59 protein-coding genes and 1 tRNA gene (2 of these 60 cut by a window edge) are annotated in these 53833 nt (G+C 63.4%); 28 read left to right on the top strand and 32 right to left on the bottom strand.

Translation table 11 applies throughout. From position 1 onward, the window contains the following. The 3 genes in view from ACGYLC_RS07160 to ACGYLC_RS07150 are tightly spaced (at most 33 nt apart) and all read right to left on the bottom strand, a layout consistent with a single transcriptional unit that may run on beyond the window. A protein-coding gene (locus ACGYLC_RS07160) for a GNAT family N-acetyltransferase (protein WP_394422338.1) crosses the window boundary here: on the bottom strand, positions 1-190 show its 5' portion. 347 nt of this gene lie to the left of the window's left edge; only the first 190 of its 537 coding nucleotides appear in the window; it begins with the start codon at positions 188-190; the stop codon falls past the left edge of the window. Further along, complete coding sequence (gene eno, locus ACGYLC_RS07155) at positions 190-1467, bottom strand: phosphopyruvate hydratase (RefSeq protein ID WP_394422337.1); 1278 nt, start codon at positions 1465-1467, stop codon at positions 190-192. The genes ACGYLC_RS07160 and eno overlap by 1 nt, the downstream gene beginning before the upstream one ends. A gap of 33 nt (positions 1468-1500) precedes the next feature. Next, a complete protein-coding gene (locus ACGYLC_RS07150) occupies positions 1501-2403 on the bottom strand; it encodes a DMT family transporter (protein WP_394422336.1) in 903 nt (300 codons plus the stop codon). Between the two features lie 130 nt (positions 2404-2533). On the opposite strand from ACGYLC_RS07150, the gene ACGYLC_RS07145 reads away from it, so the two are divergent. Together ACGYLC_RS07145 and ACGYLC_RS07140 are read left to right on the top strand one after the other, a co-directional pair. Beyond that, complete coding sequence (locus tag ACGYLC_RS07145; RefSeq protein ID WP_394422335.1) at positions 2534-2830, top strand: AbrB family transcriptional regulator; 297 nt, start codon at positions 2534-2536, stop codon at positions 2828-2830. 6 nt (positions 2831-2836) lie between these two features. Next, positions 2837-3595, top strand: a complete 759-nt coding sequence (locus ACGYLC_RS07140; RefSeq protein ID WP_394422334.1) for an AbrB family transcriptional regulator — start codon at positions 2837-2839, stop codon at positions 3593-3595. Positions 3596-3602: 7 nt separating this feature from the next. Here the strand turns inward: ACGYLC_RS07140 and ACGYLC_RS07135 are convergent, their stop codons facing one another. Together ACGYLC_RS07135 and ACGYLC_RS07130 are read right to left on the bottom strand one after the other, a co-directional pair. Further along, positions 3603-4301: an NYN domain-containing protein gene (locus ACGYLC_RS07135; protein ID WP_394422333.1), complete on the bottom strand. Its 699-nt coding sequence runs from the start codon at positions 4299-4301 to the stop codon at positions 3603-3605. Beyond that, positions 4298-4717 (bottom strand): Fur family transcriptional regulator, encoded by a 420-nt coding sequence (locus ACGYLC_RS07130; RefSeq protein WP_067265902.1) that lies wholly within the window; start codon positions 4715-4717, stop codon positions 4298-4300. Before ACGYLC_RS07130 ends, ACGYLC_RS07135 begins: the two co-directional genes overlap by 4 nt. A gap of 348 nt (positions 4718-5065) precedes the next feature. On the opposite strand from ACGYLC_RS07130, the gene ACGYLC_RS07125 reads away from it, so the two are divergent. Together ACGYLC_RS07125 and ACGYLC_RS07120 are read left to right on the top strand one after the other, a co-directional pair. Then, the gene (locus ACGYLC_RS07125; protein ID WP_394422332.1) at positions 5066-6379 is read left to right on the top strand and encodes a DEAD/DEAH box helicase; all 1314 of its coding nucleotides are present in this window, start codon (positions 5066-5068) and stop codon (positions 6377-6379) included. Between the two features lie 93 nt (positions 6380-6472). Continuing rightward, positions 6473-7360 carry a DMT family transporter gene (locus tag ACGYLC_RS07120; RefSeq protein WP_394422331.1) on the top strand — a complete coding sequence of 296 codons (888 nt, stop codon included), beginning with the start codon at positions 6473-6475 and terminating at the stop codon, positions 7358-7360. A 2-nt stretch (positions 7361-7362) separates the two neighbouring features. Here the strand turns inward: ACGYLC_RS07120 and ACGYLC_RS07115 are convergent, their stop codons facing one another. From ACGYLC_RS07115 to mazG, 4 genes are all read right to left on the bottom strand, one after another. Then, positions 7363-8772, bottom strand: coding sequence for a YdiU family protein (locus tag ACGYLC_RS07115; protein WP_394422330.1), 1410 nt, complete (start codon positions 8770-8772; stop codon positions 7363-7365). After that, on the bottom strand, positions 8772-9221 hold the full coding sequence (locus tag ACGYLC_RS07110) for a GNAT family N-acetyltransferase (RefSeq protein WP_394422329.1): 450 nt from the start codon (positions 9219-9221) through the stop codon (positions 8772-8774). Before ACGYLC_RS07110 ends, ACGYLC_RS07115 begins: the two co-directional genes overlap by 1 nt. Beyond that, complete coding sequence (locus ACGYLC_RS07105) at positions 9218-10159, bottom strand: nucleoside hydrolase (RefSeq protein ID WP_394422328.1); 942 nt, start codon at positions 10157-10159, stop codon at positions 9218-9220. Before ACGYLC_RS07105 ends, ACGYLC_RS07110 begins: the two co-directional genes overlap by 4 nt. A 77-nt stretch (positions 10160-10236) precedes the next feature. Further along, positions 10237-11061, bottom strand: a complete 825-nt coding sequence (gene mazG / locus ACGYLC_RS07100) for a nucleoside triphosphate pyrophosphohydrolase (protein ID WP_394422327.1) — start codon at positions 11059-11061, stop codon at positions 10237-10239. 64 nt (positions 11062-11125) lie between these two features. Between mazG and ACGYLC_RS07095 the strand changes: the two genes are divergently transcribed. From ACGYLC_RS07095 to ACGYLC_RS07085, 3 genes are all read left to right on the top strand, one after another. Next, on the top strand, positions 11126-12295 hold the full coding sequence (locus tag ACGYLC_RS07095; RefSeq protein WP_394422326.1) for a M20 aminoacylase family protein: 1170 nt from the start codon (positions 11126-11128) through the stop codon (positions 12293-12295). After that, positions 12295-13260, top strand: a complete 966-nt coding sequence (gene speB / locus ACGYLC_RS07090) for an agmatinase (protein WP_394422325.1) — start codon at positions 12295-12297, stop codon at positions 13258-13260. Before ACGYLC_RS07095 ends, speB begins: the two co-directional genes overlap by 1 nt. Before the next feature lie 102 nt (positions 13261-13362). Continuing rightward, positions 13363-13788: a DUF1499 domain-containing protein gene (locus ACGYLC_RS07085; RefSeq protein ID WP_394422324.1), complete on the top strand. Its 426-nt coding sequence runs from the start codon at positions 13363-13365 to the stop codon at positions 13786-13788. On the opposite strand, the gene ACGYLC_RS07080 is transcribed toward ACGYLC_RS07085, so the two are convergent. Continuing rightward, positions 13726-14025 (bottom strand): hypothetical protein, encoded by a 300-nt coding sequence (locus ACGYLC_RS07080; protein ID WP_394422323.1) that lies wholly within the window; start codon positions 14023-14025, stop codon positions 13726-13728. The genes ACGYLC_RS07085 and ACGYLC_RS07080 overlap by 63 nt on opposite strands. Before the next feature lie 60 nt (positions 14026-14085). On the opposite strand from ACGYLC_RS07080, the gene prfA reads away from it, so the two are divergent. The 3 genes from prfA (at position 14086) to ACGYLC_RS07065 (ending at position 16779) form a co-directional block, all read left to right on the top strand. Continuing rightward, complete coding sequence (prfA, locus tag ACGYLC_RS07075) at positions 14086-15141, top strand: peptide chain release factor 1 (RefSeq protein WP_394422322.1); 1056 nt, start codon at positions 14086-14088, stop codon at positions 15139-15141. Beyond that, positions 15138-15980, top strand: coding sequence for a peptide chain release factor N(5)-glutamine methyltransferase (gene prmC, locus ACGYLC_RS07070; RefSeq protein WP_394422321.1), 843 nt, complete (start codon positions 15138-15140; stop codon positions 15978-15980). The genes prfA and prmC overlap by 4 nt, the downstream gene beginning before the upstream one ends. A 208-nt stretch (positions 15981-16188) precedes the next feature. Then, positions 16189-16779, top strand: coding sequence for a DUF4167 domain-containing protein (locus ACGYLC_RS07065; protein WP_394422320.1), 591 nt, complete (start codon positions 16189-16191; stop codon positions 16777-16779). Between the two features lie 63 nt (positions 16780-16842). Here the strand turns inward: ACGYLC_RS07065 and ACGYLC_RS07060 are convergent, their stop codons facing one another. The 7 genes from ACGYLC_RS07060 to lptF are packed head-to-tail and all read right to left on the bottom strand — an operon-like array spanning position 16843 to position 24839. Next, a complete protein-coding gene (locus ACGYLC_RS07060) occupies positions 16843-17421 on the bottom strand; it encodes a hypothetical protein (protein ID WP_394403027.1) in 579 nt (192 codons plus the stop codon). 2 nt (positions 17422-17423) lie between these two features. Next, on the bottom strand, positions 17424-18266 hold the full coding sequence (gene rsmA, locus ACGYLC_RS07055) for a 16S rRNA (adenine(1518)-N(6)/adenine(1519)-N(6))-dimethyltransferase RsmA (RefSeq protein ID WP_394422319.1): 843 nt from the start codon (positions 18264-18266) through the stop codon (positions 17424-17426). Further along, positions 18263-19237: a 4-hydroxythreonine-4-phosphate dehydrogenase PdxA gene (gene pdxA / locus ACGYLC_RS07050; RefSeq protein ID WP_394422318.1), complete on the bottom strand. Its 975-nt coding sequence runs from the start codon at positions 19235-19237 to the stop codon at positions 18263-18265. Before pdxA ends, rsmA begins: the two co-directional genes overlap by 4 nt. Then, positions 19234-20472 carry a peptidylprolyl isomerase gene (locus tag ACGYLC_RS07045; RefSeq protein ID WP_394422317.1) on the bottom strand — a complete coding sequence of 413 codons (1239 nt, stop codon included), beginning with the start codon at positions 20470-20472 and terminating at the stop codon, positions 19234-19236. Before ACGYLC_RS07045 ends, pdxA begins: the two co-directional genes overlap by 4 nt. Continuing rightward, on the bottom strand, positions 20460-22610 hold the full coding sequence (locus ACGYLC_RS07040) for an LPS-assembly protein LptD (RefSeq protein WP_394422316.1): 2151 nt from the start codon (positions 22608-22610) through the stop codon (positions 20460-20462). Before ACGYLC_RS07040 ends, ACGYLC_RS07045 begins: the two co-directional genes overlap by 13 nt. A 1-nt stretch (position 22611) precedes the next feature. Then, complete coding sequence (gene lptG / locus ACGYLC_RS07035; protein WP_394422315.1) at positions 22612-23709, bottom strand: LPS export ABC transporter permease LptG; 1098 nt, start codon at positions 23707-23709, stop codon at positions 22612-22614. Next, positions 23706-24839: an LPS export ABC transporter permease LptF gene (gene lptF / locus ACGYLC_RS07030; RefSeq protein WP_394422314.1), complete on the bottom strand. Its 1134-nt coding sequence runs from the start codon at positions 24837-24839 to the stop codon at positions 23706-23708. The genes lptG and lptF overlap by 4 nt, the downstream gene beginning before the upstream one ends. Positions 24840-24970: 131 nt before the next feature. Here lptF and ACGYLC_RS07025 point away from each other — a divergent pair, with 131 nt between their 5' ends. Both ACGYLC_RS07025 and ACGYLC_RS07020 read left to right on the top strand, forming a co-directional pair. Continuing rightward, complete coding sequence (locus ACGYLC_RS07025) at positions 24971-26443, top strand: leucyl aminopeptidase (RefSeq protein WP_394422313.1); 1473 nt, start codon at positions 24971-24973, stop codon at positions 26441-26443. A 7-nt stretch (positions 26444-26450) separates the two neighbouring features. Beyond that, positions 26451-26909: a DNA polymerase III subunit chi gene (locus ACGYLC_RS07020; protein ID WP_394422312.1), complete on the top strand. Its 459-nt coding sequence runs from the start codon at positions 26451-26453 to the stop codon at positions 26907-26909. Positions 26910-26961: 52 nt separating this feature from the next. Here the strand turns inward: ACGYLC_RS07020 and ACGYLC_RS07015 are convergent, their stop codons facing one another. The 4 genes from ACGYLC_RS07015 to ACGYLC_RS07000 all read right to left on the bottom strand — a co-directional run bounded on the left by ACGYLC_RS07015 (position 26962) and on the right by ACGYLC_RS07000 (position 30819). Next, positions 26962-27447 (bottom strand): hypothetical protein, encoded by a 486-nt coding sequence (locus ACGYLC_RS07015; protein ID WP_394422311.1) that lies wholly within the window; start codon positions 27445-27447, stop codon positions 26962-26964. A gap of 153 nt (positions 27448-27600) precedes the next feature. Then, positions 27601-28182, bottom strand: a complete 582-nt coding sequence (locus tag ACGYLC_RS07010; RefSeq protein ID WP_394422310.1) for a TIGR02281 family clan AA aspartic protease — start codon at positions 28180-28182, stop codon at positions 27601-27603. A 44-nt stretch (positions 28183-28226) separates the two neighbouring features. Continuing rightward, complete coding sequence (locus tag ACGYLC_RS07005; protein WP_394403049.1) at positions 28227-28865, bottom strand: MarC family protein; 639 nt, start codon at positions 28863-28865, stop codon at positions 28227-28229. Positions 28866-28956: 91 nt separating this feature from the next. Next, on the bottom strand, positions 28957-30819 hold the full coding sequence (locus tag ACGYLC_RS07000) for an ABC-F family ATP-binding cassette domain-containing protein (protein WP_394422309.1): 1863 nt from the start codon (positions 30817-30819) through the stop codon (positions 28957-28959). A 106-nt stretch (positions 30820-30925) separates the two neighbouring features. Between ACGYLC_RS07000 and ndk the strand changes: the two genes are divergently transcribed. After that, a complete protein-coding gene (gene ndk, locus ACGYLC_RS06995; protein WP_067266630.1) occupies positions 30926-31348 on the top strand; it encodes a nucleoside-diphosphate kinase in 423 nt (140 codons plus the stop codon). A 61-nt stretch (positions 31349-31409) separates the two neighbouring features. Here ndk and ACGYLC_RS06990 read toward each other — a convergent pair whose 3' ends face one another. From ACGYLC_RS06990 to ACGYLC_RS06980, 3 genes are all read right to left on the bottom strand, one after another. Next, positions 31410-31832, bottom strand: a complete 423-nt coding sequence (locus ACGYLC_RS06990; RefSeq protein WP_394422308.1) for a DUF4112 domain-containing protein — start codon at positions 31830-31832, stop codon at positions 31410-31412. Positions 31833-31928: 96 nt separating this feature from the next. Then, complete coding sequence (locus ACGYLC_RS06985) at positions 31929-32051, bottom strand: hypothetical protein (protein ID WP_394422307.1); 123 nt, start codon at positions 32049-32051, stop codon at positions 31929-31931. Positions 32052-32196: 145 nt separating this feature from the next. Then, entirely contained in the window at positions 32197-33111 is a 915-nt protein-coding gene (locus ACGYLC_RS06980; protein ID WP_394422306.1) for an MBL fold metallo-hydrolase, read from the bottom strand. Between the two features lie 44 nt (positions 33112-33155). Between ACGYLC_RS06980 and ACGYLC_RS06975 the strand changes: the two genes are divergently transcribed. Both ACGYLC_RS06975 and ACGYLC_RS06970 read left to right on the top strand, forming a co-directional pair. After that, positions 33156-34478 carry an ATP-binding protein gene (locus ACGYLC_RS06975; RefSeq protein ID WP_394403056.1) on the top strand — a complete coding sequence of 441 codons (1323 nt, stop codon included), beginning with the start codon at positions 33156-33158 and terminating at the stop codon, positions 34476-34478. Positions 34479-34547: 69 nt separating this feature from the next. Next, positions 34548-34997 carry a DUF4442 domain-containing protein gene (locus tag ACGYLC_RS06970; RefSeq protein WP_394422305.1) on the top strand — a complete coding sequence of 150 codons (450 nt, stop codon included), beginning with the start codon at positions 34548-34550 and terminating at the stop codon, positions 34995-34997. A gap of 27 nt (positions 34998-35024) precedes the next feature. On the opposite strand, the gene ACGYLC_RS06965 is transcribed toward ACGYLC_RS06970, so the two are convergent. Next, positions 35025-35101 (bottom strand) — tRNA-Ile (locus ACGYLC_RS06965). A 128-nt stretch (positions 35102-35229) separates the two neighbouring features. Here ACGYLC_RS06965 and purM point away from each other — a divergent pair. The 3 genes from purM (at position 35230) to rnd (ending at position 38106) form a co-directional block, all read left to right on the top strand. After that, the gene (gene purM / locus ACGYLC_RS06960; protein ID WP_394422304.1) at positions 35230-36276 is read left to right on the top strand and encodes a phosphoribosylformylglycinamidine cyclo-ligase; all 1047 of its coding nucleotides are present in this window, start codon (positions 35230-35232) and stop codon (positions 36274-36276) included. Beyond that, positions 36273-36869, top strand: coding sequence for a phosphoribosylglycinamide formyltransferase (purN, locus tag ACGYLC_RS06955; RefSeq protein ID WP_394422303.1), 597 nt, complete (start codon positions 36273-36275; stop codon positions 36867-36869). Before purM ends, purN begins: the two co-directional genes overlap by 4 nt. A gap of 79 nt (positions 36870-36948) precedes the next feature. Then, positions 36949-38106 (top strand): ribonuclease D, encoded by a 1158-nt coding sequence (gene rnd, locus ACGYLC_RS06950; RefSeq protein ID WP_394422302.1) that lies wholly within the window; start codon positions 36949-36951, stop codon positions 38104-38106. A 59-nt stretch (positions 38107-38165) separates the two neighbouring features. Here the strand turns inward: rnd and ACGYLC_RS06945 are convergent, their stop codons facing one another. Continuing rightward, positions 38166-38684: a hypothetical protein gene (locus tag ACGYLC_RS06945; RefSeq protein WP_394422301.1), complete on the bottom strand. Its 519-nt coding sequence runs from the start codon at positions 38682-38684 to the stop codon at positions 38166-38168. A 126-nt stretch (positions 38685-38810) separates the two neighbouring features. Here ACGYLC_RS06945 and ACGYLC_RS06940 point away from each other — a divergent pair, with 126 nt between their 5' ends. Beyond that, on the top strand, positions 38811-39221 hold the full coding sequence (locus ACGYLC_RS06940) for a SufE family protein (RefSeq protein ID WP_394422300.1): 411 nt from the start codon (positions 38811-38813) through the stop codon (positions 39219-39221). A gap of 3 nt (positions 39222-39224) precedes the next feature. Here ACGYLC_RS06940 and ACGYLC_RS06935 read toward each other — a convergent pair whose 3' ends face one another. Then, complete coding sequence (locus ACGYLC_RS06935; protein ID WP_394422299.1) at positions 39225-39869, bottom strand: DUF1638 domain-containing protein; 645 nt, start codon at positions 39867-39869, stop codon at positions 39225-39227. Between the two features lie 55 nt (positions 39870-39924). After that, complete coding sequence (locus ACGYLC_RS06930; protein ID WP_394422298.1) at positions 39925-40623, bottom strand: corrinoid protein; 699 nt, start codon at positions 40621-40623, stop codon at positions 39925-39927. A 201-nt stretch (positions 40624-40824) separates the two neighbouring features. On the opposite strand from ACGYLC_RS06930, the gene ACGYLC_RS06925 reads away from it, so the two are divergent. Further along, complete coding sequence (locus tag ACGYLC_RS06925) at positions 40825-41901, top strand: PA0069 family radical SAM protein (protein WP_394422297.1); 1077 nt, start codon at positions 40825-40827, stop codon at positions 41899-41901. A gap of 3 nt (positions 41902-41904) precedes the next feature. Here ACGYLC_RS06925 and bmt read toward each other — a convergent pair whose 3' ends face one another. Then, positions 41905-42918, bottom strand: coding sequence for a betaine--homocysteine S-methyltransferase (bmt, locus tag ACGYLC_RS06920; RefSeq protein ID WP_394422296.1), 1014 nt, complete (start codon positions 42916-42918; stop codon positions 41905-41907). 134 nt (positions 42919-43052) lie between these two features. Continuing rightward, complete coding sequence (locus ACGYLC_RS06915; RefSeq protein WP_394422295.1) at positions 43053-43370, bottom strand: DUF1476 domain-containing protein; 318 nt, start codon at positions 43368-43370, stop codon at positions 43053-43055. A 167-nt stretch (positions 43371-43537) separates the two neighbouring features. On the opposite strand from ACGYLC_RS06915, the gene purC reads away from it, so the two are divergent. The 5 genes from purC to ACGYLC_RS06890 all read left to right on the top strand — a co-directional run bounded on the left by purC (position 43538) and on the right by ACGYLC_RS06890 (position 48382). Continuing rightward, entirely contained in the window at positions 43538-44299 is a 762-nt protein-coding gene (purC, locus tag ACGYLC_RS06910) for a phosphoribosylaminoimidazolesuccinocarboxamide synthase (protein WP_067266657.1), read from the top strand. 48 nt (positions 44300-44347) lie between these two features. Further along, positions 44348-44578, top strand: a complete 231-nt coding sequence (gene purS / locus ACGYLC_RS06905) for a phosphoribosylformylglycinamidine synthase subunit PurS (protein ID WP_339638769.1) — start codon at positions 44348-44350, stop codon at positions 44576-44578. Further along, positions 44578-45246: a phosphoribosylformylglycinamidine synthase subunit PurQ gene (purQ, locus tag ACGYLC_RS06900; RefSeq protein WP_394422294.1), complete on the top strand. Its 669-nt coding sequence runs from the start codon at positions 44578-44580 to the stop codon at positions 45244-45246. The genes purS and purQ overlap by 1 nt, the downstream gene beginning before the upstream one ends. A gap of 69 nt (positions 45247-45315) precedes the next feature. Next, complete coding sequence (locus tag ACGYLC_RS06895) at positions 45316-47043, top strand: ATP-binding protein (RefSeq protein WP_394403079.1); 1728 nt, start codon at positions 45316-45318, stop codon at positions 47041-47043. Between the two features lie 4 nt (positions 47044-47047). Next, positions 47048-48382, top strand: a complete 1335-nt coding sequence (locus ACGYLC_RS06890) for a sigma-54 dependent transcriptional regulator (protein WP_067266663.1) — start codon at positions 47048-47050, stop codon at positions 48380-48382. A gap of 23 nt (positions 48383-48405) precedes the next feature. On the opposite strand, the gene ACGYLC_RS06885 is transcribed toward ACGYLC_RS06890, so the two are convergent. Next, the gene (locus ACGYLC_RS06885; protein ID WP_394403083.1) at positions 48406-48696 is read right to left on the bottom strand and encodes a hypothetical protein; all 291 of its coding nucleotides are present in this window, start codon (positions 48694-48696) and stop codon (positions 48406-48408) included. Between the two features lie 548 nt (positions 48697-49244). Between ACGYLC_RS06885 and ACGYLC_RS06880 the strand changes: the two genes are divergently transcribed. Continuing rightward, positions 49245-52142: an Rne/Rng family ribonuclease gene (locus ACGYLC_RS06880; RefSeq protein ID WP_394422293.1), complete on the top strand. Its 2898-nt coding sequence runs from the start codon at positions 49245-49247 to the stop codon at positions 52140-52142. An 89-nt stretch (positions 52143-52231) separates the two neighbouring features. On the opposite strand, the gene ACGYLC_RS06875 is transcribed toward ACGYLC_RS06880, so the two are convergent. Then, positions 52232-52459 carry a sulfurtransferase TusA family protein gene (locus ACGYLC_RS06875; protein WP_394422292.1) on the bottom strand — a complete coding sequence of 76 codons (228 nt, stop codon included), beginning with the start codon at positions 52457-52459 and terminating at the stop codon, positions 52232-52234. Positions 52460-52550: 91 nt separating this feature from the next. Here ACGYLC_RS06875 and ACGYLC_RS06870 point away from each other — a divergent pair, with 91 nt between their 5' ends. Together ACGYLC_RS06870 and ACGYLC_RS06865 are read left to right on the top strand one after the other, a co-directional pair. Further along, the gene (locus tag ACGYLC_RS06870) at positions 52551-53303 is read left to right on the top strand and encodes a cytochrome c biogenesis CcdA family protein (RefSeq protein ID WP_394422291.1); all 753 of its coding nucleotides are present in this window, start codon (positions 52551-52553) and stop codon (positions 53301-53303) included. Positions 53304-53356: 53 nt separating this feature from the next. Further along, positions 53357-53833 carry the 5' end (the start) of a hypothetical protein gene (locus ACGYLC_RS06865; RefSeq protein WP_394422290.1) on the top strand. It continues 753 nt past the right edge of the window, so the window shows 477 of its 1230 coding nt (coding positions 1-477); the start codon lies at positions 53357-53359; the stop codon falls past the right edge of the window.

Here is a 53833-nt window from a genome sequence, read left to right as displayed (position 1 = left end):
GCGGGCGGGCGTGTTCCTCAGGCAGGCGCGCCATCAGGGCGCTGTATTTCTCTTGGGGGTAGAACGTCTCGACGATCCGCTGCTCGGTCGGGCCAAAGTGGTAGAGAAAGTCGCGATAGGCCCAGCAGAGATCCACCACCGCCGCGAGGTCCGCAGCGGTGGTGACAGGGCGGACAGTGAGCGCCGACATCAGCCGCGCAGGATTGAGCGGCCCGCGTATTGAGCGGTCTCGCTCAGCATTTCCTCGATACGGATCAACTGGTTGTACTTCGCCAGCCTGTCGGAACGCGCCAGCGAGCCGGTTTTGATCTGGCCGCAGTTGGTGGCGACTGCAAGGTCAGCAATCGTGGCGTCTTCGGTCTCGCCCGAGCGGTGCGACATGACGTTGGTGTAGCCCGCGCGATGCGCGATATCGACGGCTTTGAGGGTCTCGGTCAGGGTGCCGATCTGGTTGACCTTGACCAGCATGGAGTTGGCCGCACCGCGCTGGATGCCATCGCTCAGACGCGCAGGATTGGTGACGAAAAGGTCATCGCCCACCAGTTGCACCTTGCCGCCCAAGAGGTCGGTCAGCGCCTTCCAGCCGTCCCAATCGTCTTCGGCCATGCCATCTTCGATGGAGATGATCGGGTAGTCGTTCACCAGCGCCGCGAGGTAGTCGGCGTTCTCTGCGCTGGACAGGGATTTGCCTTCGCCGGAGAGGACATATTTGCCGTCTTTGTAGTATTCCGTCGCCGCGCAATCGAGGGCGAGATACATGTCCTCGCCCGGTTTGTAGCCCGCTTTTTCGATGGACTTCAGAATGAAATCAAGCGCATCGCGCGAGGAGCTGATGTTGGGGGCAAAGCCGCCTTCATCGCCGATCCCGGTCGACAGACCCGCGGCCGAGAGCTCTTTCTTCAGCGTGTGGAACACCTCGGCCCCCATGCGCACGGCTTCGCGGATGTTCTCCGCGGCGACCGGCATGATCATGAATTCCTGAATGTCGATCGGGTTGTCGGCATGTTCGCCGCCGTTGATGATATTCATCATCGGCACCGGCAGCACCCGTGCGGTGGTGCCGCCGATGTAGCGGTAGAGCGGCTGCGCGCAGTAGTCCGCCGCCGCCTTGGCCGCGGCCATCGACACGCCCAAGATCGCGTTGGCGCCAAGGCGGGATTTGTTCTCGGTCCCGTCGAGTTCGATCATCATCTCGTCGATCTCGACCTGTTCTGTCGCTTCGACCCCCACGAGCGCCTCGGCAATCTCGCCATTCACGGCGGCGCAGGCTTCGAGCACGCCTTTGCCCAGATAGCGCGACTTGTCGCCATCACGCCGCTCGTTCGCCTCATAGGCGCCGGTCGAGGCACCGGAGGGGACAGCGGCGCGGCCCATGGTGCCGTCTTCGAGGATAACGTCGACTTCGACCGTCGGGTTGCCCCGGCTGTCGAGGATTTCGCGGGCGTGGATGTCGATGATCGTGCTCATGGGCTTTGTCCTCATGTTCGGGTTTGGGGCGGTTTACCCCGGCAGGCCCGGCTTGGAAAGACCGCGGCGGGGCCGGGGGGTGATTTTGCGTTCGCGCAGCAGGGTATAGACCCCCGAGGCGATGATGATCGCGGCCCCCACCAGCGTCAGCGTATCGGGGGATTCGTCGAAAACCACGATCCCGGCCACCAGCGCAAAGAGCATACGGGTATAGCGGAAGGGGGTGACAAAACTCACCTCGCCCACGCGCATGGCCGCGACGATGGCGTAATAGGCCAGCACGCCGATCCCCATCGCCCCGGCGAGATAGAGCACCTCGGCCCCGCCGGGCATGGCGGCTGGCGTGCCTGCGGTCAGCATCAGGATCAGCCCTGCCGGGACCAGGACGATAAAGGCGAGAAAGCTAAGCTGCATGGAACTGATGCTTTTGGGAACCCTGCGTGTCGCCAAGTCGCGCAAGGCAAGGCCGATGACACCGGCCACGGCGAAAAGCGACAGGGCGTTGAACCCCTCCAGCCCCGGGCGCACGATCAAGAGCACACCAAGGAAGCCCACGATGATCGCGCTCCAGCGCCGCCAGCCGACCGGCTCACCCAGAAACAGCGCCGCACCGAGGGTGACGGCCAGCGGGGTTGCCTGCAAGATGGCCGAGGCCGACGAGAGCGGCGTCAGCACGATGGCGGTAACGAAACAGAGCGTGCCCAGCACTTCGCCGACGGCGCGCAGCAAGATCGGCTGTGTCAGCATATCGGCAGAGAACAGGCGCTTTCCCTGAATGCGCAGGATCACCGCAAAGATCGCTCCGCCGCCCGCGCCCAAAAGCGCAATGATCTGACCGACGGGGAGCGCATCGCTCGTCAGTTTGACGAACATATCCTCGACCGCGAAACCGGCCATGGCCAGCACCATCAGCATCGCACCGCGCAGATTGTCCATGATCACGCCCCTCCATCCCGTGGTATTGCCTGTCGCCCATGAACCTTTTGCGACGAAAGGGCAAGGGTGCGCGATGCGCGCCATGCGTGTGGCACTGGCGCAGGCTCTACCGGAGTGCTAGCCCTACCGCATGAGATGGCCGATCCCCTCGCTCGCCCCGCGCGATACTGTGCTGACCCTTGCGGCCGGGGGCTTTGGCGCGCTGCTGTTCTGGTGGCTGCATGCGCCGGTCTATATGCTGCTTGGCCCGGTGATCGCGGTGAGTGTCTTAGGGCTGATGGGGGTGCGCACGGCGGTCGATCCGCGGCTGCGGGATGCCTGTTTCGTCGTGTTGGGCATCGCCGTGGGGGCGGGGTTCAATCAAGATGCGGTGAACGCCATGCTGCGCTGGCCGCTGGCCTTTGTCTTTATGACCGGTGTGATCTGAGGGATCATGGCGCTCTGCCGTTGGATGCTGGCGCGGTATTTCGGTTTTGACGCGCGCTCCGCGCTTCTGGCCGCGGCTCCTGGGCATCTGAGTTTCGTGATGGCGATTGCCAGCGACAGCGGGTCGGACGTGCCGCGCATCTCGATCACGCAGTCGGTCCGGCTTCTGGCGCTGACCATCGTCGTGCCTTTCGCCGCCCTTGTGATGGGCGTCGACATGACCGGCAATATCGCCCCCGTGGGGGCGGGGATGAGCCTACTTTCGATTCTTGTGATGATCGGCGTCTCTGTCGTCGTGGGGATGATCTTTGCCCGGCTTTCCGTGCCCGCGCCGCTTTTAATGGGGGCGATGGTGGTTTCGGCCCTCGCGCATCTGACCGGGCTGGAGACTGGCGTTCTGCCGGGTTGGCTGACCCTTGCCGCCTATCTGGTGCTGGGCAGCCTCATCGGCACGCGGTTTTCCGGCATCACGCCTGCGCGTCTGGCAAGCGGGCTTGGCGCGGGGCTGGCGATTACCGGCGTGGCGGTGGGGCTGGCGGGCCTTGGCGCGGTGCCGGTGGCCTGGGCGCTTGGGATGCCGCTGGGGCATGTGCTGGTGGCCTTCGCGCCCGGCGGGCTGGAGACGATGATCGCCCTCGGCGCGGTGCTGGCTGTGGTGCCGGGTTTCGTCGCCGCCTGCCACATCATGCGTCTGGTGGTGCTGAGCGTGCTGCTGCCCGCCATGCTTTCCCGCGTGGCGAAGCAAGAGCAGCGCGCCGCCGAGTGATCCGGCGTTAGCTTTTTAGGCGAACCATCAAGCGGTTGCCGTCTTTGCGCGTTTCCAAGGCTTTGAGGTCGGCGGCCAAGGCGCTCAGCTTGCCATGGCCATAGGTGCGGCTGTCGAAATCGGGATGCGCTGCTTGAATGGTCTGGCCGATCTGGCCAAGGTTGTACCAATCGTCTTCGGTGTCGATCTTGTCCATCGCGGCTTTGAACAGGGGCAGGGCATCGCCCACCTTGGCCTTGGCCCGCGCGGGGGTGTCGGGCTCTACCTCGTCGAGGTTTTCGATCAGGATGAAGCGGTTGTAGACGTTGCGCAGCGAATCATGGGTTTTCTTCTCGCCGATGCCGATGACTGTTACCCCATCTTCGCGCAGGCGGTTCACCAGCGCGGTGAAGTCACTATCGGAAGAGACGATCACGATGATGTCGAAGCGGCGGCTGTGGAGAATGTCCATCGCCTGAATGACCAGCCCGATGTCGCTCGCGTTCTTGCCCTTGGTGTTTGCGGTTTCCTGATGCGCCACCAAACCCAACTCGCGGATCGGGGCTTTCCAGCCCTTGAGGTGATCGTTCGACCAATCGCCATAGACCCGGCGCAGGGCGGGCTCTCCAATCGTCGTGACCTCCCGCATGATGGCAGCGGCATGTTTTGCGGGCACGTTGTCGGCGTCGATCAACACGGCCAGCAAAGGGCGGTCACGTTCTGTCATGGGTCATCCTTCTTGATCGGCACACCGTAGAGTTCCATCCGGTGGCCTTGTAATTTGTAACCCAGCTTGCGCGCGATGCGTTCCTGAAGCTCTTCGATTTCCGCGTCGACGAATTCGATGACCTCGCCTGAGTTCACGTCGATGAGGTGATCGTGATGCGCCCGCTGCGCGTCTTCATAGCGCGCCCGACCATCGCCGAACTCCAGCTTGTCAAGGATGCCCGCTTCTTCAAACAGCTTCACCGTGCGGTAGACCGTGGCGATGGAGATGCCGCTGTCGATCACGCTGGCGCGGGTCAGGATCTCTTCGGCATCGGGGTGGTCTTCGCTGTCGTGAATCACCTGCGCGATGACCCGGCGTTGCCCTGTCATGCGCAGGCCCATCGCCTCGCAGCGTTTGATGATCGGGTTGCGCATCGTCTTGCCCTTCGTCCGTCGGACCACGGTCCTAGCATTTTAGCGCCGCCGGACGCCACAGGAATTGACCGCGCCGGTTGACTTTTGCGTCTGCACCGCCCATGTGGGCATCAAGCGAAGCCTTCTGCCGCGTGAGCAGTATCAGCGCCAAGTCCCATGAGGGGCCTCTGGGACGCTGACGACAAGGCCCGCCGATGTTCCCAAAATCACGCGTGGGGCCAAGCGCGACAGACGGGTGTGAGGTATGTGGCCTGCGCCCGCGATCTGGCTTGCGCGACCCCGTGGCGCCTTTTGAGGGGCGCGGCGAAAGAACATGGCGCGCGTTTTCGCGGGCCGGAAAGTGAACGAATGAGCGATTTTGACATGATGGGCCTGCCTGCCAAACTGGTGGCCCGGTTGAACGAGATGGGGCTGAACGAGCCGACCCCGATCCAGAAACAGGCGATCCCCCATGCGCTGAACGGGCGCGACGTGATGGGCCTTGCCCAGACCGGCACCGGCAAGACCGCCGCCTTTGGCGTGCCGCTGTTGGCCCAGATGATGGAGATCGAAGGCCGCCCCGCAGCGCGTTCCGTGCGCGGGCTGGTGCTGGCCCCCACGCGCGAGCTGGCGCAGCAGATCGCCGTGAACCTGCGCGGCTATGCCGAAGGCACGCCAATCAAAGTGGCAATGGTGGTGGGCGGTCAGTCGATCAACACCCAGATCAAACGTCTGGAACGGGGTGTCGATCTGCTGATCGCGACACCGGGCCGTTTGCTTGACCTGCTCGACCGGCGCGCGGTCAAACTCGATACGACGACCTTCCTCGTGCTGGATGAGGCCGACCAGATGCTCGACATGGGCTTCATCCATGACCTGCGCAAGATCTCGAACCTGCTTCCGAAAGAGCGCCAGACGATGCTCTTCTCGGCGACCATGCCCAAGCTGATGAACGAGATCGCCAACAGCTATCTCAACAGCCCGATCCGCATCGAAGTCTCGCCTCCGGGCAAGGCGGCAGACAAGGTCACGCAAGAGGTGCATTTCATCGCCAAGGCCGAGAAGACCGAACTGCTGAAAGAACTTTTGGCCAAGCATAAGGGCGAACGCGCGCTGGTCTTTGGCCGCACGAAACACGGCTCGGAAAAGCTGATGAAGACGCTGGTGAAGGCCGGGTTCGATGCCGCTTCGATCCATGGCAACAAAAGCCAAGGTCAGCGGGACCGCGCGATTGCAGGCTTCAAGGAGGGCGACATCACCGTACTGGTGGCCACCGATGTGGCGGCGCGGGGCTTGGACATTCCGGATGTGAAACACGTCTATAACTTCGACCTGCCGAATGTGCCGGACAACTATGTCCACCGCATTGGCCGGACCGCTCGCGCGGGCAAAGATGGGGCCGCCGTAGCCTTCTGCGCCCCCGATGAGATGGGCGAACTGAAGGCAATCCAAAAGACCATGGGCATTTCGATCCCCGTGGCCTCGGGCCGTCCTTGGGAAGTGATTGATGAGCCAGCGAAACCCAAGGGCCGGGGCCGCAGACGTGGCGGTCGCCCCGGTGGTGGTGGCGGTCGCCCCGGTGGCGGCGGCGGCGGTGGTGAAGGCGCCGGCAAGCCGAGCGGCGGGCGGCGTCGCAGGCGCGGTGGCGGCGGCGGTAAGTCGGGCAGCCAGCAGGCGGCCTGAGCCGGGGCACCTCCCTAAGACAGCGAAATGGCGCGCCCCGGAAAACCGCGGCGCGCCATTGACTTATCCGATCCGGGCGGCGCTTCTGTCTGGATGGAACGCAAATCACATATTGACACATTCGGCGCTGTGGCGCTGGTGCTCTTCGCCCTGAACCTCGGCTTTAACCAGGTCGTCATCAAGGTCAGCACCGGCGGTTTCAACCCGGTCTTTCTGGCCGGCCTGCGCTCTCTCGGGGCGGTGTTTTTGCTGCTGATCTGGATGCGGCTTCGGGGCGTCAGCCTGTCGATCCCGCGCGCCGCCCTATGGGGCGGTCTGGCGGCGGGGCTTTTCTTTACGCTAGAGTTTGTCTGCCTGTTCCTCGCGCTCGATCTCACCACGGTCAGCCGCGCGTCCATCCTGCTTTATTCCATGCCGGTCTGGCTTGGCATCGCCGCGCATCTGTGGCTGCCGGGAGAGCGGCTGAGCGGGGCGCGGCTCATTGGCATGGGGCTGGCCATGGGCGGGGTGGTTCTGGCGCTGAGCGATGGCGGGACCGAGGGCGCGCATTGGCTGGGCGATCTTCTGGCGCTTTTCGCAGCACTCTGCTGGGCGGGCATCGCGCTTTGCGTTCGTGTTACGCCGCTGGCCCAAGTACCGCCCGCGCAGCAACTGATGATGCAGCTGGTGATCTCCGCCCCGATCCTTCTGCTGATTGCGCCGCTCTTTGGCCCGCTGCTGCGCGAGGTGGCTCCGGTGCATCTGGCGGGGCTTGCCTATCAGATCATCGCGGTGGCAAGCTTCGGTTTTCTCGCATGGTTCTGGCTGTTGACGATCTATCCCGCTGCCTCCGTCGCATCGTTTAGCTTCCTGTCGCCGGTCTTTGCCGTGCTTCTGGGCTGGCTGATCCTCTCGGAAGAGGTGGGGCTGAGCATCTGGGCCGCATTGCTGCTGGTGGCGGCGGGGATTTACCTGATTAACCGCAAACCCCGCGGCCACTAGGGTCAGGTGCCGCAGAAGGTCGCCGGGACGATCTCGTCATCGGTGGGCGGGCGCTGAAGCTCGGGGTCCGTCTCGACAAAGGGGGTGGCCAGCGCTTTCATCAGGCGCTTGAACGGGGCCATGTCGCCTGCGACGGCGGCCTCGATCATCTGTTCGATCCGGTGGTTGCGGGGGATCACGGCGGGGTTGGCCGCATTCATCACCGCTTGCGGATCGGGCTCCCCTTCAATCCGCGCGCGCCAGCCTTCGGCCCATCTGTCAAAAGCGTCGCGGTCGGTGAACTGGTCGCGGGCTTGATCTGTGGGAAGCGCGCGGAAGGCATTGGTGAAGTCGGCACCATCCTTTTGCATCAGCCCCAGCAATTCATTGATCAGATCGACATCTTCGGCCCGTGGCGTCGAGATACCAACCTTGGCCGAGAAACGGCGCAGCCATGCGGCTTCGATCAATTCGGGCATGTCATGGACGATCTCGGTGGCCTCTTCGACGGCGCTCTCCTTATCCTCCATCTGCTGCAAAAGCGAGGTGGCAAGCTGCGCCATGTTCCAGACCACGATCTGCGGCTGATTGCCATAGGCATAGCGCCCCTGCCGGTCGATGGAACTGAAGACACGGCCCTGATGGAAGGCATCCATAAAGGCGCAGGGGCCATAGTCGATCGTTTCGCCCGAGATGCTGCAATTGTCGGTGTTCATCACACCGTGGATAAAGCCTAGGGCCATCCATTGCGCCACCAGTTCCGCCTGCGCAGCACAGACCCCGCGCAAAAGGCCAAGCGGGCCATCGGCCTCGGGGTAATGGCGCGCGATGGCATAGTCGGTGAGGGTTTTGAGCGCCTCGGTCTCTCCGCGATGGGCGAAGACCTGAAAGGTGCCGACGCGCAGATGGCTGGCCGCGACGCGGGTCACGATAGCACCGGGCAGAGGCCCGCTTTCGCGCAGGATCGGCTCACCAGCAGCCACTGCGGCCAAGGCGCGGGTGGTGGGCACGCCGAGGGCATGCATCGCCTCGCTCACCAGATATTCGCGCAGCACCGGCCCGACCCATGCGCGGCCATCGCCCATCCGCGAATAGGGCGTGGGGCCAGAGCCTTTCAACTGGATGTCGCGGCGCTGGCCGTCCCGATCGACGACTTCTCCCAGAAGGATCGCCCGGCCATCGCCAAGCTGCGGGTTGAAGTTGCCGAACTGATGCCCGGCGTAAAGCTGCGCCAGAGGATCGGCGCTCTCGGGCACTTCGTTTCCGGCAAAGACCTGCGTGATCTGCGCAGGCTCGGCCCCTTCGATACCCAACGCCGCCGCCAATTCGGCGTTCCATGCCAACAGCTGGGGCGCTTTGACCGGCGTGGGGTTCAGCCGGGTAAAGAACCCCTCGGGCAGGGCGGCATAGCTGTTATCGAAAGGAATACGCATCACAGGGTCCGGGACATAAGCATGTAACTCTCGCGCGGGCGAAAGCCCGCCCGGGTATAGAGTTTCATCGCCGCGGCATTGTCGCGATCCACCTCAAGATGGACGGCCCGCAGCCCGCCCGCCGCCAGCGCACGGGGCAACGCGATCAGCGCCTCCGAGGCGATGCCGCGGCCCCGCACGCCGGGGCGGACGTAGATTTCATCAATGATGGCGTCCAACCCGCCGAATTCAACCGACCAGCCGAAACAGATCACCACATAGCCGATGGGCGCGCGGGGCGGGCCGATCAGATAGGCGGCGCCATGGGGGATGCCGTCCAGCAGCGGGGCCAGCCCCCGGCGGCGCTGTTCATCGCTCATCTCGATGCCCGCTTCGGCATGGAATGCCGTCACCAGCGCGACAAGCTTGTCGAGATGCTCAGGCGCGCCGAGGGTGAGATGTGCGCTCATAGACGGGCCAGCCTTTCGGTGAGCAGGGCAAAGAACCCATCGGCATCAAGGTCGCCTACGAAAAGCGCATTGGGCGCGCGGTCGGTCACGCGCCACCAGTCGGCGACGGTCATGCCCATGGTCAGTTCCGACTGGGTCTCGATCTCGACATTGATATGACGGCCTTGGAAAAGATCGGGGTTGATCAGATAGGCGGTGACGCAAGGGTCATGCAGCGGCGCGCCTTCGGAGCCGTATTTCTCCTTGTCGAACCGCTCGAAGAAATCGGTCATTTCCGCCACGGCGACGCCGACCTTGGTGCCAAGCGCGCGGAAGGCATCGTTGCGCGGTTTGGTAACCAGCGCCTTATGGGTCACGTCAAGCGGCATCACGACGATCGGAATACCGGATTTGCAAACGATATCAGCGGCATGGGGATCGACGTAAATGTTGAATTCCGCCGTGGGCGTGATGTTGCCCCCTTCGAAATAGCCGCCGCCCATGAGCACGATCTCTTGCACCTTTTCGGCGATGTCGGGCGCTTTTTGCAGGGCGGTCGCAATATTGGTCAGCGGACCCAAGGGGCAAAGTGTCACGCTGCCTGCGGGATGGGCACGGAGCTGCTCGATGATGAAATCCACCCCATGCCCCTCGGCCAGTGGCATGGTCGGGTCGGGCAGATCGGGGCCGTCGAGCCCGGTCTTGCCATGCACATGTTCCGCGGTCACCAGATCACGCCCCAGCGGTCGGTCGCAACCGGCAAAGACCTTCACATCACTCCGCCCCGCCAGCTCGCAAACGATGCGCGCGTTTTTCGAGGTCAGATCCAGCGGCACGTTGCCCGCGACACAGGTGATGCCCAGAACCTCGATCTCTTGCGGGCTGGCGAGGGCGAGGAGGATCGCCACGGCGTCGTCCTGTCCGGGGTCGGTGTCGATGATGATTTTACGCGGGGTCATGGGCTTACTTTCGTCAAATTGCTTGGGGCAGAGCCTTGCCGGAGGGGCAGGTCTTTGTCCAGCCGCAGACCCGGCGATTAGCCGCGTTCCGCCAGTTTCACCGTCTCCCACAGCGCGTCCATCTCGGCCAGATCACTGTCCTGCGGGGTTTTGCCCATGGCGGCGAGCCGGGCCTCGACGCCTTCGAACCGGCGGGTGAATTTGGCATTGGCGGCGCGCAAAGCGGCTTCCGGATCCAGCCCCAGATGGCGGCCCAGATTGGCCATGACGAAGAGCAGGTCGCCGTATTCTTCCTCGACCTCGGCTTGGCTCAACTGGTCCTTCGCCTCAACCAGTTCGGCAGCCTCTTCGGTGATCTTGTCGAGCACCTGCGTCGTCTCGGGCCAGTCGAAGCCCACACGCGCCGCGCGTTTCTGAAGCTTCATCGCCCGCAACAGCGCCGGCAGGCCGATCGCCACCCCGTCCAAAGTGCCCCCCTGTGCCTTGCCCGCGCGTTCGGCGGCTTTGATCTTCTCCCAATCGGCGGTTTGCTGTTCGGCGCTCTTGTCGCGGGATTCGTCGCCAAAGACATGCGGGTGCCGCGCCACCATCTTGTCGCTGATGTTGCGCACCACGGATTGAAAGGTGAAATGCCCCGCTTCTTCGCCCATCGCCGTATGATAGACCGATTGCAGCAGCAGATCGCCCAATTCTCCCTCAAGCTCGCCCCAATCGCGCCGGGCGATGGCGTCGGCAACTTCGTAAGCCTCTTCAATGGTATAGGGGGCGATGCTGTCGAAATCCTGCTCGATATCCCAGGGGCAGCCCGTCTCGGGGTCGCGCAGGCGGCGCATGATTTCGAGCAACCGTTCGATCCCGGCATTTGAATCGTGAATGAGATCGGCTTTTGTGTTGTCCGGCATTGCAGGCCCCGTATGTCTGGTGTCAGATGCACCCTGACCAAACCAACCCCAAGGAGTCCAGCCCATGCCCGTGGTGAACCGCATCAACGCCTTTGCGGAGGATATGACAGCATGGCGGCGCCATCTGCACGGGATTCCCGAACTGGCGTTCGACTGCCATGAGACGGCGGCTTTCGTGGCCGAGCGCCTGCGGGAATTCGGCGTGGATGAGCTGCACGAGGGCATCGCGACAACTGGCATCGTGGCGATCATTGAGGGGCAGGGCGAAGGCCCGACCATCGGCCTGCGCGCCGATATGGATGCGCTGCCGATCCAAGAGGCGACGGGCAAGGACTATGCCAGCACGCGGGAGGGTAAGATGCATGCCTGTGGCCATGATGGGCATACCACCATGCTTCTAGGCGCGGCGCGGTATCTGGCCGAGACACGCAATTTCGCGGGCCGGGTGGCGCTGATCTTTCAACCCGCCGAAGAGACGGGCGGCGGCGCGGGCGTGATGGTCAACGAAGGCATCATGGAGCGGTTCGAGATCGCGCAGGTTTACGGCATCCACAACGCGCCCGGCTTTGACGAAGGCGCATTCTACACGACGCCGGGGCCGATCATGGCGGCGGTGGATGAATTCCACATTCATATCAAGGGCAAAGGCGGCCATGGCGCGATGCCCCATGAGAGCCGCGACCCGGTTGTGGCGGCCTGCGGCATCGCCACGGCGATCCAGACCATCGTCAGCCGCAACCATGTCGCGGCGCAGGATCTGGTGGTCTCGGTCACGCAGATTCACACCGGCACCGCCGATAACATCATCCCCGAGACGGCCTATATCAACGGCACCGTGCGCACCTTCGACCGTGAGGTGCAGGCGATGGTCATGCGCCGGATGCAGCAGATCGTGGACGGGCAGGCGGCAAGCTATGATGTCGCCGCCGAATTGGTCTATGAGATCGGCTATCCCGCCACAGTCAATGATCCCGCCAAGGCCGAGGCCGCCATCGCGGCGGCGACCGAGGTGGTGGGCGCGGCCCAAGTGCACGGCGATTACGGGCGCGAGATGGGCGCGGAGGATTTCAGCTTCATGCTTGAAAAACGCCCCGGCGCCTATCTTTTCCTCGGGGCCGGGGAAGGTGCAGGGCTGCACCACCCGGAATACGACTTCAACGACGAGATCGCGCCCCTCGGCGCATCCTTTTTCGCCCGTATCGTTGAGCGGGCACAGCCAGCAGGAGGCAAATAATGGCATTGGAAGACGCGGCCAAGCAGATGGATATGGCCTTTACCCGCGAGGATCTCAAAGGGCCGAGCTATGAGTTGACCTTTGGCGGGGCGACCTCCTTCTTGCGACGGAAATACACCAAGGATCTGACCGGCGTCGACATCGCGGTGACGGGCGTGCCCTTTGATCAGGCGGTCACCAATCGCCCCGGCACCCGCCTTGGCCCCCGCGCCATCCGCGAGGCCAGCGCGCTGCAAGCCCCCGACGCGCCCTATGGCTGGGATTTCGATGTGCTGAGCGAATTCGCCATCGCCGATTACGGCGATCTGGCCTTCGACTATGGCCATGTCAGCCAGTTCCCCGCCGCCCTGACCGCCCATATCAAGACCATTCTGGACGCCGGGGCGGCCTCTGTCGTGCTGGGCGGGGATCACTATATCTCATTTCCGATCCTCAAGGCCTATGCCGAAAAATACGGGCCCATCAGCCTGTTACAGTTCGATGCGCATACGGATACATGGGCCGACGACGACATGGACCGGATCGACCACGGGACCATGTTCTACAAGGCCGTGAAGTCCGGCATCGTCGACACGTCGACCAGCGTGCAGGTCGGCATCCGCACCACCAATGAGGACACGATGGGCGTCAATATCATCGACGCGCGTGAGGTGCATGAGCAGGGGCCGCAGGCCACCGTTGCCAAGATCAAGCAGATCCTCGGCGACCGGCCATGCTATCTGACCTTTGACATCGACGCGCTGGATCCAGCCTTTGCCCCCGGCACCGGCACCCCGGTTTGGGGCGGGCTGACCTCGGCGCAGGTGTCGATCATGCTGCGCGATCTGGCGGGGATCAACATCATGGGCGGTGACGTGGTCGAAGTCTCGCCCCCCTTCGACACCACCGGCGCCACCGCGGTGGCAGGCGCCCATGTCGCGACCGAGATCCTCTCGCTTTTGGGTCACCGCATGAGGACCGCGTGAGCGAAAGCCACGACATCACGGGCCGGTCCGCTAAAAGGCGGGCTGGCTGGTTTGCCGCAACCTCCTTCGCCCCTGTCCGCCGAGCTTTGAAAGGTGATTAAAATGCTGTTCTGGATCATCGTGATCGCCCTCGTCGCCTTGGTGGCCTATATCCGCCTTGCGCCCATCGACCCCGCGCGTTGGCATATGCAGGCCGAGGGGCAGAAGATGGGCAAGACCCAAGGCGCCAACAGCTATATCTGGCGCGCGCCGGCCGAGGGCGACGGGGTCGAGACCTTGGCCCAGCTTGACCGGGTGATCCAGCAAACCCCGCGCACCGAGGTCGTCGCCGGGACGCTCGCAGAGGGGCAGGTCACCTATGTCACCCGCACCAAATTGATGGGCTATCCCGATTTCACCACCATCGGCACCTATGGTGACAACCCGCGCTACGTCGAAGTCTATGGCCGCTCGCGCTTTGGCCGGTCAGATCTGGGGGTCAACGCCAAGCGGGTCAACGGATGGCTTGATCAGATCGAGGCGCGATGACAGGCAGCCCTGCTGCACTTCGCGCCACATCGGCACGTTGAGCGACATCTGGCACTGCGCCATGAACATGCGGCCATCTACTTGCAGGCAAATGGTCTCCCCCAATTCCACCCGAACGCCGCTGCTGTTGGTGCAATAGCAATCAATCGTCTTGCCGCCCGGCGCTTTGACATCCGCGAGGGCAGGGTGCAGGGCCGCCAGACCCATTAGGCAGATGAGCGGCAGAATGCGTGTCATGGCTCATGATAGCACAAGCCGCCTCTTGACCAAAGCATTTGCATAGGCGACAGGAACCGCATGATCCCGATGCACCGCCTCGCGCAAATCTCGCAACGTTTCCAGTTTCTGGAGGCCAGCATGTCTGCGGGCTCCGATGGGGCCGATTTTGCCGCCCTTGCAAAAGAGTACAGCGATCTCAAGCCGGTGGTCGATCAGATCGACCTCTACCGGCAACTCCAGCGCGACCTCGAAGAAGCCGAGTTGATGCTGAAAGACCCCGAAATGGCCGAGCTTGCGCGGGAGGAGTTGCCCCGTCTGCGCGCCCGCCTGCCGGAGGTCGAGCAGGGGTTGCAACTGGCACTTCTGCCGCGCGACGCGGCAGACGCGAAACCCGCCATGCTGGAGATCCGCCCCGGCACGGGCGGCGATGAGGCAGCGCTTTTCGCAGGCGACCTGCTGCGCATGTATCAACGCTATGCCGAGGCGCAGGGCTGGGGGTTCGACCTGATCGAAAGCCAGATGACCGAACTCGGCGGCGTGAAAGAGGTCGTGGCCCATATCACCGGGCAGAACGTCTTTGCCCGGCTCAAGTTCGAAAGCGGCGTGCACCGGGTGCAGCGCGTGCCCACCACCGAAAGCGGCGGGCGCATCCATACTTCGGCGGCGACCGTGGCGGTGCTGCCCGAGGCCGAAGATGTGGATATCGAGATTAGCGCAAATGACCTGCGGATCGACACGATGCGCTCTTCGGGCGCGGGCGGCCAGCACGTCAACACCACCGATTCCGCCGTGCGGATCACCCACATCCCGACCGGGATCGTCGTCACCTCGTCAGAGAAGTCCCAGCACCGCAACCGCGACAAGGCGATGCAGGTGCTCAAAGCACGGCTCTATGATATGGAGCGCAGCCGGATGGACAGCGAGCGCTCTGCCGACCGTGCAGCGCAAGTGGGATCCGGCGACCGCTCCGAGCGGATCCGCACCTATAATTTCCCCCAAGGGCGTATGACGGACCACCGCATCAACCTGACGCTATACCGGCTCGAAGCCGTGATGCAGGGCGATCTGGATGAGATCATCGACGCGCTGACCGCCGACGCCCAAGCCCGGCAATTGGCGGAGATGGAGGGGTGAGCCCCCAAACCGCCGCCCAAGCCATGGCCGCCGCCGCCGGACGGCTGCGTGCCGCTGGCGTGCCCGATCCGGCGCGGGACGCGCGACTGTTGCTGGCCCATGCCGCCGCCGTCGATGCCGCCCGCGTGACCCTCATCGCGCCCGAGGAAATCGCCCCCGAGGTCGCCGAACGCTTTGACCAGCTCATCGCCCTGCGCGCCGTGCGCGTGCCGGTCTCGCAATTGATCGGGCGGCGGGCCTTCTATGGCCGCGACTTTGCGATCAGCCGCGATGTGCTGGACCCGCGACCCGAGACGGAGACCCTGATCGATCTTGCCCTCGGTCATGATTTCACCCGCATTCTGGACCTCGGCACCGGCTCGGGCTGTATCCTTGTCACCCTGCTGGCCGAACGGGCAGCGGCGACGGGGTTGGGGGTGGACCTCTCGGAGGCCGCTTGTCTTCAGGCCAGCGCCAATGCGGTGCAGCACGGGGTGGCCGACCGCGCCGATATCCGGCAGTCCGATTGGTTCAGCGCCGTTGAGGGGCGGTTTGACCTGATCCTGTCGAACCCGCCCTATCTGGCCGCCGAGGAAATGGCCGAAGTCTCCCCCGAATTGCGCCAGCATGAGCCGGAAATGGCGCTGACCGACGGCCAAGATGGGCTGAGCATCTACCGCATCATGGCGGCCGAGGCGCAGGGCTACCTCACGCCCCAAGGCCGCGTCATGGTCGAAATCGGCTGGCAACAGGGCGAGGCGGTGCAGGAAATCTTTGCCGCAGCGGGCTGGGGCCGGGTAACCCTGGCGCATGATCTCGATGGGCGGCCAAGGGTCGTTTCAGCCGATAAACCGGCGTGAAATCGCGAAAAAACCGCCATTTGGCGGGCTAAGCGGCAGTTTCTTCTTGCCCAAGCCTTTCTGGCATGGTTAGTCAGGGGTGTTGCAGCGGTGGATGCCACAGGCGGTCCCGCGCGGCACTATGCCCAACATATCGCTTAGGCCGGGTTCAAGACGTGCTTTGCACCCCCGGTGAACGACACACAGCACACAAGGCTGACATCATTCCATGAATTCTCCCAGATCACGCTCCCGGTCGAAGAATAACCGCAAACGCTCGTCGCAAGGTGGCGGCGGCAATGTCGTCAACCGTGTTTTTGACAGCTCCGGCCCCGAGGGCAAGGTGCGCGGCACGCCGCAGCAGGTTATCGAGAAATACAACCAACTGGCCCGCGATGCCCAGTTGAGCAATGACCGTGTGGCCGCCGAGAACTTTCAGCAGCACGCCGAACACTACCTGCGCCTTTTGAGCGAGGCACAGCGCGAAGTGGACCAGCGCCGCGAGGAGCAAGAGCGCCAGAACCGTGAGCGTCAGGCCGAGCGGGATCGCGAGCGGGCCGAGCGGCAGGAGCGCGAGGCGCAGCAGGGCGGCCAGTCGCAGGGCGAGCAGCCGAAAGCGGACAAACAGCCCGAGCAGCAAGAGCCCGCGCAACAGCAGGCCGAGGCCGAGACGAACAGCGAAGAGAGCACGCTGGTCGACACGCCTGAGAGCAAGCCCAAGCCGAAACGCGCCCCGCGCCGCAAGCCCAAGCCGAAAGCGGCAGAGGCACGGCAGGACAGTGGCGATGGCAATAGCGATACCGCCAAGGCCGCAGAATAAGAAAAGCCCCGCAAATTGCGGGGCTTTTTCATAAATGGTGAGGGTCGGGCGCGCGGAGCGGCGTTAGCCTTCCATCCCCGCCCGCACATATCTGATCCGCCCGTTGCGCCGCAGCACCTCTTCGCGCGGCGCCCAGTCATACCGCGGGTCGCTGGTGACCGGCGACCAGAACAGTTCGCCCCCGCGCCGCCAAGGGTCGAGGACAAGCCCCGCCTGCATCGGTGCCCCGGCGGCCGAGATGATGGCGGTGGAATGATCGAGCAGGATCCGCGAGTCGCCATTGGCGATGGCGCGGTGCAGGTCGAGCGTGGCGAAACCCTCGGCCTTCAGCCGTTTCTCCAGATCTTCTGCCCAATGCCAACACAGGCCGCGTGGCTTGCTGCCGTTGTTGACCTTCACGTTATGGATCAGCGGCGGGTCGGTGATTTGATAGGCGATCGCCAGTTCATGGGTATGCCGGTAAGCGATCCGCGCGGCACGGGCGGCCTCTTCGGGGTTTACCTGCGGGGAGAGGTCTTCGATGGCGCGGGCGAGTTCCGCGATCTCGGCCTCCGTTCCCATAGGCGGTGGGCCGTTGCGCGGCAGGGCGCAGGCGGAGAGTCCCAGCAACAGGGCAAAGACGAGCAATAGTCGGTAGAACATGGTCACCCCTTGGCAATCTCGCGGGCGAGGGCGCAGAACCCCTCAAGCGGCACCTGTTCGGCGCGGTCGGTGGGTTTCAGCCCCGCGGCGGTCAGACGGTCCTCGATATCCGGCGCGGCGCCTTTCAGCGCCGAGCGCAGCATCTTGCGCCGCTGATTGAAGGCCATCGCGACCACATGGCTCAGCACCTTAGGATCGGCGGGGAAGCGCGGCTCGGGCAGGGCGGTCAGATGCACCACGCTCGACGAGACCTTGGGCGGCGGGGTGAAGGCGCCCGGCGGCAATTGCATCACGATCCGCGCATCGCTGCGCCACTGCGCCAGCACGGCCAGCCGCCCATAGGCTTTGGAGCCGGGCTGCGCCACGATCCGCTCCGCCACCTCGCGCTGGAACATCAGCGTGAGGCTTTGCCAAAACGGTGGCCATTCGGGCGGGGTGAGCCAGCGGACCAAGAGTTCGGTCCCGACGTTATAGGGCAGGTTGGCAGCCACGCGGATGGGCGGGGTCAGATGGCTCAGCGGGTCGATCTCAAGCGCGTCGCCTTCGATTACGGTCAGGCGACCGGGGTAATGTCTCGCCACCTCGGCCAGCGCGGGCAGGCAGCGGCGGTCCTTCTCGATCGCCAGCACGTGCCGCGCGCCTTCGGCCAGCAGCCCGCGCGTCAGGCCGCCGGGGCCGGGGCCGATCTCCAACACGTCGCAATCGGCCATATCCCCGGCCTGTCGCGCGATCTTGGCCGTGAGGTTCAAATCCAGCAGGAAGTTCTGGCCCAGCGATTTCCGCGCGGCCAACTCGTGGGTGTTGATCACCTCGCGCAGCGGCGGGAGATTGTCGATTGCACTCATGTCTTATGGCCCATCTGCCATGCCAATTTGATCGCTTCGATCATGCTGGTCGGGTTGGCGCGCCCTTGGCCCGCAATGTCAAAGGCGGTGCCGTGATCGGGCGAGGTACGTACGAAGGGCAGCCCCAGCGTCACATTCACGCCCCGGTCGAAATCCAAGGTCTTGATCGGGATCAGCGCTTGGTCGTGATACATTGCCACCGCCGCGTCATAGCCCTCGCGGGCGCGGGCGTGGAACATCGTATCGGCAGGCAGCGGCCCGGTCAGCGCAAAGCCTTCGCCCTGCATTTCAAGGATCAGCGGCGCGATCCAGTCGATCTCTTGCCGGCCCATGCTGCCGCCTTCGCCCGCATGGGGGTTCAGCCCGGCGACGGCGATGCGGGGGCGGGGGATGCCGAAGCGGCTCTGCAATTCCTGCGCGGTGATCTCAATCGTGCGGCGCAGGCCTGCCGGGGACAGCGCCTGCGGCACCTGATCCAGCGCGATATGGATCGTGGCGGGCACGACGCGCAATTGGTCGGAGGCGAGCATCATCACAACGTCATCGACGCCTGCAAGGGCTGCGAGGTATTCGGTATGGCCCGGATAGGCAAAACCGGCCCCGTCTTGCAGCGCCTTTTTGTGGATCGGCGCGGTGCAGACGCCGCAGGCCGCGCCCGCCTGCACCAGATCGACCGCGCGGGCGATCACGTCGATCACCCCCTGCGCATGGCCGGGCTGCGGCACGCCGGGCAGGGCAATGCTGTCGAAGGGATGGGGCAGCACGGGGAGCGCATCTGCACTGGGCGCGCTCACCTCATCCGGGCTGTCGATTATGCGATGTGAGACATGCTGCGGCAGATGGCGGGGGTCGCCGATCCAGACCATCGGGATATCATTCGAAACCGCCGCCCAAGCGCGGGCGGCGATCTCGGGGCCGATGCCGGCGGGTTCACCGCAGGTGATGGCCACCGGCCGGGACGGGCGGCTCATTGGCGGGTGATACGGGCTTCGGCGCGGGCCTGTTCCAACAGCTGTGTGGCATAGCCTTCAAGCTTGCGCTGCCGGATCGAACTGACCACCGCCTCGCGGTTCGCATCGGCATTGGCCGCCGTGGTGCGGTTGCAAAGCATCAGGAAAACCAAAGTCTCACCATTGGCACGGGTCAGCGCGGTGGAGACTTCGCCGGGATCGAGTTTCGCCAGTTCAATGGCCACGTCCTGAGGTATCTCCGCCGGGGCCTTGGTGCCGCGGTCCAGCACGTTGGCGGGCTGGCCCTTGGCCACGCCATAGAGGTCGTCACATTGATCCACCTGACCGCGCAGCTGTGCTGCGCGCGACAGGGCAGCTTCGGAACGGCCACCGGGGATGTAATAGGCGGCATAGTCGATCTCGGAATACTCGACGCTCGGCTTGCCGGTCTCTTCGATGCCGCGCAGTTGGAACAGGGCCACGGCATTGGGGATCGGCAGCGGCGCCGTCACCTCACCCGGGGCAAGGGCCAAGAGGATAGGCCGCAGGCTGGCAGGCAGTTTTTCGAGCGGTGTCCAAGGCATCCGGCCCCCGCGCCCGCGCGAGGCGGTGGCGGAGTATTTGCTGGCATAGGACGAGAATTCGGCCTCAGTGCGGCTTTCCGAAATGCGTTCGGCCAGCGCGTTCACCTGATCGGCATTCTGCGGCGGGGCGGGGATGATGATCTCCGACAACAGCACACGCAGACCGTTGTTGCCCCGGCTGCTGCCAAGCGCGCGGTCGACCTCTTCGTCGGTGATGTTGACCCGGCCATTGTAGCGCGCTCGAATAAGGTCACGCCAGGCGGCGCTGATCACGATGAAATCGCGAAAGGTCTCTTCGGAAATCTGCGCTTGCCCTAGGACTTTCAGAAACTCCTCGGTCGTCAGATCCGCGCGGCTGGCAAATTCCGCCATGCCCGATTGAATGCCCTCAGGGGTGACTTCGAGCCCGGCTTGATCAAGGATCTGCCCACGCAGGCGGTCGTCGATCAGACTGTCGATCACGCTGTCGGTATCGGCCCCGGGCGCGCCGATCAGCTGCATGAAACGCTGGCGCTGCTGCACTTCGTAGCCGGTGATCACCTCGTCATTGACACGCGCCACGGGCGCAAAGAGGTTCTGCGCCGCTACGGATTGGCCGATGACCAGAGCAAGGGCGAGTGCCGCAGTCCCACGGATCCCGGCGCGGACGGTCTGTTTCGTTACTTCCCACATGAGCGTACGTATCTTTCTGTTCCGGTGTTTGCGGCAAAGCCCCTGAGGCCGATGTTAAAACCGATATCCGTTGAGGGCTCAACACTTGTTGAGGATGAATAGCTGCGGTTCACGGAAAGGTCGACCTGCACGCATTCATTGTTGTAGCTCAGGCCAAGACCCGCCGTCGCCGCGCGTTCATCGGCAAGGTCGAAACGCCATTCGGCGGAGGCCTGCCATTGGCTGTTGATCGAATAGCTGCCGTCGAAGGTGATCTCCGACACGTTTTCATTGCGGTCCTCGGCGGCATCTTCGTGTAGCCAAACATAGCTGCCAGAGATCTGCCCGCGCTTGAAATCCCAGACCCCGCGCAGCTCGGCCTTGGCGACCTCGAAGTCATCATCGACCAGCCCGCGCCCGATGAGTGCCAAACCGTTGTCGCTGCGCAATTGTCCGGCCAGCAGGAAATCGGAATAGGTGCCCTGCAGGCCAGAGCTAAAGCTAAAGGCATCATCCGCATCGGCCCGGATCACCTGACCGAAAGACAGGCTGGCATCCATGCCGTTGGGATCAATCCGCGCCCAATTCACCCCGATGGCCGCCACAGCACCCCGTTCGCGCCGGTCGGGCCGGGGGAAGCGGCTGAGCGCCAAGAGATTGCCCTCGTCATATTCCACCAGCGTGCTTTCCTCATTCGGAATGTCGAGCCGATCACCGCCGGTCCAGCCCAATTGCACAAGCGGTTCAATCTGTTGCACCACACCCGCGGCCTCGCGGCGCTGCATGGGGTAGCGCATGGTCACGGCGGCATGGGGCACGAGGTCGGAGTAGCGCCCGTCAAAGACGGCATCCTGCGCGATGTTGAACAGGCCAAAGCTCGCCCCGGCCTCGACATCGGTCACCAGACCGTTGCCGAAGGTGAAGCGCCGCAGCCAAGCGGCCTCCCCGTTGAGCCGCGACACGTCGCGCCCATCGGCTTCGCCATCCCCATTGCCATCAGAACTGAGGTCCGACGCACGCCGGTGGCTATGGGCCTCAAGCGTCAGGCGAAGTTCGCCGCCCAGAGAGGTCGGGAAATAACGCCGCTCAAACTCGCCATCCAAAACCAGATTGGGCAGCAGATCATTGTCCTCGCCATCGCGCAGAGATTGGTAGTTCAGCAGGCTCGCCCGCATATATTCATCGCGCCGCGCACGGCTGACGGTCAACTCACTGGTCAGACGGTCCTTGCCCGAATAGCCATAGTCGCTGAGATAGGATCTGTCGCTCGTGGTTTCGATATCGAAATACAGTTTGTAATCGCGCCGCAGATCGAAACTGCCGGTACCAAAGAGGTAGCCACGGGTGTCGCCGGGGTCCAACTCATCATCGGTGATCGCCCCCTCGAACTCGATCCGACCCGAAACGAAAGCCTGACGGTAGCGGAACTCAAGCGTGCGGGTTTCGGCGGAGAGATAGGGGGTCAAGGTCAGATCGCGGTGATCGCCGATCTTGATGAAATAGGGCAGTTTCAGCCCCACGCCCAATTGCGAGGTTGAGCGGACCGTGGGGGCGAGAAAGCCCGTCGCGCGGTCCAACGTCGGGTCGGGCAGCCGTAGGCGGGGCAGATAGGCGATGGGCACGTTCTTGATGCGGAACTGCGCCTCGTCAAAGTAAAGCTGCTGCGCCACTTGGTCATGCACCACCCGTTTCGCGCGGATTTGCCAGAGCGGCGTTTCGCCATCTTCGCAAACTTTGCAAGAGGTTACGGCGGCTTTGTAAAGTTGGCTATAGCGCCCTTCGACGCGATTGATCTGCACGGCGGCAAGCTGCAACTGCTGTTCAAGGATCATCCGCGCGCCCCGCAAGAGCCCGGACTGCAAGCCCGCATCGAGTGAGGCCGCATCGGCAAGGATGGTTGTATCCTCACCCTCCGACAGCACGATCGGCCCTTCGATGCTAAGCGCGCCGGTGGCCTGATCATAGCGGATCGCCGTGGCGCGCAGCCGCGTCTCCCCTTGAAAGGCTTCGACATTGCCCTGCGCGACCAATACCTTATCACGGGTAATGAAGACCTGATCGGCCACCAGAACGGCGGGACGGTCGCCCAAAGGGGCGGTCTGGGCGGCAAGGCTCAGAGGCGCGAATGAAAGGGCAAGTCCAACAAGGGCCGCGCGCATGTCAGCCGTCCTCCGCATGCAGTAGCAGGCCTAGCGCCAGAAAGATCGCCGCCACGGGCGGCGCCCAAGCGGCAAGAGTCACCGGGATCTGGCCATTCTCGCCAAGGATTTGTGCGAAACTGCGAATGAAATACAAACCGAACCCCAGCAAAATCGAGGCCAGCACAGCGACGCCGGTCCCCCCAAAGCGGGTATGGCGCATGGTGAATGCGCTCGCAACCAGAACCATGGCCACCAGAAAGAAGGGCCGCGCCAGTTCGGCTTGCAACCAGACCTCATGCTGGCGGGTGCTGAACCCCGCCTGTTCCAACTGGCGGATGAACTCGGGCAACTCATAGATCGAGACGGCAGCCACCCGGCCAATGCTCTCGCGGATACGCTCGACGGTGAGCGAAGAGGGGATGGTCAGCCTCTCATGCACCTTTGCCGCGCCTTCGGCGTTCACCCCGGCCTCCAGCGGCCAAATCTTGGCGCCGGTCAATTCCCAGTCGCCGCCGCGAAGCTCTGCGCTATCGGCTTCGATGCGGCGGATCGGCCCCTTCTCGGCATCATAGCTGATGATCGTGACGTTATAGAGAACGGAGGCATCGGCATTGGTACGCCAGGCGCGGATAACCGATTGGCCTTCCTCCGTGCCTTGCCGCAGCCACAGCCCCTCGTCACTGACCGAAAGCGCCGCGCGGCCATTGGAGCGATACTCTTGGGTCAATTGCTCGGCCCGCTCACTGGTCGCTGCGACGATGGGGTTCAGCATGGCCACCGCCAGCGTGCCGATGATCAAGGCCACCACCACCGGGGCCACCAGCGCGCGCAGGGCCGAGCGGCCGGCGGCGCGGGTCACCACCAGTTCTGAGGATCGGGCAAGGCCGATGAAAAGCGCCACCGTGGCAAGGATCATGATCAGCGGCAGGATCATGTTGATGGTCTGGGGCATATGCAGCAGCGTCATGCCCAGCACCTGATCCCAGCCTACATCGTCATCGGCGAAACGCCGGGCCTGATCCACACCATCGACCAGCATCACCAGCGCGGCCAGCACCCCGGTGATGACAAGAAAGCTCATGAAGAAACGGCGGGCGAAATAGAAATGCAGGATCATGTGGCGGCCCTTTTGCCACGCAGGCGCCGCCTTATCCAGCGCGGATGTGCGGCTTGCCAAAGCATCGCCAGCGTCAGCACGGCCCCGATGAGCGAGGGCAGATAGGCCAGTGGCCAGAGCGCCGCGGCCTCGCGGATTTGCACCACCATCGTGCCCCGCAGCCCGTCGATGGCGATGAGCAGGCCAAAAGCGATCACTGCCTCGCGCCAGACGCCAAAGCGGGAAAACCCGCCGAGGATCAAAGTGGCGAAACCGATCATCGCGGCAACAAGGCAGAACAGCGGCTGCGCGAAGCGGCCATGCAGCTCTTCGGCCACCACGCCCGGCGAGGTGTCGGTCGCCGCCGCGACCCCGTCCCAATCCCAAAGCAGATCGGGCGTGACCATGGCGCTGACCGACAGGTCGATCGCGTCTTCACTGCTGACCAGCGGGGAGATATCGAAGGAAAAGTCGCGAAATTTGGCCGTGGCCAAACGGTTGGTCTCGGTGTCCAGCCGCTGCGCCATGCCGTTGAGCATGATCAGCGTCGTGTTGTCCCCGTTGCGGGCGAGATAGGCTTCGGCGGCGGTGTAGATCACGCCCTCATTGGCCTTGCGCCGATCCGACAGGAAAACATCGCGCAGCACACCGTCATTGTCGATGGCGCGGGTATAGAAGGTGACATCGTCGGAGGGGTGCAGAAAAGTCCCCTCCGTCAGCAGCCTTGCCGTGAGGTTGCGCGAAATCTCGGCCTCGCGCTGTTTCAACTGCCCCTGCGCCATGGGGACCAGAAAGTGGCTGAGCACCGTCATCATTGCCGCCACGCAAAGCCCGAAAACGAAAACGGGCCGCGCCAGCCGCCACGGGCCGGAGCCTGCGGCCTGAAGCACCGTCAACTCGGATTCGCCCGACATGCGGTTGGTCACATAGACCGAGGCGGCAAAGGTCGCGATGGGCAGAACGGTAACGATGAGTTTCGGCAGGCCAAGGGCCGTGAACTCCAAAAACACCAGTGCGGATTGGCCATCGCCGATCAAACGGTCGAACAGGACAACCGCGCGGTTGATCCAAAACAGCGCCACCAGCACCAAAGCGAAAAAGCCGAACATAACCAGAAGTTGCGACAGCATGTAGCGGTCAATTCTTGCCACTCTGATCCCCCGAGATGCTCTGACGGCCTTTGCGCGGATCTTAAAGCAATTCTCGGGGCGGGAAAACTGCTATCTGGCCATGGGCGGCGCGGCGCGGTAGGTCTGGGGCAAAATCAACCATGAGGCATGCCATGACCGATCTGACCCCCATCACCTTCGCCGAGACCGACATCGACCGTATCGCGGGGCATTCCGGGCGGATCGCGCTGTTTCTGGAGCCTGAGGGCCGTCTGGATGCCGGGGCGCGGCGGGTGAACCGCTTGACCAAAGGCGCTTTGCAGCGGCTGGTAGAGAGTGAGCGTTTCGCCGCGCTGAAACCCGGTGACATGCTTAGCATGGGCTATCCCGCCGGCATGGCGGCAGAGGCGGTGGATGTGATCCACATGCCACGCCGGGCCGAGGTGATGACAGCGCGCAAAGCCGGGGCCGCGCTGGCCAAGCGCCGGGGCGACAGCGATCTGCTGATGCTCGCCGCCGCAACGCGCCGGGTGGCCGATGTGGCCTTTGGTCTGGCAATGCGAGACTACGGCTTCGAAGATCACAAATCCGCGCCCAAGCCGCGCAGGGGCACGGTCGAGGTCATGTGTTCCAAACCGGAGGAAGCGCAGGAGGCCGCCGCACCGCTCATGGCCGTGGCGGAGGGTGCCTTTATGACCCGTGACCTGACCAACGCACCCGCCAATATCCTGACCACCACCAGTTTCGCCGAACGTCTGGCCGAGATGGAGAGCTTGGGCCTGAAAGTTGAAGTTCTGGATGAGGAAGAGCTCGCAAAGCTCGGAATGCGAACGCTTTTGTCTGTCGGCCAAGGGTCGGACAGCCCGTCGAAAGTGGTCGTCATGCGGTGGGAAGGCGGCGCGGATGACGCAGCCCCTCTGGCGCTGGTCGGCAAGGGCGTGGTCTTTGACACCGGCGGCATCAGCCTCAAACCCGGGGCTGGCATGGAGGACATGACCATGGACATGGGCGGCGCGGGCGTGGTTTCGGGCGTGATGCGCACGCTGGCCTTGCGAAAAGCCAAGGCGAATGTCGTGGGGCTTGTGGGCATCGTGGAAAACATGCCCTCGGGCAATGCGACCCGTCCGGGCGATGTGATCACCACGATGAAGGGCGACACGGTTGAGGTGATCAACACCGACGCCGAGGGGCGTTTGGTGCTCTGCGATGTCATGTGGTACGCGCAAGACCGGTTCAAACCCGCGGCGATGATCGATCTGGCCACGCTGACCGGGGCGATCATCATCGGGCTGGGCCATGAGAACGCCGGGGTCTTTTCGAATGACGACGGGCTGTGCAACGATTTCCTGAAAGCCGCCGAGAGCGAAGGCGAAGGCGCGTGGCGGATGCCGCTGGGGCAGGGCTATGACGACCTGCTGAAAAGCCGCATCGCCGATATGAAGAATATCGGCGGGCGTCCGGCGGGGTCGATCACCGCAGCGCAGTTCCTCAAGCGGTTCGTCAAGGATGAGACACCTTGGATTCACCTCGATATTGCCGGCGTCGCCTCCTTGAAGTCGGAAAGCGCGCTTGCCCCTGCGGGCGCGACAGGCTGGGGCGTGGCGGCGTTGAACCGTCTCGTCGCCGACCGTTTCGAGAAGGGCTGAGCCACAGATGGGGGCGGCTTACTTCTATCACCTGACCCAGCGACCTCTGGTCGAGACGCTGACGATGCTGCTGGAAAAGTCGCTCGCCAATGGCTGGCGCGTGGCCCTGCGCGGGACGGACTGGGCGGGGCTACAGGCGCTTGATCGGGCGCTTTGGACCTATGCGGATGACAGCTTTCTGCCCCATGGCATGGCGGGCGGGCCGCAGGACGCGGATCAGCCCGTGCTGTTGACGTTGGAGGATGGCGCCCCCAATCGGGCGGATTGTCTGATGACGGTGCATGGGGCCGATGTCACGGCGGCGGAAGTGGCCGCGCACGAACGGGTCTGCGTGTTGTTCGACGGGCATGATCCCGTGGCGCTGGATCAGGCGCGCGGCCTGTGGAAGCGGCTGAAATCCGAAGGCGCATCGGCGCAGTATTGGTCGGAGGAAAGCGGTCGCTGGGAAAAGAAGGCCGAGACCTAAAGGGCGGCAGTGCAGGGGCAGGGGCCCAAAGCCCGCTGCCCCTGAACGCGGCTTAGGCCGCTTTGTCGAGCGCGGGTTTCGCGGCGGCGGCGGCTTTGCCTGCTTCGGCCTCCGGCGCTGCAGATTCGACCTTGCTCACATAGGATTTGGCCGCTTCGACCGCGCTGTTGTTCACCGGCGCGATCGCGTCCAGCAGGGCGCGGGTGCGCTGGCTGTCGACGCTGCGCTGTGCTGCGGCGCGGGCAAAGGCCGCGTCATCGGCGGTGCTGGCCTTCGGGGCCGTCTCAACCGGCTTGGCCTGCGCCACGGCTTGCACCGTTTCGGTCTTGGCAGGCGCTTGCACGGCTTGGGGTTTGGAGGCCTCCTGTGCCGCCGCGCTGTTTTGCGTGGTCGGCCCCTCACTGGCGGGTTTCGTTTGCGCCTGTGACGAGCTGTTGTTGCTCTTCTCGGCCTTTTCCGGCTTTTCGGCCTTCTCCGCCTTGGCGGGTTTGTTGCTTTGTTGGTAGGAGGATGACCCACCGATGATATTTGTCAGCATAGCAGCAGTTTCTCCAGAATTGGGTACAGTTGTGCTTTGCAACTATCTGGGCAAAAGGGCGGAAACCTGTTCAATTCACGGCGAATGCGGCGTCATTTTGCGGCGAATTTGATCTTTTGAAGCGCAATTCGGGCAAGGTCTTGCCCCATTCGATCAGCGGCTCAGGCGCAGTTCGCCGCCGCTGATCTCGATCCGGCCCCAGCGTTGCAGGTAGCCCATGCCCAGCAGAGATTGCGACATGATCCCGTCATTCACCACTGCGGGGACATTGTGATCGACCGCATGGCCCACCACCACCTCGTCAAGGCGCACAAAGGCGGTGCGCGTCTCGCCATTGGCGGTGCCCGCGCGGCCAAGGTAGTCCAGCCCCTCAGGGTCGATGCCAATGCGCGCCGCATCGGATTTGGTCAGCACGATCTCAGATGCCCCGGTATCCACGACAAAGCGCACCGGCGCGCCGTTGATCTGGGCCGTCAGGTAGTAATGCCCATCGCGCCCGCGGGGCAGGACGATGTCACCCTCCTCGCTGATGGTGAGATGTTGGCGCGCGCTGTCGCGGGTGATGTCTTGCCACAGGCCGACCCCCGCCGCGGCACCTGTAAAGATCAGCCCCCAGACCGCCGCCTGTTGCAGGGTCTTGTTCATATTGGGGCGGCTGTGCATGAAAAACCAGCCCGCCACCATCGCCAGTAGAACGATGAGATAGATCAGATGTGCTGTGTCGATACCGGCCATGAACGCCCCCCTTACATCTCATATAGGAAGGCCGCGTGAAAATGTCAGCCGGGCATAGGGCCGGGGCCAAAGCCAAAGGCCGCCAAGCCGTCGAGCACGAATTGCACCGAGAGCGCCGCCAGCAACATGCCGAGCAGGCGGGTCACGATGTTGATGCCCGTCTTGCCCATCGCCCGCTCCAGCGCGCCGCTGACCTGCATGGTCAGCGCCATGACCACCAGTGTCAGCGCGGTGATCACGATGATGGTCAACAGACCTTCGCCCCCCGGTTTTTCCCCCGTCAGCAGGATGACCGAGGCGATGGAGCCGGGCCCGGCGATGAGCGGGATGGCCATGGGGAAAACGGAAGGGTCGTCATGGTCATCCTCATCTGCGCGGTCCTCACGCCGTTTGGTGCGGCGGTCGAAGAGCATGTCGAGCGCGGTGATGAACAACAAGATGCCGCCCGCGACGCGGAAGGCGGGCATGGAAATGCCGATGAAGCCCAGCACCGCCTCGCCGAAAGCGGCAAAGATCAACAGCACCAACCCGGCCACGCCCACCGCGCGCCATGCGATCTTGCGCCGCTCTGCATTGCTCATCCCACGGGTGAGCGCGAGGAACACCGGCGCGATGGCGATGGGGTCGATCACCACGAACATCGTGACGAGGGCGGTGATCATATAGGCGGTGTCGAGGGTCATGGGTCTTCCTTGGCGCGGGGCTTCTTGCCAGAATGCACGAGGGCCGCCCCTTAGGCGACCCCTGCGATGTAATAAACTGAACGCAACCGGGTCAGGCCGTGGCCTTTTCCAGCTTTTCCTGTGCGCCCATCCAAAGGCCCTCGGCGCGGTCCAGCGCCTCCATCACTTCGGCGTATTTCTTGTTCCAGACCTCAAGCTCGCCGGTTTTGGCGTCTTCGTAAAGCGCGGGATCGGCGAGTTTCTTGGCCAGCTTGTCGCGCATCTCGTTGATCTTTTCCATCCGCGCTTCGGCCTTGCGGACCTCGCTGCGCAGGGCCAGCACCTCGTCACGGCTGGCGCGTTTGGGCTTGGGCGCTTCTTTCGGCTTGGCGGGGTTTTTGCTGACCGGCTTTTCCGGGGTCAGCAGCATCTTGCGATAGGCTTCGAGATCTTCCTCATAGGGTTTGACCGTGCCGTTCGACACCAGCCACAGCCGGTCGGCCACGAGCGACAGCAGGTGCATGTCGTGGCTAACAAGGATCACCGCGCCCGAATAGCGCGTTAGCGCCTCGACCAGCGCTTCGCGGCTTTCGATGTCGAGGTGGTTGGTCGGCTCGTCGAGGATCAGCAGATGCGGCGCGTGCAGTGTTGCCAAGAGCAGCGACAGCCGCGCCTTCTGCCCGCCCGAAAGCCGCCCGACCTCGGTCTCGGCCTGTTCCGGGCCAAGGCCGAAGCCCGCGAGTTGGGCGCGCAGTTTCGATTGCAGCACGCCGGGGCGGGCCGCGATCATGTGCTGCAACGGGGTCTCTTCGACGATCAGCTCGTCGACCTGATGCTGGGCGAAGAAACCAACGCGCAATTTCGAGGAATTGACCTGACGCCCGGCCATCAGCGGCAAGCGGTCCGACAGCAGTTTCGCCAGCGTCGACTTGCCCTGACCATTCTTGCCCAGAAGGGCGATGCGGTCGTCTTGGTCAATGCGCAGGTTCAGCCGTGTGAGCACCGGGTTGTCGTCGCTGTAGCCGACCGACCCGTTTTCGATGTTGATGATCGGCGGCGAAAGCTCCTCGGGTTCGGGGAAGGTGAAGACCTTGCGTGCCACGTCCTCGGGCGCGGTGATCATGTCCATCTTCTCGATCATCTTCAGGCGCGATTGCGCCTGTTTGGCCTTGCTCGCCTTGGCTTTGAAACGGTCGACGAAGGCCTGCATGTGATCGCGCCGAGCCTGCTGCTTCTTGGCCATCGCCGCCTGCAGCGCGCGTTTCTCGGCGCGCTGGCGGGCGAACTGATCGTAGGGGCCTTGGTAATAGGTCAGCTTGCGGTCTTCGAGATGCAGGATGCCGCCAACGGCGCGGTTCAACAGGCCGCGGTCGTGGCTGATGATCAGCACCGTATGCGGATATTTCGCCAGATAGCTTTCCAGCCAGAGCGCGCCTTCGAGGTCGAGGTAGTTGGTCGGCTCATCGAGCAGCAGCAGATCGGGCTGGGCAAACAACACCGCCGCCAGCGCCACGCGCATCCGCCAGCCGCCCGAGAAGGCGGAGCAAGGCATCTGCTGTTCGTCGTCGTCGAAACCAAGCCCCTTGAGGATCGAGGCGGCGCGGCCCTCGGCGGACCATGCGTCGATATCCGCAAGCCGGGTCTGGATGTCAGCGATGCGGGCGGGATCCTCGGCGGTTTCGCTCTCTTTCATCAACCGCGCGCGTTCGATGTCTGCTTCGAGCACCGTGTCGATCAGCGAGGTCTCGGACGAGGGTACCTCTTGCGCCACGCCGCCGATCTTGGCGCGGGACGGCAAAGAGATATCGCCGCTGTCGAGTGACAGCTCGCCACGGATGATCTTGAACAGCGTCGTCTTGCCCGCGCCGTTGCGTCCGACGATGCCGACCTTATGCCCCTCGGGGATCACGGCGGAGGCTTCCTCGAACAGGGGCCGGCCTTCGACGGAGTAGTTGATTTCTGAAATGCGTAACATGAAAGCCGTTTGGCGCAAGCGAGGCGGAAGGTCAATCACGGCTTTTCATGGGCCAGACCCCATGCTAGGGAGCGCGCAAATCAACACCCGCTATGGAGTACAGCCAATGGCCCTCGAACGCACCTTCTCGATCATCAAGCCCGACGCAACTCGCCGCAACCTGACCGGCGCCATCGTCAAGAAATTCGAAGACGCGGGCCTGCGCGTTGTCGCACAAAAGCGCATCCACCTGACAAAGGCTCAGGCGGGCGAGTTCTACAAGGTGCACGCCGAGCGTCCCTTCTACGACGAACTGTGCGAGTTCATGGCCTCCGCGCCGATCGTGGCTCAGGTTCTGGAAGGTGAAAACGCCATCGCGAAAAACCGCGAAGTGATGGGCGCGACCAACCCTGCCGATGCGGCAGAGGGCACCATCCGCGCCGAGTTCGCTGAAAGCGTTGGCGAAAACTCCGTCCACGGTTCCGACGCGCCGGAAACCGCAGCGGTTGAGATCGCATACTTCTTCTCCGGTCTGGAACTGGTCGGCTAAGCCAGCCGTTCTTCGGAAAGACTGAAAGGGCCGCCTCGGGGCGGCCCTTTTTCTTTGGCGATCAGTTGTTGAGCGTCGGGTGGTGTGAGGACATGCGCCCTTCGACATCGCCCATCGGCGGCGCCTTGGCGGCTTGATCCTTCAGGTGACGCTCCAGCAGATCGACATTGCGCAGCTTTGACTTCCATCCGATATCGAAAAGGTCACCGACCAGCGGGACAGAGCCGATGAAATAGTCGATCCCGGTGTTTACCAGCATTTTCGCCAGCACGCTGTTGGGCGCGCCCATGCGGTGCGATTCTTTCAGGATATACGCCGAGGGAAGAAGGGCGAGCGTATCGCCCACCACCGGCACGAGGCCCAGTATCGAATCCCACCCCATCCGCACGCCGACGATCGGCAGCTTATAGGCGCTGTCCATGCTGACGGCCAATCGGCGCAGACGGGCGAGGTCAGCTTCGTGAGAGGGGGTATGGGGTGTCATATCGGTCCTTGCGTGTTGCTCTGGTCGGCAAACGCATGGTTCAGCCCCAAAGTTCCCCCCCTCCGCCGGCCCCATCCGGCACGTGGGGAGTGCCGCTTAAAGGCTGGCGTAATCGGTGATCAGCGGCGTGGGACGCCGTGGCGGCTGGGCCGAGGTGCCGTTTGGCTTCGGCGCGGGCTTTGGTTTTTGCGGTTGCGGCGTTCTGTCTAGTCGGGCCATCGGGTAGCTCCTTTGCTGCTCGCTGGGGTTTGATGTCTCTCACCCCCGCAACCAGCTTGGGCGCGGTTCGGGTCCATAAAGGGGCCAGATTGCGCCCAGAATGGGGCATTTGTTGCGATTTTGCGACGGAATGCCCGGTATTTCCCTATGGGTTGAGGATGAAACGCGCCTCTGCCTGCAGGGTGCCCTCTGGGGCGACACGCCCCCGGCCTGTCAAGTCGACCAGATGTGCGAGCACGTTTCGGGTGGCCGCCCCCAAGAGCGCGGCAGGTGTTTCGGTATAGATGGCGCGGGCGAGATCTTCCGCGGTGGCGGGCCCGTCGGCCAAAGCGTCGAGGATCGACGCCTCCCGCGCGCGGCGATGCGCGACCAACCAGTCGAGCCGCGCGTTGGGATCGCTGACCGGCGCGCCGTGACCGGGGTAGAAGACCCGCCACTGCCGCGCGCCCAGCTTCTCGCAGGAGGCCATGAAATCGGTCAGATCCCCATCGGGGGGCGAGACAAGCGAGGTGGCCCATCCCATGACGTGATCCGCCGTCAGGCAGGCGTCCCCCCAAGCAAGGCTGACATGATTGCCGATGTGGCCCGGCGTGTGCAGCACTTCCAGCGTCCAGCCGTCCCCCTCCAGCAGGTCACCATCGGCTAGGGTGTGATCGGGGCGAAAGCCGTGGTCGACACCTTCACCGCCGCCCATCAGCCCCGCCTCGGCCAGCCCCTGCATCACCACCGACCGGCCCGCCGTGGCATCCCCAAAGGCCCAGACCTCAGCCCCCGTGCGCGCGGCCAGCGGGCGGGCGAGCGGCGCGTGATCCAGATGCGTATGGGTCACGATGATATGGCTGATCTGCTGCCCAGGCTGGATCGCGGCGAGGATCGCCTCAAGATGCGCGGGGCTGTCGGGGCCGGGGTCGATCACCGCCACGTCGGTCTCGCCCAAGAGATAGGTATTGGTGCCGCGATAGGTCATCGGCGAGGGGTTGGGCGCCACGATCCGCCGCAGCCCGGGTTCCAAGGGTTCGGCAATGCCAATCTCGGGGTCGAAGTTGTCGGGCGGCAGCATGGTTTCACCTTTCGCTGGGGCAGGGGGCTGGCTAAGGTCTAGCCATGAATTTTGCCTGGCTCAAACGATATGTGCCGCGCGGCATCTACGGACGCGCCGCGCTGATCCTGCTGTTACCAGTGGTGTTTTTGCAGTTGGTCGTGGTGGTGATCTTTGCGCAGAGGCATTTCGAAGGTGTCACCGGCCAGATGACCGATACGGTCCTGAGGGAACTGGAACTGGTCATGCTGGCGGTTGGCACGGCCCCCGATGCGCAATCCGTGCCCATGGCGGTTGAGGCGCGGGCGGGCCCGCTTGATTTCGTGGTAACGCCCGCCAACCGTCCGCTGCCTAAAAAGGACAGCATGCTGTGGTACGACTATTCGGGCCGCGTGCTGATCCCGCGCTTGCGCAGTAAGATGGACGGGATCGAAGCGGTGGACCTCAGCGATGACGATTTCGTCGTGCTCTATATCGAGAGCGTGCACGGGCCGCTGCGCATCCAGTTCGAGCGGCGGCGCATCTCGGCCTCGAACCCGCATCAGCTTTTCGTCTACACCGTGTTTTTCGGCGTGCTCTTGAGCTATATCGCCACGATTTACCTGCGCAATCAGCTGCGCCCCATCAAACGGCTGGCCCGCGCGGCGGAAGCCTTTGGCCGGGGGCGGCATGAGCCCTATACACCCACCGGCGCCATCGAGGTCCGCGCGGCGGGCAACGCTTTCGTCGACATGCGCGCCCGGATCGAGCGGCAGATCGAGCAGCGCACGCTGATGCTCTCGGGGGTCAGCCACGACCTGCGCACGCCGCTGACCCGGATGCGTCTTGGCCTGTCGATGATCGACGATGAGGATGCCGCACCGCTACTGGCCGATGTCGATGACATGCAGCGGATGCTGGACGAATTCCTGAACTTCGCCAAGGGCGCCGCCGAGGGTGAACCCGAAGAGGTGGCCCCGCATGGGTTCGTCAGCGCCATTGTCGAAGACGCGCAGCGGGCCGGGCGCAGGGTCACGCTGCTGCCGCCCGAAGGCGCGGGCGAGGGGATTGTGAAGCTGCGCAGGGTCGCGATGCGCCGGGCGGTGGACAACCTGATCTCAAACGCCGTGCGCTATGGCACGCAGGCCGAAGTCTCGGTCATGCTCAGCGATCGCACCCTGCGCATCCGGGTCGAAGACGACGGCCCCGGCATCCCAGAAGCGCGGCGGGACGAGGCGACGCGGCCTTTCTCGCGGCTTGATCCTGCGCGCAACCAGGACAAGGGCGGCGGCGTGGGGCTGGGCCTTGCCATCGCATCCGACATCGCGCGCGCCCATGGCGGGGTGCTGCGGCTTGGGGAATCGGACCGCCTTGGCGGGCTGCGTGCCGATATCGTCATCGCGCGGTGACCCGGCGGCATGATTGTGCCGCGCGCGCGGCTTTGCCACAGTGAGGTGACCCTGATACGGAGCGCAGCGATGACCCCCTATGACATGATCAAAGCCCATCTCGACACGGCCGTACCCTTTGCCGCCCATGTCGGGGTGAAATTGCTTGAGATCGCAGATGGCACCGCCAGCGCCGAATTGGTGCAGCGGCATGAGACCTCGAACCACATCGGCACGCAGCACGCGGGCGCGATGTTTACCTTGGGCGAGGCGGCCTCGGGTGCCGCAATGGCCGGGGCGATCGCGCCGGTGATCATGGACATGCGCCCCGTCGCGGCCATGGGGCAGATCACCTTCAAAAAGATTGCCGAAGGCACGCTGACCGCCCATGCCCAAACCGCGCGCCCCGGGGCCGAGCTGCTGAGGGCACTGCAAGAAGACGGCAAAGTCGCCTTTGACGTGGCTGTCGACATCCAGAACGAAGCGGGTGAGACGGTGGTCGAGATGCAGGTGACCTGGCACGTCAGCGCCAAACGGTGAAGGCCGCGAAAGGCGGGGGCGGAAGTATGGTAGGCCCGGCAGGACTTGAACCCGCAACCAAAGCGTTATGAGCGCTCTGCTCTAACCAATTGAGCTACAGGCCCGCCATGGGCGTTTGGGTATGACGCCGCAGGCCGAGCGTCAAGACATTAGCTGCACCAAATGATTGCAGTGGGCGGCGCAATACTCTAACTCCGCGCGCAAGGGAAAATGCGCGCCGGGGGCCATGACCATGACGAAATCCGACAACGGAATCACCTATGCCGAAGCAGGCGTGGATATTGACGCAGGCAATGCGCTTGTAGAGCGGATCAAACCGGCGGCGAAATCCACCGCACGGCCCGGCGTCATGTCCGGCCTCGGCGGCTTTGGCGCGCTGTTCGATCTGAAGGGGGCAGGCTTCACCGACCCGGTGCTGGTCGCGGCGACCGATGGCGTGGGCACGAAGCTGCGCATCGCGATCGACACCGGCAATGTCGACAGCATCGGCATTGATCTGGTCGCCATGTGCGTCAACGATCTGGTTTGCCAAGGGGCCGAGCCGCTGTTCTTCCTCGACTATTTCGCGACCGGAAAGCTGGAACTCGACAGCGCCGCCCGGATCATCGAAGGCATCGCCAAGGGCTGTGCCAATTCCGGTTGTGCCTTGATCGGAGGCGAGACGGCTGAAATGCCGGGCATGTATCACGCGGGTGATTTCGACCTCGCCGGTTTCTCGGTCGGCGCGATGGAGCGCGGGACCGAGCTGCCGCGCGATGTGAAAGAGGGCGACGTGCTTTTGGGCCTGCCGAGCGACGGGGTGCATTCCAACGGCTACAGCCTCGTGCGCAAGATCGTTGAACGGAGCGGTCTGGGCTGGGGTGACGGTTGCCCCTGGGGCGATGGTGATCTGGGCAGTGCGCTGCTCACACCCACGAAACTCTACGTCAAAGGCGCCGTGGCGGCCCTGCGCGCCGATGCCGTCTCGGCGCTGGCGCATATCACCGGCGGGGGCCTGACCGAGAACCTGCCGCGCGTGCTGCCCGTGGGCCTCGCCGCTGAGATCGACCTCAACGCATGGGAATTGCCGCCGGTCTTCAAATGGCTGGCCGCCGAAGGGGGCATGGCCGAGGCCGAGATGCTCAAGACCTTCAACGCCGGGATTGGCATGGTCGCCGTGGTCTCCGCCGACCAGGTCGAGGCCGCCAAGGCCGCCTTTGCCGAGGATGGCCATAGCGCGATTGAGATCGGGCGCATCACCACCGGCAATGGCGTCACCTATTCCGGCGCGCTGCTTTGACCAAGCGGGTTGCGATTTTCGTCTCGGGCGGCGGCTCTAACATGCGGGCGCTGGTCGAGGATATGACCGGCGACCATGCAGGCCGCCCCTGTCTGGTGCTGTCGAATAACGCGGATGCGGGCGGGATCGCTTGGGCGCAGGGGCAGGGGATCGCGACCGAAGTGGTCGATCACCGCCCCTTCGGCAAGGACCGCCCGGCCTTCGAGGCGGCGCTCAGCGCCGCGCTTGAGGCCTATGCGCCCGACATCATCTGCCTTGCCGGTTTCATGCGCAAATTGACCGAAGGCTTCACCGATGCTTGGGCCGGGCGGATGATCAACATCCACCCCTCGCTATTGCCGAAATACCGCGGGCTGCACACCCATGCCCGCGCGCTGGAAGCTGGCGATACCGAGCATGGCTGCACCGTGCATGAGGTGACCGCCGCACTCGATGACGGTCCGATCCTTGGTCAGGCGCGCATCCCCGTTCTGCCCGGCGACACGGCCGAGAGTTTGGCCGAGCGGGTCTTGGTGCAGGAACACCGCCTTTACCCCGCCGTGCTGCGCCGTTTCGCCGCCGGTGAGCGGGAGCCGGTGATGCTCACGGGCTGACGCTGGTCAAACCTTCCTGCGTGATGTACCTCTTTGACAAAGCCCGATGACCGGGCGTGCAACATGTCAAAGAGCATATATGAAAACCATCACCACGACCGCCGACCTCGCGCAATTCTGTGAAGAGGCTGCGCGCCATGATTACGTGACCGTCGACACGGAATTCCTGCGTGAGCGGACCTATTATTCCAAACTCTGCCTTGTTCAGCTTGCCATGCCCGGCACCGATGACAGCAACGCCGTGTTGGTCGACCCCTTGGCCGATGGCATCTCGCTAGAGCCGCTGTACGATCTGTTCCGCGACACATCGGTGGTCAAGGTCTTCCACGCCGCGCGGCAGGATCTCGAGATCTTCTATGTTGACGCCAAGGTCTTTCCCAAGCCGCTGTTCGACACGCAGGTCGCCGCGATGGTCTGCGGCTTTGGGGAACAGGTGGGTTATGAGACTTTGGTGCGCAAGATTGCGCATCAGTCGCTCGACAAGACCTCGCGTTTCACCGATTGGTCGCGCCGCCCGCTGACCGAGGCGCAGAAGACCTATGCCTTGGCCGACGTGACCCATCTGCGCCAAATCTACGAGTTTCTGGCCCGCAAGCTTGAACAGACAGGCCGCGCGCGGTGGGTCGCCGAAGAGCTTGAGACGTTGCTCAGCCCCGACACCTATGTGACCCAACCGCAAGACGCGTGGAAGCGGGTCAAGACCCGGACCAATTCGCCCAAGTTTCTGGCGATCGTCCGTGAGTTGGCCGCTTTCCGTGAGGATTACGCCCGCAGCCGCAACATACCGCGCAACCGGGTGTTCAAGGATGACGCGCTGGTCGAATTGGCAAGCCTGAAGCCCTCGAATGGCGACGAGTTGAACCGCGCCCGTCTGCTGCTGCGCGAAGCCCGCAAGGGCGACATCGCCGAAGGGATCCTGAAAGCCGTGGCCGCAGGCGTGGCCTGCAAGCCTGCCGACATGCCCCAGCCCGACCGCAAGCGCGACAAGCTGCAGGTGAACCCGGCGCTGGCCGATCTTCTGCGGGTGCTGCTCAAGGCCAAGACCGAAAGCGCGGGCGTCGCGGCCAAGCTCATCGCCTCGGCCAGCGATCTTGACATGCTGTCGGCAGGGGAGCGTGACGTGCAGGCGCTGCGCGGCTGGCGGCATGAGGTCTTCGGTGCCGATGCACTGCTGCTCTGCGAAGGCAAGATCGCCTTGGCCGCTGACGGGAACGACGTGAAGGCGGTCAAAGTCTGAAACGAAAAGAGCCGCCCGATCCGGGGCGGCTCTTTCTCAATAAAGGGTCGCGCGGCGTCTTAGCGGCGAGAGACCAAAGCATTCAACTGCCCTTCGACGCGAATCTCGCGCACCCCGGCCAGCATCTGATCGGTCAGGCGACGCCCGGCAATCACTTCGCGCGTGGGGCGGCTGCCTTGCGGGGTGGCCTTGTCGGGGCGCACCCCTTCCAAACGATAGGTCAGAACACCGTCGACGGGCGTCTCATCCGGCGTCGCGGGGGTCAGGCGCACTTTGTAGATTCCTTGGCGTGCCGCCAGCCCGGTGGCGCGCAGAATCGCACCGCCCGGCACCGGCTCGATGGTCAGATCGGTAATCTGCTCAAAGGGGCGCCCCTCATAGGTCTCGACCTCAACCGCGCGCCGCGCGAACAGCCCGCTGCGCTGCGGGATCAGGGGGTTCGTGCTCTCCGCCGGGGCGGCCTCAACCGAACGGGCGGGGCCAAACCAATTCAACGGATTGATGCGGCTGTCACGGACCGTGCCGCAGGCGGATACCAAAAGGGTCGAAGCCAAAAGAGCGAGGATTGTCTTGCGCATGGGAACCGCCGTTAAGTTTACTTGCCTTGTGCTACCCCATCCCGCCAGCCTTGGGAAGGGGGTGGACCTTTGCCCATGGGCATCCTACCTGTCAGGCAATGGAATTCACCCGAAGAGAGTGCACAGATGGCCACGCCCGCCTTTGAAGAACTGGTCGAGGATTTCGAGTTTCTGGACGATTGGGAAGACCGCTATCGCCATGTGATCGACCTTGGCAAAGCGATGGAGCAGCTGCCCGAGCCGCTGCGCGTCCCGGCGACCAAGGTCGATGGCTGCGCCTCTCAGGTCTGGCTGCATGCACAGTTCGAGGGCGGGAAACTGCATTTCGACGGCGCCAGCGATGCGATGATCGTCTCAGGGTTGATCGCGGTTTTACGCAAGCTTTACAACGGTTTGACACCTAGCGAGGTGGGCGGCGTCGATGCCAAGGCGGAACTGGCGCGGCTGGGGTTGAACGACCACCTCTCGGCGCAGCGCTCGAACGGATTGCGCGCGATGATCGAGCGGGTGCGTGAAACGGCAGCGCAGGAAGCGTAACGCTCAGAGGGCGCGCAACGCGCGCGCCAAATCCCCGTACCCCGTGAAGCGCCGCTCGAACGCGAGGCCGAGCCGTGCGGCGCAGTCTTGGGCCTTTTCGGTCAGCGCCGGGTCATCCGTCTGCGCCTGATAGACCAATTTCTCGTAATTGCCGAAATACATGTCGCGCAGCTCGGGATGCCGGTCGAGGCCCATGGGTTTGATGATGAAAGCGTCGAACTGCCGGACCAGAAAATCGGTGAGGTAGAAGGTGGTGATTTCATCTTCGGCGGTTTTGGCGAAGCTCTCGTTGCCTTGGAAAAAGCTGTAGCAATGCGGCCCCGCCACCATTTGCACGCCCAATTCGGCGCAGGCGCGTTCCAAACCGCCCCCCGTGCCGCAATCGGCGTAGACGACGAAGAAGTCGTCATAGTCCGTACGGTGTTTGGTGACCGTGTCGCGCACCGCCTGCGTGATCTTCTCCGGGTAGAGGTGAAATTTCGCGGGCAGGCAGGTCAGATCCAGATGGGTCCAACCATTGGCGGCTTTCAGATCCAAAATCTCACGCGCCAGCGCCCCGCAGGCAATCAGGAGAATACGGCCCGCGCGCGTGGGCGCGAGCCCGTCTTGGGTCAGGGTCCGGTCATCTGGCAGCGACGTGTCATTCATGCCGATACCATCGCATGTCACCGCGCCCCAAGCCAAGCGGGCAGGGGCGAGAGGCTTAGGCGTTGGCCGAATTATGTCGACGGCCCATCCAATCTTTTGCGGTTTCCACCGCCACGGCAGCGTCGCGGCAATAGGCATCGGCCCCGATGGCCTTGCCAAATTCCTCGTTCAGCGGCGCGCCCCCGACCAGCACGATATAGTCGTCGCGCTTGCCCTGTTCGACCAGCGTGTCGATCACCACCTTCATATAGGGCATGGTCGTGGTCAACAGGGCGGACATGCCAAGGATATCGGCCTGTTCCGCTTCGAGCGCTTCAAGATAGGCTTCGACCGCGTTGTTGATGCCCAGATCGACGACCTCGAAACCCGCGCCTTCCATCATCATGCCAACAAGGTTCTTGCCGATGTCGTGAATGTCGCCTTTGACGGTGCCGATGACCATTTTGCCGACGCGCGGCGCGCCGGTTTCAGCAAGCAACGGCTTGAGGATGGCCATGCCGCCCTTCATCGCATTGGCAGCCAGCAACACCTCGGGCACAAAGAGGATCCCATCGCGGAAATCGGCCCCCACAATGGTCATGCCGCCGACAAGCGCCTTGGTCAGGATCTCATAGGGCTCCCACCCCCGGTCGAGCAGGATTTCCACCCCTTCCTCGATCTCTTCCTTGAGACCGTCATAGAGGTCATCGAACATCTGCTGGACAAGTTCTTCGTCGTCCAACTCGGCCAGGATGATATCGTCTTCTTCCGACATGGTGTTTCCTTCTGCTGGGCGTGCAGGTGCATGACACTTGAGCCCTTGTCTCACGGAATGTTAGCGCCGGGGTCGCGGTTTGCGACATCGGCCGCGCCTTGCGCGACGCCTTGGGGGCAAACTACTGCTTTTTGCGGTGTTAGGACAAGGGTTTGCACGAGGTTACTTTCCGATGTTCGCGAAATGTTCTAGCCTTCTTTCATGGATAGGGAAGACCAGCGATTCCGCGTGCTTGGCCGCGCGGCAGCCAGTAATGATGCGGGCCGGTTTGAGCGTCATAGCCGCGTGGCCGAAGATGACGGTTGGGCCCGCGAGGAGGTGCTTCCGGTGCTGCGCACCCAGACCAGTATTGAGGTGCCGCGCCGGGTGATCACCTACAACCGCTCGCCGGATTTGCCTTTTGATCGGTCGATAAACCCCTATCGGGGCTGCGAACATGGCTGCGTCTACTGTTTCGCGCGGCCCAGCCATGCCTACCTCGGCCTATCGCCGGGCTTGGATTTCGAAACCCAGTTGATCGCCCGCCCCGAAGCGCCAGAGGTTCTGGCGCGGGAACTGCGGTCGAAGCGGTACCAGGTCGCGCCCATCGCCATCGGCACCAACACCGACCCCTATCAGCCGATCGAAAAGACCCATGGCATCATGCGAGAATGTCTTGAGGTGTTAGCCGCGTTTAATCACCCGGTGGCGATCGTCACAAAGGGCAGCCTGATCGAACGCGACATTGACATCCTGGGCGACATGGCAGGGCGCGGATTGGCAGCGGTCGGCATTTCGGTGACCACGCTGGACGCAAAGTTGAGCCGTTTGATGGAGCCGCGCGCGCCCGCGCCGCAGCGGCGGTTGCAGGTAATCCGAAAGCTGTCGGAGGCAGGCATCCCGGTGCGGATCATGGCATCGCCGATGATCCCGGCGCTGACGGACCCGGAGTTGGAGGCGATCCTCACCGCCGGACGCGAGGCCGGCGCGCGGCATGCAAGCTGGATCATGCTGCGCCTGCCGCGAGAGGTGTCGCCGCTGGTGCAGGACTGGCTCGCCACCCATTACCCCGATCGCGCCGAGCGGATCATGGCGCGCTTGCGCGATATGCATGGGGGTAAGGAATATGACGCAGGCTGGCACAAACGGATGCGGGGCGAGGGGCCATATGCGCAGATGGTGGCGCAACGCTTTGATTTGGCGGTGAAGCGTCTGGGGCTGGCCCGTTCCGGCGTGCCGCTGCGCCGCGATCTGTTTCGACCGCCCTTCGAAAAGGGCGATCAATTGAGTTTGTTCTGAGCCTCAGCCCCGGCGGCGCCCGCGGCGCGGGCCTCGGGTTGGGCCTTGGCCATCGGTGCCATCGCTTTCGGAAGAGAAATCGCCAATCTCTTCGCGGATTTGCTCCAGCGTGGGGGCCGGGCCTTTTTCGGTGCTGTCGAGCGCCTCGCGCATGGCGACCAGATGCTCGGGCAGGGTGCCGCAGCAGCCGCCGATGATGCTTGCGCCTGCGTTGCGGGCCATCACCGCATAGCGCGCCATCAATTCGGGCGTGCCGTCATAGTGAATGTGGCCTTCGACGTATTTCGGGATGCCTGCGTTGCCTTTGGAGATGATCGGCAGCGTGCCGTTCTTCGCGGCAAAGCCAAGCACGGTGCGCAGCAGGTCAGAGGCGCCGGTGCCGCAGTTGGCGCCATAGGCCAGCGGCATGTTGTCCAGCTCATGCACCAGATCGACCATCCCTTCGGAGGTCAGCCCCATCATGGTGCGCCCAGCGGTGTCAAAGCTCATTGTGCCACACCACGGCAGACCGGCCAGTTGGAAGCCCTCGGCTGCGGCGCGGTATTCTTCGGGGGCGCTGATCGTCTCCAACCAGCCGATATCGGCACCGCCTGCTTTGAGGCCATCGGCGGTCTCGTGGAACATCTCGACGGCGAGGGAATGCGACAGGGCGCCCACAGGCTCCATGATCTCACCCGTGGGGCCGACGGAGCCTGCGACGATCACCTTGCGCTCGGCGGTATCGGCCACTTCGCGCGCCAATTCGGCAGAGACGCGGCTCAACTCATGCACGCGGTTCTGCGCGTCGTGCAGCTTGAGACGGGCGGCATTGGCGCCGAAGGAATTGGTTAGGAACAGATCGCTGCCCGAATCCACCGCGAAACGGTAAAGCTTGGTAATCTTGGCGGGCTCGTCGGTGTTCCACAATTCGGGTGCGTCGCCCGACATCAGCCCCATGTTGAACAGATTGGTGCCCGTGGCCCCATCGGCGAGCAATGTGCCCTTTTCAGCGAGAAGATCGGTGAATGCGTTGCTCATGGGGGCTCCTGTTGGGTCTTGGAATTTCGCCTGATGTCATGATGGCTACTTAGGGGCAACCTCATAATATTCATCTTCATTATGAGGGCAGGCGGGAAGGCTGCGCCCCGGCGCCGGCACCGGGGCGCTGAGGGTCAGTTGGCCTCGCTCAACAGTTGCGCCTTGGCCTCGGCCATCAGGCTTTGCATCTTGCCGCGGATCGTCGCCTCATCCGCGCGGTTGCCCAGATCGCCCGAGACTTTGCGATAAACGTCTTCGTCGCCCGCCTCTTCGAAATCGGATTTCACGACCTCTTTGGCATAGTCCTCGGCGTCGCTGCCGGATTTGCCCAAAAGTTCAGCAGCCCAGAGGCCCAGAAGCTTGTTGCGCCGCGCCTCGGCGCGGAATTGCATGTCCGCGTCGTGGGCGAACTTGCTTTCAAAGGCATTTGCGCGGTCGTCAAAGTTGCTCATGGCGGGTCTCCGATTGCTGTTGTTACCCGTTTGATATGCGAACGCCTGCCCGTTCTCGCAAGTGGCGGGGCAAAGGTGGCGGGCCATGCTTGCAGCAGCGGGGTGCTTGCACTAAGAGAAGCGCAAGCGGCGGGGATGTTCCCGGCCCCCTGTTGGAAAGGATGCCCATGGCCCGGCGCAACAAGATCTACGAAGGCAAGGCAAAGATCCTCTATGAAGGTCCCGAGCCCGGTACGATCGTTCAGTATTTCAAAGACGATGCCACGGCCTTCAACGCCGAGAAGAAAGCCACGATCGAAGGCAAGGGCGTGTTGAACAACCGCCTGTCCGAGTTCTTTATGACCGGGCTGAACAGCATTGGCGTGCCGACGCATTTCATCAAACGCCTGAACATGCGCGAACAACTCGTGCGTCAGGTCGAGATCATTCCGCTGGAAGTGATCGTGCGCAACTATGCCGCCGGTTCCATGTCCAAGCGCCTTGGCATCGAAGAGGGCACGCAATTGCCGCGCCCGATTGTCGAATATTGCTACAAGGACGACTCGCTCGGCGATCCGCTGGTCACAGAAGAGCATATCGCCGCCTTCGGCTGGGCCAGCCAGCAAGACATGGACGATATCCTAAGCCTTGCGCTGCGGGTCAATGACTTCATGTCGGGCGTGATGATGGCCGTGGGCATCAAGCTGGTGGACTTCAAGATCGAGATTGGCCGCGTTTACGACGGTGATTTCCAGCGTCTGATCGTCGCCGATGAGATCAGCCCCGACAGCTGCCGCCTGTGGGACATCGAAACGGGCCAGAAGCTCGATAAAGACGTGTTCCGCCGCGATCTCGGCTCGCTCACCGATGCCTATACCGAAGTGGCCAAACGCCTTGGCGTCATGCCCAAGAACAACGCGCCGGTGACCAAGCCGACGCTGATCAATTAACGCGGCTTCGCCGTTCAATTTGCAGATGTTACAAAGGGGTGTCGCGCCATGAAAGCACGGGTGCATGTGATGCTGAAGAACGGGGTGCTCGACCCTCAGGGCGAAGCGGTTCGCCACGCGCTCGGAGCCTTGGGCTTTGACGGGGTGAACGGTGTGCGTCAGGGCAAGGTGATCGAGCTTGACCTCGCCGAGGGCACCTCCGAGGCCGATGTGACCGCCATGTGCGAAAAGCTTTTGGCCAATACGGTGATCGAATCCTATTCGGTGGAGCTGGCCTGATGCACGCAGCGGTGGTTGTCTTTCCCGGGTCCAATTGCGACCGCGACCTTGCCGTGGCTTTCAAAGCCGCGGGCGCCAAGGTCTCCATGGTCTGGCACAAGGACAGCGAACTGCCGCAAGGCGTTGATATCGTGGGGATCCCCGGCGGGTTCTCCTATGGCGATTACCTGCGCTGCGGGGCCATCGCCGCGAATTCGCCGATCTGCCGCACCGTGGCGGCCCATGCGGAGCGCGGCGGCTATGTGCTGGGCATCTGCAACGGTTTTCAGGTGCTGACCGAAACCGGCCTGCTGCCGGGCGCGCTGCTGCGGAACGCAGGGCTAAAATACATCTGCAAGACCGTGGGTCTGAAGGTCGAGACCACGGCGAGCGATTACACCAGCGGCTACAGTGCCGGTCAGGTCATCGACATTCCGATCGCCCACCACGACGGCAACTATTTCGCGGATGACGAGACGATTGCGAAACTGCGCGGCGAAGATCGCGTGGCCTTCAGCTATGCCGAGAACCCGAATGGCGCGCGCGATGACATCGCGGGCATCCTGTCGGAGAACCGCCGCGTGCTGGGCATGATGCCACACCCTGAGCGGGCGGCGGAGGCTGCGCATGGCAATACGGATGGGGCGGCGCTCTTCCGCGCATTGACCGGTGCTTTGCAAACCGCCTGACTTGAGTGCGGCGCGCGGAGCGCGTAAGTTGCCGCGATGAGTGATACATCCGGTTCCGAAGGCAATAGCATGGCCGTATCCTGGCGGGTGCGGTTTGCCATCGCGTCGCTGATGATCCTCGCCGTGGTGACGATTTCGATCACCAACAAGCTGCTGACCGACCGTTTTACCGAAAGCACCCGCAACCGCGCCGAACTGCGCATCGCGCTTTATAGCGGCAACCTGCTGGCGGAACTGCGCCAGAATGCCATCGTGCCGCAGCTTTTGGCCCGCGACCCAACCTTGATCGGGGCGCTGCAAACGGCGGATTATTCCCTGTCGACGCAGCGGCTTATCTCCTTCGTGGAAGAGATTGGCGCGGCCTCTTTGATGCTTTACGACATCGACGGGCGCACGGTGGCGGCGACCGACCGCAACCGCTTGGGCTCTGCGCATAAATCCGCGCCCTATTTCGTCGACGCCATCCGCTCTAACGCGACGATCTTTTCGACCATCGAGCGGGAGCAGGGCGGCTATCGTTTCCTTTATTCGCGGCGGATGCAGTCTGGCGGCACGACCCTTGGCGTGATCGCGGTCGAGGTCGACTTGCAAAAATTCGAACGCGCATGGGCCGGGATTTCCGACGCGGTGATTGTCATGGACAGCACCGGGCAGATCATTCTCGCCACCGAGCCGCGCTGGCGCGGGCTGACCGAACCCGAAGCCTTGGCCAACCACACGCCGCAAAGCGCCATCGAGCGCGCCATCCAAGCCACCACGGATTGGACCGCGCTGCCGCCTGATGCCTACCTGCAAGGCGAAGCGGTGATGCGGCTGGAGAACCGCATCCCGTTCCGCGGCTGGCGGATGAGCAGTTACACCACCTATGCCTCCGTGCGTGAAAAGGTGAACGGCGTGCTGGCGCTTGAGGTCATGGGCTTTGCGATCCTGCTGGCCTTGGCGTTCTACTTCCTCAGCCGTCGCACCGCCGGCAGGCTGGCGATTTTCCAACGGGAATCGGCCAAGCTCAGGGCGCTGAACCTTGCCCTCCAACGTGAGATCGCTGAGCGCAAGCGGGTGCAACAGACCCTCGCCGTGGCCGAGCAAACCCTTGAACAGTCATCGAAACTTGCCGCCTTGGGTGAGATGTCCGCCGCCGTGAGCCATGAGTTGAATCAACCGCTTGCCGCGATGAAGACCTATCTGGCGGGCGCGCGGTTGTTGCTCAATCGCAACCGGCAGGATGAGGCCCTGTCGTCCTTTGGGCGCATCGACGATCTGATCGAACGGATGGGCGCGATTACCCGGCAGCTGAAATCCTATGCCCGCAAGGGGCAAGAGGCCTTCTCTCCGGTCGACATGGGGGCGGCCTTGGCCTCATCCCTGTCGATGATGGAGCCGCAATTGCGCCAACGGCAGGTCCAGATCAGCCGTATCCTGCCCGATAATCCCGTCATGGTGATGGGAGACCGTATGCGGATCGAACAAGTTATGGTAAACCTGTTAAGAAATGCATTGGACGCAACAAAATCGGAACGAAACCCTCAGGTGGACATTATACTATCAGCGGGGGAGACGGCGACATTGACCGTGCGCGACAATGGCCCGGGGATCGAAGACTTGGACGCGCTGTTCGAACCTTTCTACACGACCAAACAGCCCGGCGATGGCGTGGGGCTGGGTCTTGCCATTTCATCGGGGATCGTCAACGACCTCGGCGGGAGGCTGACGGCGCGCAACGGACAGAACGGTGGCGCTGTATTTGAAATGCAACTGCCCATATTGGCAGATGAAACGAAGATAGAAGCGGCGGAGTAAACGCATGGCTCAGGCAATGAAAATCGCGATTGTAGATGACGAACAGGACATGCGGCAGTCGATCAGCCAGTGGCTGGCCCTCTCGGGCTATGACACGGAAACTTTCGGCAGCGCCGAGGATGCGCTCAAGACATTGGGGCCGGACTATCCGGGCATCGTCATCTCCGACATCAAGATGCCGGGCATGGATGGGATGCAATTTCTGAAAAAGCTCATGGGCAGCGACTCGGCCCTGCCGGTCATTATGATAACCGGCCATGGCGACGTGCCGATGGCGGTGGAGGCGATGCGGGTGGGCGCGTTTGACTTCCTCGAAAAACCCTTCAACCCCGACCGGATGAGCGAACTGGCCAAGAAGGCCACCAACGCGCGGCGGCTGGTGATGGACAACCGCGCCCTGCGGCGTGAATTGTCGGATGGCGGTCAGTTGATGAAAAAGCTGATCGGCCAATCCCCGGTGATGGAGCGCCTGCGCGAGGATATTCTGGATCTGGGGCAGGCCGATGGTCATGTGCTGATCGACGGGGAAACCGGGACGGGTAAGACTTTGGTTGCCCATGCGCTGCACGCCGTCGGCTCGCGGGCGGGCAAGAAATTCGTGCTCGTCTCCTGCGGTGCTTTGGAGGAAGAGGCGCTGGCCAAACGGCTGTTCGGCCCGATGCAGCCCGAAGATGCGCAACTGCCCGCCATCGAAGAGGCCCGCGGTGGCACCTTGGTTTTGGAGGATATCGAGGCGCTGTCCGAGCAGCTTCAAGCCCGCCTGTTGAGCGCGATCAACGAGCAGGGCACCCCGGCGGAGACACGGATCGTCGCCATTTCGAACCTGCAAGAGGCAGGGCGCACCTCGGAAGATGCGCTGCGCTCGGACCTGTTTTATCGTCTGGCGGCCCTCCGCATCACCGTGCCCCCCCTGCGCCAGCGCGGCGAGGATATTCTGACGCTTTTCACCCGGTTGAGCGATCAATTTGCGGATGAATACGGTTGCGAAGCGCCTCAGGTCAGTGCGCAAGAGGCGGCACAGCTGTTGCAGGCGCCATGGCCCGGGAACGTGCGGCAACTCATCAATGTGGCTGAACGCGCCGTACTGCAATCGCGCCGCGGCTCGGGCACCATCGCCTCGCTGTTGATGAGCGACCATGACGAGATGCAGCCGGTGATGACCACCGAAGGCAAACCGCTGAAGGAGTATGTCGAAGCCTTTGAGCGCATGTTGATCGACAACACCATGCGCCGCCACAAGGGCTCAATCGCCAGCGTGATGGACGAGCTTTGCCTACCGCGCCGGACCTTGAATGAAAAGATGGCAAAATACGGTTTGCAGCGGTCAGATTACCTCTGACCGCGCCCTACAAGCAGCGCGGCTTAACCGCTGCGCTGCTCTGCGATCTCAACCGCTTTGCCATTCGGATCGGTGATGCAAGACCAGCTCGCCGCGCCGGGTACATCGACGATATGGCGGTAAAGCTCAACGATCGGGCGGGTGGTGTTGATCGCAACCCCCGCCGCTCCGGTTTGCTGGGCCACCGCGGAGACGCAGCTTTTCTGCCCGCGCAATTCCGCCAGCGCCGCGGGGTCGTCGGCCACGGCGATCTCGTCACAGGCGGCGAGGCCCAGAAGGGTCAGACAAAGCGCGGGGCGCAGGAATTTAGGCATGAAAGCGGTCCTTTGAAACTCTGGGCCGCAGCGGCGGCAAGGCAATTCTATGGCGTCGCCCAGCGGTAGCTGCCGCGACAGTCTGAATGTTTCCAAGCCCATGCGCCTTGTCAACCGACCCGGGGTAAAGCGCATTTGACTGTTGCTCATTCGATTGACCATTGTGTTTCACCCCGTAAAGCCCTTAACTAGCCGGATAAGTCCCGTAACGCCCGACCGGCGTGGGGTGACTTTTGACAGTTTCGCTGCCGTGCCCGCCCGACGCCGGGGGGCCAGCAGACCGATTGGGCCGGAAACGGCCGAAGAACCGCTGATATTCGTGAGGGTTAGCCCGACCGAAGCACAGCTAATTAATGGATGGGAGAGGCCGCAGAGCCCTCGCATCGGAGAAGAACCGCGATGACGCGCGCAGATGCTCAGAGCAGACAGTCGGGGGCCCTTGGTGGCCCTGCTGTTGCCGCGTCCTCCATCGCCCTGACAAGTCACACCTCCCAGCCCGAAGCCCCGCCAGGGGCCTTTTGTGCGCGGGTGCTGTGCATAATGGATCTATGTCTAAGAAAATGCTTATCGATGCCACCCACGCCGAGGAAACTCGGGTCGTGGTCGTGGACGGAAACAAGGTCGAAGAATTCGATTTTGAATCGGAAAACAAACGCCAACTTGCTGGCAATATCTATCTAGCCAAGGTTACACGGGTCGAACCGTCGCTTCAGGCGGCCTTTGTCGACTATGGCGGCAACCGTCACGGTTTCCTCGCTTTTTCGGAAATCCACCCCGATTACTATCAAATTCCCGTGGCCGACCGTCAGGCGCTGTTGGAAGAAGAGCGCGCCTATGCCGAAGCGCAGGCCGCCAAGGACGACGAGGAAGAAAAACCCAAGCGGACCCGCTCGCGCTCGCGCAGCCGGTCGAAGAGCCAAGCCGCCGAGACCAACAGCGACGATGCCGTAGCCACCGCCGAAGTCGCCGAGGACAGCAGCGATCAGATCGCGGGCATGGAAACCGTCGATCTCGACAGCGAAGAGGGCAGCTCGCCCATGGAGCGGGTCGCGGAGACGCCGGTTGAAGAGCCCGAGAGCGACGCGAACGACGACGCGGCCAAGGCCGCTGACCCAGCCCCCGCGGATGCCGATGATGCGGCGAAAGCGGGCAACACTGTCGCCAAGGATGACGCTCAGACCGACGGCGAAGAGGCCGATGGCGAAGACGACAAAGGCAGCGATGCCGCCGCCAAGGACGATTCCATCGAATCCGTCGCCGATGAGGACGACAGCGAAGACATCCGCCCCGTGCGCAAACCGCGCCCGCGCCGCTACAAGATTCAAGAGGTCATCAAGGTCCGCCAAATCCTGCTGGTGCAGGTCGTCAAGGAAGAGCGCGGGAACAAGGGTGCTGCGCTGACCACCTACCTCAGCCTCGCCGGTCGTTACTGCGTGCTGATGCCCAACACTGCCCGTGGCGGTGGCATCAGCCGCAAGATCACCAATGCCGCCGACCGCAAGAAGCTCAAGGAAATCGCGACCGAGATCGAGGTGCCGAAAGGTGCGGGACTCATCGTGCGCACCGCCGGGGCGAAACGCACCAAGGCCGAGATCAAGCGCGATTACGAATACCTCCAGCGTCTCTGGGAGCAGATCCGCGAGTTGACGCTGAAGTCCATCGCGCCTGCCAAAATCTACGAGGAAGGTGACCTGATCAAACGCTCGATCCGCGACCTCTACAACCGCGAGATCGACGAGATCCACGTCGAGGGCGAGCGCGGTTACCGCATCGCCAAGGACTTCATGAAGATGATCATGCCGTCCCACGCCAAGAACGTGAAGCTTTACAACGAAAGCCTGCCGCTCTTTGCCCGCTACCAGGTCGAAAGCTACCTCTCGGGCATGTTCAACCCGACGGTGCAACTGCCCTCGGGCGGCTATATCGTGATCGGCGTGACCGAAGCGCTGGTGGCGATCGACGTGAACTCGGGCCGGGCCACCAAGGAAGGCTCGATCGAACAGACCGCACTCAAGACCAACCTTGAAGCCGCCGATGAGGTCGCACGACAGCTGCGTCTGCGTGACCTTGCCGGGCTTATCGTGATCGACTTCATCGACATGGACGAGCGCAAGAACAACGCCGCCGTCGAAAAGCGCATGAAGGACCGCCTCAAGACCGACCGGGCGCGGATTCAAGTGGGCCGCATCTCGGGCTTCGGCCTGATGGAAATGTCGCGCCAACGTCTGCGCCCAGGCATGATCGAGGCGACGACCCAGCCTTGCCACGCCTGCCACGGCACCGGCCTCGTGCGCTCGGACGATAACCTCGCCCTGTCGATCATCCGCCAGATCGAAGAAGAAGGCACCCGCCGCCGCTCGCGCGAGGTGCTGGTGCGCGCGCCCGTGGGCATCGCCAACTTCCTGATGAACCAAAAACGCGAGCATATCGCCCATATCGAAATGCGCTACGGCATGTCGGTGCGGATCGAAGGTGATCCCTCGCTGGTGAGCCCCGACTTCCAGATCGAGAAGTTCAAGACGGCCACGCGCACCGTGCCGCCCGTCTCGGATCACGTCGTCTCGGTCGATACCTCCCTGATGGATCAAATCGACGAGGATGAGAGCGCCGCCGAGGCCGAAGAGGTTCCCGCCGCACAGGATGCCAGCCCCTCAGACAACGGGAACGGCAATGGCAATGGTGAAGAGGGTGAGGGCAAATCCAAGCGCCGCCGCCGCCGTCGCCGCAGCCGGGGTGGCCGTGGCCGCAACGGCAATGGCGATCAGCAGAACGGTGCAGAGGATCAAAACGGTGCTCAGCAGCAGGACGAGGCGAAATCGGACGAGGGCGAGAAAACCGCGCCGGTAGAAGCGGAAGCCCCGCAGGCCGAAGCGGAAGCCGCGCCTGCCGAGGAGAAGCCCAAGCCGAAATCCCGCAGCCGCTCGCGCAAGCCCAAGGCCGAAGTCGCCCCCGAAGCGGAACCCGCGCCCGAAGCTCTTGCCGCCGCAGAAGGCGAAGCACCGAAAGTCAGCGCCGAAGCCGAAGGGGAGGAGACGCCCAAGCCGAAGGCCAAGCGCAGCCGTCGGACCAAGAAACCCGCAGCCGACGCAGCGGAAGAGACCGTAAGCGCAGACGCCGTGGCAACCGAGGAAGAGCCCGCGCCGAAGCCTAAGCGCCGCAGCCGCGCCAAGGCCAAGCCGGTCGAGCCGGTGGCCGAAGCCACGCCCGATGCGATGGCCGAAGCCCTGCCGGGCGAGGCGCCCATCGCGGCTCCGTCACCGGAGACGGCGGCGCCTGTCGCGGAAGCGCCTCAACCTGAGCCGCAGCCCGAACCCGCGCCTCAACCAGTCGAGGCCGAGGCTCCCGCTGCCGAAGCCGCTCCTGAGCCGGTCGCGGAAAAGGTTGAAGAGCAGCCCACTGAAAAGCCCAAGCCCAAACGGCGCGGCTGGTGGTCACTGGGCAGCTAAGACGCTTTAGACAAAGAAAACGGCGGGCTTTCAGGCCCGCCGTTTTCAGTTTTGGCATAGGGTAAGAAAGACGGCGCGAATGCGCCCGTTCAGCCGCCCTTGGTGATGATGTAAAGCTCTGCCGCGCCCTCGGTCCGGGTTTCGGTCAGCTGATGGCCCGCCTCGGCACAGAAATGCGGCACGTCGATCACGGCGGCGGGGTCATCCGCCGTCATGTGAAGCTGATCGCCCGGCGCAAGCGCCGTCAGTCGTTTGCGTGCCTTCAGCACGGGCAGGGGGCAGAGAAGCCCCGTGGCATCCAGTTTTTCGATCTTCATAAGCTCAGTTAAGCCAAGCCGGTCCCGAGGTCCACGATCTTGTGACAATATGACAGGTGACGCCGGGGCCATGTCGGTCTAGGAGTTGGTCATGTTTGAAGTAAGCCTCATCGACGCCGGGATCCTGCCGGCCATGACCATCGCCCTTGTCGCCGGGATTTTCAGTTTCCTGTCGCCCTGCGTACTGCCCATCGTGCCGCCCTATCTGGCCTATATGGGGGGCGTGTCGATCAATGACATGTCGAGCCAATCCAGCGCGCGGCGCCGCGCCGTGGTGGCGGCGCTGTTTTTCGTGCTGGGGCTGAGCACCGTTTTCGTGCTCTTGGGTTTCACCGCCTCGGCATTCGGGATGTTCTTTCTCCAGAATCAGGCGCTTTTCGCCAAGATTTCCGGCGTGGTGATCATTGTCTTCGGCCTGCATTTCATCGGCCTTTTCCGCATTCCCTTTCTGGATCAAGAAGCGCGGTTGGATGCGGGCGACAAGGGCGGTTCCAGCTTTGGCGCCTATGTTCTGGGGCTGGCCTTCGCCTTTGGCTGGACGCCCTGCATCGGCCCACAGCTTGGCGCGATCCTGTCGCTCGCGGCGAGTGAGGCTTCCGTCTCGCGCGGGACGCTCTTGCTGGGCGTCTATGCGGCAGGGCTGGGGATTCCGTTCCTGCTGGCTGCGATGTTCATCACCCGCGCGATAACGCTGATGAACCGCATCAAACCGCATATGAAGCTGATCGAACGGATTATGGGGGGGCTTCTCGTGCTCGTCGGGCTGGCTCTGCTTACCGGTGCCTTCACGGCCTTCTCCTTCTGGTTGCTCGAAACCTTCCCGATCCTCGCAACCGTGGGTTAAGCCTTATTCTCGCCCCGAATGACGGCTAGACTATGCCGAAGAAGAGGGCGGGCATGGCAAACACAGCGCAGGCAAAGACGGTGAAAAGGCGCCGGGTGTTCTACATCCCCGGCTACGATCCGATTCACCCGCGCCGCTACCGAGAGCTTTACCGCAAGGAGGGCGCTGCGCAGGCAGCAATCTCGGGCTATGAGATCGGGCTGAAGCCGAAGGCGGGCCGCGGCAATTACGGCTGGCAGGTGGATGCTGAGATCGACGGGCAGCGGGTGACCGCGCAGGTCGAGGTGCTGGTCTGGTCCGACATCGTGCGCCAAAGCATGAGCAGTTCGATCCCCGCGACCTATTGGCAATTGCTGCGCACCGCTTGGGTCTACATCGGGTCGGGCGCGCTTTGGCGGCTGATGCGGCTGCGCAAGGGGCCGGTGATCGCCGCACTTTACCCCGTTGGCATGTTGATCGCGCAGGCGCTGCTGGCGCTGGTCCTTGGCCTGTTGGCCTATGCCGCGCTTGCGGTGCTCAGCGATCATTGG

Source organism: Sulfitobacter sp. 1A12157 (assembly GCF_043557345.1).
Lineage (GTDB): Bacteria > Pseudomonadota > Alphaproteobacteria > Rhodobacterales > Rhodobacteraceae > Sulfitobacter.
Note: the sequence above shows the minus strand (reverse complement) of the source record. Positions and strands in the feature narration are given on the sequence as shown.

Bases quoted from the DNA above. Each gene is read 5' to 3' on its own strand.
- ACGYLC_RS07125 (WP_394422332.1), top strand. From the start codon at position 5,066: ATGAGCGATTTTGACATGATGGGCCTGCCTGCCAAACTGGTGGCCCGG.
- ACGYLC_RS07095 (WP_394422326.1), top strand. From the start codon at position 11,126: ATGCCCGTGGTGAACCGCATCAACGCCTTTGCGGAGGATATGACAGCA.
- ACGYLC_RS07085 (WP_394422324.1), top strand. From the start codon at position 13,363: ATGCTGTTCTGGATCATCGTGATCGCCCTCGTCGCCTTGGTGGCCTAT.
- ACGYLC_RS07080 (WP_394422323.1), bottom strand. From the start codon at position 14,025: ATGACACGCATTCTGCCGCTCATCTGCCTAATGGGTCTGGCGGCCCTG.
- ACGYLC_RS07145 (WP_394422335.1), top strand. From the start codon at position 2,534: ATGAGATGGCCGATCCCCTCGCTCGCCCCGCGCGATACTGTGCTGACC.
- ACGYLC_RS06980 (WP_394422306.1), bottom strand. From the start codon at position 33,111: ATGCTGCCGCCCGACAACTTCGACCCCGAGATTGGCATTGCCGAACCC.
- ACGYLC_RS06925 (WP_394422297.1), top strand. From the start codon at position 40,825: ATGGATAGGGAAGACCAGCGATTCCGCGTGCTTGGCCGCGCGGCAGCC.
- eno (WP_394422337.1), bottom strand. From the start codon at position 1,467: ATGAGCACGATCATCGACATCCACGCCCGCGAAATCCTCGACAGCCGG.
- ACGYLC_RS06875 (WP_394422292.1), bottom strand. From the start codon at position 52,459: ATGAAGATCGAAAAACTGGATGCCACGGGGCTTCTCTGCCCCCTGCCC.
- ACGYLC_RS06935 (WP_394422299.1), bottom strand. From the start codon at position 39,869: ATGAATGACACGTCGCTGCCAGATGACCGGACCCTGACCCAAGACGGG.
- purS (WP_339638769.1), top strand. From the start codon at position 44,348: ATGAAAGCACGGGTGCATGTGATGCTGAAGAACGGGGTGCTCGACCCT.
- purQ (WP_394422294.1), top strand. From the start codon at position 44,578: ATGCACGCAGCGGTGGTTGTCTTTCCCGGGTCCAATTGCGACCGCGAC.
- ACGYLC_RS07115 (WP_394422330.1), bottom strand. From the start codon at position 8,772: ATGCGTATTCCTTTCGATAACAGCTATGCCGCCCTGCCCGAGGGGTTC.
- ACGYLC_RS06975 (WP_394403056.1), top strand. From the start codon at position 33,156: ATGAATTTTGCCTGGCTCAAACGATATGTGCCGCGCGGCATCTACGGA.
- ndk (WP_067266630.1), top strand. From the start codon at position 30,926: ATGGCCCTCGAACGCACCTTCTCGATCATCAAGCCCGACGCAACTCGC.
- bmt (WP_394422296.1), bottom strand. From the start codon at position 42,918: ATGAGCAACGCATTCACCGATCTTCTCGCTGAAAAGGGCACATTGCTC.
- ACGYLC_RS06945 (WP_394422301.1), bottom strand. From the start codon at position 38,684: ATGCGCAAGACAATCCTCGCTCTTTTGGCTTCGACCCTTTTGGTATCC.
- ACGYLC_RS07060 (WP_394403027.1), bottom strand. From the start codon at position 17,421: ATGTTCTACCGACTATTGCTCGTCTTTGCCCTGTTGCTGGGACTCTCC.
- rsmA (WP_394422319.1), bottom strand. From the start codon at position 18,266: ATGAGTGCAATCGACAATCTCCCGCCGCTGCGCGAGGTGATCAACACC.
- ACGYLC_RS07025 (WP_394422313.1), top strand. From the start codon at position 24,971: ATGACCGATCTGACCCCCATCACCTTCGCCGAGACCGACATCGACCGT.
- ACGYLC_RS06880 (WP_394422293.1), top strand. From the start codon at position 49,245: ATGTCTAAGAAAATGCTTATCGATGCCACCCACGCCGAGGAAACTCGG.
- ACGYLC_RS06970 (WP_394422305.1), top strand. From the start codon at position 34,548: ATGACCCCCTATGACATGATCAAAGCCCATCTCGACACGGCCGTACCC.
- ACGYLC_RS07040 (WP_394422316.1), bottom strand. From the start codon at position 22,610: ATGCGCGCGGCCCTTGTTGGACTTGCCCTTTCATTCGCGCCTCTGAGC.
- ACGYLC_RS06985 (WP_394422307.1), bottom strand. From the start codon at position 32,051: ATGGCCCGACTAGACAGAACGCCGCAACCGCAAAAACCAAAGCCCGCG.
- ACGYLC_RS07010 (WP_394422310.1), bottom strand. From the start codon at position 28,182: ATGGCCGGTATCGACACAGCACATCTGATCTATCTCATCGTTCTACTG.
- ACGYLC_RS07140 (WP_394422334.1), top strand. From the start codon at position 2,837: ATGGCGCTCTGCCGTTGGATGCTGGCGCGGTATTTCGGTTTTGACGCG.
- ACGYLC_RS07120 (WP_394422331.1), top strand. From the start codon at position 6,473: ATGGAACGCAAATCACATATTGACACATTCGGCGCTGTGGCGCTGGTG.
- ACGYLC_RS07005 (WP_394403049.1), bottom strand. From the start codon at position 28,865: ATGACCCTCGACACCGCCTATATGATCACCGCCCTCGTCACGATGTTC.
- ACGYLC_RS06885 (WP_394403083.1), bottom strand. From the start codon at position 48,696: ATGCCTAAATTCCTGCGCCCCGCGCTTTGTCTGACCCTTCTGGGCCTC.
- ACGYLC_RS07015 (WP_394422311.1), bottom strand. From the start codon at position 27,447: ATGCTGACAAATATCATCGGTGGGTCATCCTCCTACCAACAAAGCAAC.
- ACGYLC_RS07045 (WP_394422317.1), bottom strand. From the start codon at position 20,472: ATGTGGGAAGTAACGAAACAGACCGTCCGCGCCGGGATCCGTGGGACT.
- pdxA (WP_394422318.1), bottom strand. From the start codon at position 19,237: ATGAGCCGCCCGTCCCGGCCGGTGGCCATCACCTGCGGTGAACCCGCC.
- ACGYLC_RS07105 (WP_394422328.1), bottom strand. From the start codon at position 10,159: ATGACCCCGCGTAAAATCATCATCGACACCGACCCCGGACAGGACGAC.
- ACGYLC_RS06930 (WP_394422298.1), bottom strand. From the start codon at position 40,623: ATGTCGGAAGAAGACGATATCATCCTGGCCGAGTTGGACGACGAAGAA.
- purC (WP_067266657.1), top strand. From the start codon at position 43,538: ATGGCCCGGCGCAACAAGATCTACGAAGGCAAGGCAAAGATCCTCTAT.
- ACGYLC_RS07000 (WP_394422309.1), bottom strand. From the start codon at position 30,819: ATGTTACGCATTTCAGAAATCAACTACTCCGTCGAAGGCCGGCCCCTG.
- ACGYLC_RS06915 (WP_394422295.1), bottom strand. From the start codon at position 43,370: ATGAGCAACTTTGACGACCGCGCAAATGCCTTTGAAAGCAAGTTCGCC.
- ACGYLC_RS06895 (WP_394403079.1), top strand. From the start codon at position 45,316: ATGGCCGTATCCTGGCGGGTGCGGTTTGCCATCGCGTCGCTGATGATC.
- purM (WP_394422304.1), top strand. From the start codon at position 35,230: ATGACGAAATCCGACAACGGAATCACCTATGCCGAAGCAGGCGTGGAT.
- ACGYLC_RS06870 (WP_394422291.1), top strand. From the start codon at position 52,551: ATGTTTGAAGTAAGCCTCATCGACGCCGGGATCCTGCCGGCCATGACC.
- lptG (WP_394422315.1), bottom strand. From the start codon at position 23,709: ATGATCCTGCATTTCTATTTCGCCCGCCGTTTCTTCATGAGCTTTCTT.
- ACGYLC_RS06940 (WP_394422300.1), top strand. From the start codon at position 38,811: ATGGCCACGCCCGCCTTTGAAGAACTGGTCGAGGATTTCGAGTTTCTG.
- ACGYLC_RS06990 (WP_394422308.1), bottom strand. From the start codon at position 31,832: ATGACACCCCATACCCCCTCTCACGAAGCTGACCTCGCCCGTCTGCGC.
- ACGYLC_RS07065 (WP_394422320.1), top strand. From the start codon at position 16,189: ATGAATTCTCCCAGATCACGCTCCCGGTCGAAGAATAACCGCAAACGC.
- ACGYLC_RS07020 (WP_394422312.1), top strand. From the start codon at position 26,451: ATGGGGGCGGCTTACTTCTATCACCTGACCCAGCGACCTCTGGTCGAG.
- ACGYLC_RS07135 (WP_394422333.1), bottom strand. From the start codon at position 4,301: ATGACAGAACGTGACCGCCCTTTGCTGGCCGTGTTGATCGACGCCGAC.
- ACGYLC_RS07130 (WP_067265902.1), bottom strand. From the start codon at position 4,717: ATGCGCAACCCGATCATCAAACGCTGCGAGGCGATGGGCCTGCGCATG.
- speB (WP_394422325.1), top strand. From the start codon at position 12,295: ATGGCATTGGAAGACGCGGCCAAGCAGATGGATATGGCCTTTACCCGC.
- ACGYLC_RS07110 (WP_394422329.1), bottom strand. From the start codon at position 9,221: ATGAGCGCACATCTCACCCTCGGCGCGCCTGAGCATCTCGACAAGCTT.
- rnd (WP_394422302.1), top strand. From the start codon at position 36,949: ATGAAAACCATCACCACGACCGCCGACCTCGCGCAATTCTGTGAAGAG.
- ACGYLC_RS06890 (WP_067266663.1), top strand. From the start codon at position 47,048: ATGGCTCAGGCAATGAAAATCGCGATTGTAGATGACGAACAGGACATG.
- ACGYLC_RS07150 (WP_394422336.1), bottom strand. From the start codon at position 2,403: ATGGACAATCTGCGCGGTGCGATGCTGATGGTGCTGGCCATGGCCGGT.
- mazG (WP_394422327.1), bottom strand. From the start codon at position 11,061: ATGCCGGACAACACAAAAGCCGATCTCATTCACGATTCAAATGCCGGG.
- prfA (WP_394422322.1), top strand. From the start codon at position 14,086: ATGATCCCGATGCACCGCCTCGCGCAAATCTCGCAACGTTTCCAGTTT.